The organism is Paenibacillus luteus (assembly GCF_006542765.1).
GTDB classification, from domain to species: Bacteria; Bacillota; Bacilli; order Paenibacillales; family Paenibacillaceae; genus Pristimantibacillus; species Pristimantibacillus luteus.
On record NZ_SKCD01000012.1, the window covers coordinates 57,672 to 115,342 of the forward strand.

Consider the following 57,671-nt stretch of genomic DNA (forward strand, 5'->3'; position numbering starts at 1 on the left):
AATCTGGGGATGCAAACTATCAATAACGATGATATTATCAAATGTATTCTCAATCAATTTCGATACTTCGCAGCCAATGAATCCTGCTCCGCCTGTGATTAGACAAGTTTTCATTAAAATTTCTCCTTAAATTTTTTTTAGAGTTTTTATCATTTTTAATAGGATTTTGTAAAGCGAATAGAGTATTTTATGTTTATTTTTCAAGGAGCTTGTTTGGCTATGCTCAATCAAATCCATGATATTCATCGAAACATCATATCCGTTCATATTAGAAAAATAGTTTTTTTGTTTTTCTCTTACATAGGCTATTGCGTTGTCTAGAACTTTCTGACGATTTTCGACTTGTGTTTTATGATATGGAACTCGGTACAATGAGGTGGTTTTGTCTACCAACAAGAAGTCGTTATCGAGTGATAGCCTCATCCAAAAATCCCAATCCTCTAACGCATCCATATTCTCATCAAAGTAGATCTTGTCTCGTACTAAATCTTTCTTAAACATCACACATTGTATGGGTAAATAATTTTGGTAAAACAACTTCAACCTATTGAACTTACTATTAAACACCACTTTGTATTCATGGTTTAGGGTAGATTCATCTGCTAAGTACTCCGTAGGAACCTCGAAAGCAACAGAATATATAACAGAAATAGGATGACGAGACAACTCATTAACTAACACTTCTACGTGATCTGGGAATAATAAATCATCATCATCTAAAAAGTTAAGAAATTCCCCGTTCGCCATATCTAAAGCGATATTCGCAGCTCTAGAACGTCCTACTTTATCCTTTGTACTGAAGAACACAATATTCAGATCATGGAAATCTTCTTTAATTAATTTCTCTGACTCATTGCCTCCATCTTCAACAACAATTACTTCAATGTTTTTGTACGTTTGATTCCTTACACTCGTCAGTGCTTCTTTCAATATCTTCGTTCTACCTATCGAACGAATCAAAATAGACACAAGCGGTTTATAATCGTGTTGTACGAAATTATTATAAAATCCGCCTGTCCTTTCCTCCTCGTAATCCCAACCAACGAAGGTTGGTTTGAGTTTTTTTAATGAGCGACTATAAAAAAAAGGGGTCATAGACAAATTCCGGATGTATGCAGATACAAGATTTCTCCGAAGTCCGTGATTAGGATTACCCTGAAGAACCATGTAAGAGAACTTCATGTGCCATATGACAACATGGCGTAGTGAACCATACCTAACTTTTAAATTCAAGTTATTCATCAAACTATGGGTGAATTGGTTAGGTTTGATTTCATTTGCTTCTTTGTAGGAATAATGATAAACGATACACTGTGGCATATATATCAAGTTATAGCCTTTAGATCGAATTCTCCAGCTCAAATCAACATCTTCCGCATACATGAAGATGGCCTTGTCAAAGCCATTTACTTCTGCAAAGACAGCTCTTCTTATGATAAAAGCTGCTCCACTAATCCAACTTATCGATAAGGTAACAGGATCATAATTCTTTGGGTGTTCATAAGGGAATTGTCTAAACTCCCATGCGGCAATATTTTTGTCACTTTGTTCAATAACGATCGAAGCATTTAGAATCGAATCTTCCAATAATTCCGTATCGATATTCAGGAAAAAAATATAGTCTGATTTACCTTTTTTTACCCCTATATTATTGGCTCTACCAAAGCCGACATTTTTTTTATTTTGAACCAGTTGGATGCTTCCAAAGCTAGATTCGTAATTAACAATTTCTTGTTCAATCTTAGATATCGTTGAATCCGAAGACGCATTATCAACAAAAATGAGGTTTAATTTTTCTTTCGGAAAACGGCATCGTGATATACTGTCAACACATTTCTCAACCCAAGATTCCGAGTTATAAGTTACTATAATGATATCTAACTCCATCAGAAAAGCTTCCCCTCAGACCTGCTCTTTTATATCCTCATTGCCATGAGAATTGATGTTCATATATTGGTTGCATATCTCTTCAACGTCACCTGAGCTAATAAGCTTTCCTCGGTTGAGCAAAAATGCTTTTTTGCACATGCTTCTAATTTGTTCAATAGAATGTGAAACCATGATAACGGTAGTATCATCGGTAATCATTGTTCTAATTCTCTCTTCACATTTTTGCTGGAATTTGTAATCACCCACTGATAATATCTCATCTAAAATTAAAATATCGGGCTTCACTACTGTTGCAATACTGAACCCGATACGTGCAACCATTCCAGATGAATAATTTTTTAGAGGCACATCTAGAAAATCATGAATTTCTGCAAAATCAACAATATCGTTAAACTTACTCTCAATAAATTTTCTAGAATACCCCAAAATTGCACCATTCAAATATATATTTTCTCTTGCAGTCAGTTCCATATCGAATCCGGCACCTAACTCGATTAACGGAGCAACCTTACCATAAGTCTCTACATTTCCTTTAGTTGGAGTCAACACCCCCGCTATCGTTTTTAGCAAAGTACTTTTACCGGCGCCATTAAATCCTAATATACCAATAACTTCTCCCTTTAATATGGATAAAGAGACATGATCTAGTGCATTAAATTTTTCAGTGACTAATTGTCTTTTAATTTTTTTTATTATGTATTCTTTGAATCCACTTATATTTTCTTTGTGTAAATCGAAGGTGACAGATACATTTTCTAATTTTATCACTATATTTTCCATTTATTATACCTCATATAAATAAAACGATTTTATTTTCATTCTTCTTATAAACTTTATAACCTATGAGTAAAGATAATACAGTGTATGTTATAGCTAGTGCGTTTAGTTTAAAGTCAGGAAGCTGTCCATAGAGAACCAACACCCTAAAATAGTTAATAAATACATACACCGGGTTATATTCTACCATGCCTCTAAATGTTGCAGGAATAATCTCAATCGGATAGAATGTTGCAGAAAAAAATGATAGCAAGCTTAAAAAGACACCATAAATGTGTAAAATATCCCTATAAAAAACGGTTAATGTGGACAGCAGGAGTCCAATACCGATTGAGAATAGGAATATTAAAATAACAGGGATAAAAAACAGGGTCGATGTCAACGGTAAATCATACCCCATTATGATAATAATAATAAGAACAGCTATTAAGGAAAACGATGTATTTACCAATGAGAAACAAATTTTGGATAAGGGAAAGATATATTTGGGCGTATATACTTTTTTAATTAATGATCCATTTTGAATCAGTCCCATTTGGGCTAAACCAGTCGATTCTGCGAAGAAAGCATACATCACCTGACCGCTTAGAAAATAAATCGGAAAGTTTTCAATTTGGTTCTTAAACATAGTAGAAAAAATAATTGTTGTGATCACCATAAAGAGCAATGGGTTTAGCACACTCCATATGATCCCTAGAGAAGACCTTCTATATTTTATTTTCAGGTCTCTTTTCACCAACTCGAATAACAATTCTCTATACCCATATATTTCTCGTATTATCTTCATGCCGTGCTTCACACTTTCCTATTAAATGTAGTTAGTTCTGCCTTTTACGCATTATTCTGTTCCTTATATATCTCACGGTCGACGCAATTAGTTTCTCTTGAATTCTCAAATAAAAAAAAGCATGATTATACTGAAAACGCTGTCGTTGTACATGACTTAGATGAATTATTGCTTCTTGAAGTCCTCTTAGATAGATGCTACCCCACCCTCTTCTTAGAAAAAAAACATACTTTACTGAAAATCCAATTAATAGCATTGGTAAATTCAATAAAAGCTGAATATAGGGCATATTTTTATAAAATATATAAACGTTATTTCTTGCGGACAGCTTTATTTTAAACTCGTTATATTTAGAACCGGAAGTACCACTTCCAACATGATACACAATTGCATCAGGACAATACTCGTTATGGTATCCATACAATTGAGCTCTATATCCAATATCTACATCTTCAAGGTAAGCAAAAAAATCTTCATCAAATACACCAATCTTATCAAAAATCCATTTCCGGTAGATTGCAGCCCCTGCACATGAACTAAAAATTTGCCCACTAGCGCGAAAATCCGAAACCTGTTCGCCGTCACCTCGCTTGAAAGCCCATCCGAGAACTGTCAATTCATCTCCTGCGTCATCGATGATATTTCGTTCATCAAATCTGATCATTTTACTCGACACAGAGAAAATCGATTCGCTTTGGTTAATTTGATGATACAGGGATACTAACCAATTACTCTCCACTTCCGTATCATTATTAAGAAGAACAACAAATTCACCGTTTGAGACGGATATGCCTTCGTTTACAGCTTTACTAAAGCCATAATTTCTTTCCAGTTCGATAATTTCGACTTTTGGAAAATCAGACCGGATATAATCGAGACTTTGATCCGTCGACGCATTATCGACGAGAATTACCTCGAATGAAATTCCCTTTTGCCTATACAGAGATAATAAACAGCGTTCAAGAAATTTCCGTCCGTTATAGTTCGGAATCACAATTGAGCATTGTACCATGTGGAATTAGTCCATTCTTACGGATATTTGTTCAAACCCTTAAGGATTAAAATATTTACAACCAAACTTCACAATTGTATCTCTCTACTAATATTTCCAATTAATTATACACCAAGCGCATAGAGAAAGTGACATCCACTTCTTGATTCGTTGTATCACGTCGATAATAAAGGATAAAATCCGACATTTCTAGAAGAGAAAATATATAAGCATTTTCTATATAACAGTCTAATATTTGCATATAGAAAGAGTCTTTCCACCCTTGTTATCTTACCAAAGTTCCACCCATATTCATACCTTATTCTCTTTTCCAAACCGAACAAATTGTTGAAATTTTGCGGAATGTATGCTTTTTCGACAAATCCGCATTTCAAACAAATTTGTAAACTACATACAATTATAACCTCTCTTATATAGTAATCCACTCCCCCTTTTGCTAAAATACTAGAAGGAGCAACAGTTTCAGATATACATAACTATGGATGAGGAGTACGTACGAATGAGCGCACACACTAAATATTCAAGCAATGCACCGGAACCAGCGGAGGGATTAACGCTGTTTAGGTGGATTGGCACGATTGGAATTGCCCTATTTCTGGTTATTTTCCCATATCAGAGAGGATTGTTCAATGGCTATGAGTTCAGCTTTGACAGTCCAATATACGGGGCTATCATCTTTGGATTGTTTCTGTTGATTGCAACTGCCGGCTACATCTACAAAGACTCGCAGCAGAGCAGCTATCGCGGAATTTTGTCGATTGCCGTCATGCTGCTTCCGTTCATCTATTGGATCTCTTCTTTTCAAGCGGTTTCGAGCTATTACGGAAAGTTTATGTTTCTTGTGTTTTTTCTGCTGGCCTCGCTCTTTATAAGCAGTCTTTATTTAGCAGAATCTAAGCACGCTCGTAAAACCATTGAATATGCGCTTATGCTTTCCTCCTATTTAATTGTTCTTTTCGGCCTGCTTAATTTATTCGGTCAAATGTATTACAAAGATGCGCTATGGCCTGCACACGATGGTTTCCGCCTTGCATCAGTCTTTCAATATTCAAACGCCTATGGAGGCTTTTTAGTTGCATTATTTTTAGTCAGCTTATATTATGCGGTTCATTGTGTACGACCGTCAGCAAGAATCGTGCATGCAGCCATGCTCGTACCGATTTGGATTTCATTTATGCTTACCTATTCACGCGGTGCAATTGTCATTGTGCCAGTTGTCGTGTTAGCTCTACTCCCGTTCTTGCGATTATCCAAACAAATAACCTATCTCCTCTTTATGATTCTATCTGTTGGTATTTCAATGGCTCTATTAGGAAAGCTTACGGCAATTGTCGATAAAATTTCAGCGATTGTACAGCCGACTGAAACGAAGGCGCAGCAAACCCTCTCTTTGTTTAGCTCGCTTCCCATGCAGGGCTGGGGATTCCTGCTGCTCGGAATGATCGTTACTACTGGACTGATCCTTCTCTACCATGCCAAGCTAGATGCTCTAATGGAAAAGAAACTAGAGAAACTATCCGCGCGCAAATGGTCATTCGCTATGGTGCCTGTTGTCGCCATCATCCTAGCGGCAGCGGCAGCTGCCAGCCTGCTCGGCAGCAGCGCGATTCGCGGCTTGCTGCCTGATAAAATTGCGGTACGCTTCGAAAATATTAATTTTCAGCAGCACAGCGTCCTGGAACGTCTAACCTTCTATAAGGATGGGCTTCATGTAGCCGAGGATTATCCACTGCTTGGAGGCGGTGGCGGCGCTTGGCAGGCCATGTACGAGCAGTATCAGAACAATCCTTATTGGAGCAGGCAATCACACAGCTTTATAGTTCAAATTTTGGTTGAGACTGGCTGGATTGGCCTTATTGCTTTAATTGCTGTGCTTGTTCTGGCCTATGGCTTATACATCCGTTCTTATTTCCGTCATCCTGAGCTAAGAGGAAGCCATTTTATCTTTTTTATTTTCTCTTTAGCCCTTTTGCTGCACAGTGCCATAGATTTTGACATGAGCTACCTTTACATCAGCGCAATCGTATTTATATCCCTTGGATGTATGCTTGCCCCATACGCCAGCAAACTTATCCTTCAACGGACTACGGGAAGCAGTTGGTTAAAAATCACTTACCCGGCAGTCCTTGTTGTGTTGTCCTTGGTCCTGCTCGTCGTTACAGTCCGGGAGAATAGCGGCGTTCAGAAATACAAGAAAACGTATGAGCTGGCCGTTCAGGGGCAAACACCTTTGGAAGGACTGCTCCCATTATTGAATGAGGCTATTGATCGTTCACCTAAAAACTCTTCTTTCACATTAACAAAGGCCGATTGGCTGGAGCAGGCCTATAAACAAACGAACGATGCCAGCTTCCTTGAGCAAGCCCTTAGCACGGCACAGCAAGCGCGTAAAACGGATCCCTATAACCGAGGCCTTCTGATTTCGGAATTCCGTCTTCTCCAGCAAAAGGGTCAATTCAAAGAATCTCTTGCCGTCATAGACGAAGGAGTCAGCAAGTTCCCTTGGGACATTAACCTTTATGAAGCTGCGGTAACTTCGTATGCTGAGGCTAACAGTAAGGCCCTTAAAGAACAAAACGAGGCTGATGCGAAAAGCTATGCAGAGCGCGTTGAAGCACTGTCGGCCGAGGTCAACAGAAGGATAGAGCAGCTTGCCACTTTACCGGCAGAACAGCTTCAGGGGCGTTCCTTCGCCCTTACACCGGCAATGGAAAAGGCCATCGCCGGCATCGAGCTAGCCGCGAATCAATAACCTACTATTATAGCAACTGCTTTGACTGCCCGCTGGCGCCACTCGCGCCTAGCAGGCAGTCTTTTTTTCGTATCATCGTTGGTATGTTTTACGGCCTTTAAGAATAAATAGCATTAGAACGCTTCGAACGAACCAAGCTTCTATTTCCAAAGGAGGATTGATCTGCATGTTTAAAGATAATAAGCGTCTTTCGCCATCGGATACTTTGATTGGCCAAGGTACGCTAAGTGAGGGGAAACTGAACTGCGAGGCAAATCTGCGTATAGAAGGGGAGCATCGTGGTGACATTGTCTGCAAAGCTGATGTTATTATTGGGGAATCCGGCATTGCACGATCAACGATTTCGGCACGCGATCTTACCGTAGCCGGCAAAATTTTCGGAGATACATCCATGTCCGGTCGTCTCATCATTACCTCTTCCGGGCAATTAACAGGATCGGTTTCCGCGAGCTCCATTATCATTCAAGAAGGTGGTCAACTTAACGGGATGTGCCATATGGAGCTCTCAGTTGACAGCAGGCAGCGTTTGCTTACAGAACACGACAAAACTAATCAGCAAGCAAAAGATTCCGGAATCAAAGATGCAAAAGATAAAACACGACAAGCCGTCTAAGGTAATCGACATAAAAAAAAGCCGAATGGGCAGCTGTCCACCTTCCATAGAAGCAGCAGCCCATTCGGCTTTATTAATACGGTTGAAGAGCTACGAAGCAACATCCCGTTTGCTGAATACGTACCAAGTCAATGCGATGAAAATTACATAATAAACAGCTAGCACACCAAGCGAAAAACCTAGCGTCATCCCTTCACGCATTGGATTATTGTCCAAATATTGTGTAAGATTCAAATGAATAAATAGCAAATAATCAATCCATTCATATTTGAGCATGGCAATCAAACCGATAAAGCTATTAACGCCTAACAATAGAAAGAGCGCCATACCAATAGCAAGTCCGCTGCTGCGAAACACAGTCGAGAGCATAAAAGCCAGCGTAACCGTTACAACAAGCGAAATTAGCGTCAAGCCGTAATACTTCAGCATATAAGAAACAGGACTTGCCTGATCGATCCCCATGAAGCCTGGCTTGATAGCAGGATCCGCATTTATGCCAAAACAAATCCAGTTAATGAGAATCGTGCTTCCAAACAACAAAATCGCGAGCAAAATGGCAAACAGCATAATCGATATATATTTGGACAACAAAATTTTGGAGCGCGACCATGGCCGAATAAGCAGCAGCTTAATCGTTCCGCTAGTAAACTCTTCTGCAACTCCACCCGCAGCAATCACTACTGTAAAGATCGTCACGAGTAAGAACAAAATCGACGATTCCAAAAATGCAACATCCCACATCGATGCATCCCGGCCGCCAAAGATCAACCACATGATCGATATGGCTAGTACAAGCACAAGTAATATTCCGGACATTACCCATGTGCGAGGACGACGGTAAATTTTCATATTTTCATTTTGAATCAGCGGCAAAAAATTACCCAATTCGTTCCCCTCCTGTCACTTCCAAAAATTGATCTTCCAGTGTTTTTACTTGTGCGCGAATTCCGTATACTTTAATGCCGGCTGCTACAAGCGATACATTTATATCTGCTGTTTTCTCTTTATCTGCCTCAACAGCTATCGAGCTCTCGCCGTCAAGCACACCCGAAATTCCTGCAGCAAGCAATACATCAAGTGCGCTTTGTGTACGGTCAACCTCAATAACAACACGGTTGTTTACTTTGACTGCATGTTCACCGCGAATCGTTCTAACATCGATCAGCTTGCCGTTTTGAATAATCGCGACCCGGTCGCACATGAGCTCCATCTCAGAGAGCAAATGGCTGGATACAAATACAGCAATGCCTTCTTCCTTGGATAACAGGCGCAAGTAATCGCGAAGTTCCCGAATCCCACCTGGATCAAGTCCATTAGTCGGTTCATCCAATATTAATAGTTGAGGCTTATGTAGGATCGCTTGCGCTACGCCCAGACGCTGACGCATGCCAAGCGAGTAGGTTTTAACCTTATCGCGAATTCGCCCCTCAAGGCCAACAAGCTTCACAACCTCATGCACACGATGCTCCGTAATGCCCGGAATCATTCTCGCATAATGAATCAAGTTATCATAGCCGCTCAAATATTTGTACATTTCCGGATTTTCTACTATCGCGCCTACATGGCGGATCGCTTTCTCATACTGCTTCGTAATGCTATGCCCGCCAATCGTAATTTCTCCTTCAGTCAGCGACATTAAGCCAACCATCATGCGGATCGTTGTCGTTTTTCCCGAGCCATTCGGTCCTAAGAAGCCAAAAACTTCCCCGAGCGGCAAGTCTAGCGTCAGACGGTCAATTATGGTGCGTTTTCCGATTTTTTTCGTAACGTTTTGTAATTTAACAATAGGCTCCTTCATAGCTGTGCTCCTCCTCCAGAAATCCAAATCCTTTTTATTATAATCGATTAAGGAAACAATTGGAAGTTTACAAAAAAATACAGCCTCGCTCTACAGTTAAACTGTAGGGCAGAGGCTCTCATTTCCATCTGTTCTATACGGTTGTATAACATGTTCGGCAACTTTCGCATCTGCGCGAAGGAACATTTTATAGTCATAGTTACTGGTCTTACCCTGCGATCCTACTATAGCATCCAGCTTATCCTGTTCCATGCTGCATGTTAAGCAATAACCCATTGGATGTACCACCCGGAAAAAACCTGTCCGAAACAAAATATCCGCTTCAGGATTGGAAACCATCTCTCCGCAACTAACACAATAAAAACGGTCCTCTGAACATATCATCCGATCGATCGCTCCCTCTCTCTTTCGTAATGATTGTATCAACCCTATACGATTGTGGACTGATTCGTAATGTCCTCCCACGAGGTGCCTAATCTGATTACATCATTCTCCTCAATTTGTATTCCCGTTTGTACCTCAATGAGTTCTACATCTGTTATTGCGCGCAAAGAGTGTCTAGACCGCTCCGGTATCATAATGGCATCCCCTGGACCGACCATGCGCTGCGCTTCGTTAAGGAGAAGCATCCCTTCTCCACTCAGAATGGTCCACACCTCATTTCGCTTAAAATGCATCTGATAGCTCATATTTTGGCCTGCTGCTATAAAGATTCGTTTGGTAACGCTATGTAAACCAGATGCGAGCAAGGCTGAGTCTATGACTCTGGCATGCCCCCATCGCCGCTCTTCGAATTTTGGCCGTTCATTCATCGCCTGAATCTTGGCATCTAGTTCGGAGCTTGCATGCTTGCACGTTACCAAAATTCCATCGGGACTTGCTGCCACGATAACGTTGCTCAATCCAATCACCGAGATTGGAATATCAAGCTCATTAATAAGCTGTGTAGCCTCGCAATCCTCCGATATGCTGCCTAATCCCAACTGATCGTAGGCGATATTTTCAGATAGGTTCTTCCATGTCCCAAGATCCTTCCACTCTCCATCGTATCGGACAACTGACCGGGAACTTGATTTTTGCGTGACCTCCGCTTCAAAGCTTGCTTTGGGTATTTTGGCATACTGCTTATACAATTCCTCATAATGAATCGGTAAACCACGATTCATCAGCATCGATATGATGTAATCGAGTTGAAACGCGTATATGCCAAGATTCCAAAGAGCACCTTCCTCGATCAATTTCTTAGCCTCTGCTGCATGCGGTTTCTCCTTGAAAGCCCTAATCTTTCTCTCGAACAGACCCTCGTCCTCATGAAAACGGCTGGCTTCCGGAACTATGTATCCATATTGGTCTGTAGGGCAGCTGGGACTTGTCCCCACCATGAGCAGCTCTGATTTGCTTTCTCTGGCCAGCTTGGGGAGCCCTCGTATGCAAGAGAAGAAGTCACTCTCAACATATGCGTCTACTGGCATAATAATAACGGTTTCTGTCAAAGAAACGCCTGCTATGGAATACAAATAAGCAGCAGCAAGCGCTACTGCCGGAAAGGTGTCTCTTTGCTCAGGTTCAATAACAAGCGGCGCTTTAGTTCCGACTTGCCTTTGCAAGAGCTCTACCTGCTGCCGACAGGTCGCAATACGAGTATGCTCACGCAGATCGGCTTCATCCAGTTGACGCCACAAACGCTGCAGCATCGATTCCATTTCGCCGCCTGGTCCTTGCAGCACCGATAAATATTGTTTAGCTCGATTTCGATTGGACAAGGGCCATAGTCTCTTTCCCGATCCGCCGGATAGCAAAATAATTTTCAAAGCATGTCCCCCTTTAAGCACGCGCTTACCCATTCTCCAAACGAAAACAGGTCATCCGCTATAATGCATTCGTTTGGTATTCAGCAGTCTGCTGTACAAATAATGAATTTTTTGCTGCTGTGGCTGTCTTTCCAAAATTTCTTGATTCATGACCCCAATAATCAATGAGCGCAGCGTATTCGAGCATTCGAACAATACGCCATGCGAATACTGATTATCCTTCCTAGAGTTCCAAACGATGCGACCGCGCACAATAATTTGTACGTTCGATATCGTCATTCGGCATTCAACCAAGTAGTTCTTTTGAATAGGCAGCTGCAGGCCGGATAAAAAGCATAAGCCGTTTTGACTTAAGTTGAGCAGCAATACTGTAGTGGTCGAGGGAGTCAGCAGCTGTCCATCTTTGCTAATAAGTCTAAGCTCTGCTTTCACCCCATCGTTAAACCGAAGTCTGATATGGGCGCGAGAGGCTTCATTTGAATGGTCACTCATTCCTAATTCCTCCATCATACCTAGTCACAAATATGAATCGATTTCCTCATGTTTTTCAGTAAAAGCATGCATTTGTAACGTATCCGTATTAATATAGATGTAGTACTCGTTTTAACACAGGAGGAGTTCCATGAGTATCGGCAAACGGCTTGCAGCACTGAGGGACGAGCGGAGATGGACGCAATTGCAAACTGCCGCTACGCTTGGCATATCCCGAGCGGCATTGTCCCATTATGAGAAAAATCGAAGAGAGCCTGACTCCGAAACCTTATCAAGGTTCGCGGATTTATTTCAGGTGACCGTCGACTATTTGATCGGTCGAACTTCCATCCCCCAGCAAACATTAACCGATGATATACGAAGCTTCGTTGACCATCTGGAGCTCTCAGACGATGAAATATTGAGCAAATATCATTTAAGCGTAGATGGACGAATTCTGACAGTGGATGAAACGAAAAGGTTCATTGCCTTTGTAAGGGCAGAACGTCTGCAGCAATAGGCTGCTCCTTATCGAACTGCCATTTTTGCTGCGGGATGCCAGTTTGACTCAAGATGGCCTCAATCGTGATTAAAGTAACGATTGGAGAGTCTGCTTTCTCTTCGCACTTAAGCTTGGGCCCAACTCTTAGCATAAATTCGGCTCCTAATCGTATAATTATTAATGAAAGGAATATTAACATCATTATACCCGAGTCGCCGGATGGAATATGTCGGTTAATGGGTGCGGCTTTTTTCTAATTTAGTGGCTTTTTGTCGAAAAACAAAAGGGACTGTCGCCTGAAGTAGTTAACTACTTCAGGGACAGTCCCTTATTCGTATTTATGCTGTAATCGTTTTGCTGCTATTATTTACCGCCAGCGCGGGCAAGCTCTTTTTTGTTCGCTTCAAAAGCTGCTAGCAGCGCTTCCTCGCCTACAAGGCCAGTATCTTCAACCTTGCGGATCTGTTCAAGCATGCGCTTGTAGTCCTTCGGAATAACTTTAACGAACTTGGAAAGCGAGGCTTCCCATTCAGTTAAGATGCGGGAACCGATGGCACTCTCCGTATATTTCACATGAGATTCAATCAAGCCTTTCAGCTCTGCAATATCAATCGTTTCCTCCAGACGCTCCAGCAATACCATTTCAAGGTTGCAATGGTTGTAGAAATCGCCTTTCTCATCGTAGATATACGCAACACCGCCAGACATACCAGCGCCAAAGTTACGTCCAGTGCTGCCAAGTATGGCTACACGTCCACCAGTCATATATTCGCAGCCATGATCGCCTACGCCCTCTACAACAACATTCGCTCCACTGTTCCGAACGGCAAAGCGCTCGCCGGCTGCACCGCGGATGTACGCTTGGCCGCTTGTAGCGCCATAAAGCGCAGTATTACCAATAATCACGTTGTCTTCAGCAGCAAACGTCGCCTTAGGGGACGGTGCCACGAATATTTTCCCGCCAGACAAACCTTTACCGAAATAGTCATTCGAATCGCCTTCGATGGAGAGCGTTATCCCCTTCGGCACGAATGCGCCAAAGCTTTGTCCCGCAGTACCAACAAAGTGATAAGAAATCGTATCCTCCGGCAAGCCTGCCGCACCGTAACGGCGAGTGACCTCACTACCTAGGATCGTTCCGACAACACGATTCGTATTCAGGATCGGGAACGTACCGCGAACGCGTTCGCCGTTCTCAAGCGCCGACTGCGCAAGAGGCACAAGCTGCTGCATGTCGAGCGACAATTCTAGACCATGATTTTGCTCTTGAATGTTATAGCGTACCGCATCCTTCGGAAGGTCTGCTTCGTAAAGCAAGCCCGACAGATCAATGCCTTTCGCTTTGTAATGCTCAAGAAGCTGCTTCGTTTCCAACATATCCACACGGCCAACCATCTCCTGAATCGTACGGAAGCCCAGCTCAGCCATAATCTCGCGCAGCTCTTCAGCAATAAAGCGCAGGTAGTTTACGACATGGCTTGGATCGCCCATAAACTTCTTGCGAAGCTCAGGATTTTGAGTCGCTACGCCTACTGGACAAGTATCCAGTTGACATACACGCATCATGATACAACCAAGCACGATTAGCGGTGCAGTCGAGAAGCCATATTCTTCGGCTCCAAGCAATACAGCAATCGCCACGTCGCGGCCGTTCATCATTTTACCGTCTGTTTCCAGAACGACACGATCACGCAATTTGTTAAGCATAAGCGTTTGGTGAGTCTCAGCAAGACCAAGCTCCCACGGCAAGCCTGCGTGACGGATGGAACCCATTGGAGATGCTCCAGTACCGCCATCGTAACCGCTGACCATAATAACGTCTGCGCGGCCTTTCGCTACGCCAGTCGCAATCGTACCTACGCCTACTCCAGATACGAGCTTCACGTTAATACGGGCGCGCGGGTTCGCATTTTTCAAGTCATGAACAAGCTCAGCCAGATCTTCGATCGAATAAATATCATGATGCGGCGGCGGCGAGATGAGTCCCACGCCTGGCGTCGAACCACGAACCTCTGCAACCCAAGGATATACTTTAAGGCCAGGCAATTGTCCGCCTTCACCCGGCTTCGCGCCTTGGGCCATTTTAATTTGAATTTCATCCGCATTGACCAAGTAGTTGCTCGTTACGCCGAAACGTCCAGAAGCTACCTGTTTGATCGCACTGCGTCTTGAATCTCCGTTTGCATCCGGAATGAAGCGTGCAGGGTCTTCCCCGCCCTCACCCGTATTCGATTTACCGCCAAGACGGTTCATCGCAATAGCCAGGCTCTCATGCGCTTCTTTACTAATAGATCCAAAGGACATCGCACCGGTTTTGAATCGTTTTACGATAGACTCCAACGATTCAACCTCTTCAAGCGGCACCGACTGGCGGCCTTCCTTGAATTTCAGCAGAGAACGAAGCGTCAGATGCTTCTTGTCTTCCCCTTGCACGAGCGCAGAGAACTTCTTGTAAAGTTTGTAATCATTCGCGCGTGAAGCCATTTGCAGCGTATGAATGGTTTGCGGTGTGAACAAGTGGTCCTCACCGTCTTTACGCCACTGATAATCGCCGCCGGAATCCAGCTCTTTCTCTCCGCCTTCTTGCTCGGAGAAAGCACGGTTGTGATGCTTTAGCGTTTCTTCCGCGATCACATCAAGGCCGATACCGCCAATACGGGACGGCGTCCATGTGAAGTACTCGTTGATGACATCCTCTTTCAAGCCAAGCGCTTCAAAAATTTGAGCGCCGCGGTAGGATTGAATCGTCGAGATTCCCATTTTGGACAATATTTTAATAACACCTTTAGTGGCTGCTTTAATAAAGTTTTTGACTGCTTTCTCATGCGATACGCCGCGAAGCATACCTTGACGAATCATATCATCAAGCGACTCGAAAGCGAGGTACGGGTTAACCGCATTTACGCCGTAACCAAGCAGCAATGCAAAGTGATGAACTTCGCGCGGCTCGCCCGACTCAAGTAGAATGGCCACTTTCGTACGCGTTCCTTGACGGATCAAATGGTGATGCAATGCAGCAACCGCCAGCAGCGCTGGCATTGCAGCATTCTCCTTGTCAACGCCACGATCAGACAGGATAAGCAGGTTATGGCCTTTCGCGATAACACGATCAGCTGCTTCGCACATTTGCGTAATCGCTGCGCGCAGTCCGCTTTCCCCTTCATTTGCAGGGAAGAAGATTGGCAGTGTAATGGAACGGAACCCTGGACGACGAACATGGCGAAGCTTCGCAAATTGCTCATTCGACAGAATTGGCGTATCCAGTTTAATGTGACGGCAGCTTTCCGGTTCCGGATTGAGCAGGTTGCGCTCAGGTCCAATCGTCGTTCCAGTTGCCGTAATGATTTCCTCACGAATCGCATCGATCGGCGGATTCGTAACTTGAGCGAACAATTGCTTGAAGTAATTGTAAAGGCGCTGAGGGCGCTCAGACAAAATAGCAAGCGGAGCATCATAACCCATAGAAGCAATCGGCTCAGCGCCGCTGCCCGCCATTGGCTCAAGCACCTTGCGGATATCCTCGTACGTGTAACCGAACGCTTGCTGTCTGCGTTGAACCGTCGCATGGTTAGGCTCCGGCAGTTCAGGCGCTTCCGGCAGATCTTCCAAATCAACGAGATGCTCATTCAGCCAATCGCGGTATGGATGCTCGGTTTCAATCTCCGCCTTTACTTCCTCATCGGAAATAATGCGCCCTTTCTCCGTATCGACAAGCAGCATGCGGCCTGGACGGAGGCGATCTTTGTATAAAATATCCTCAGCCGGAATTTCTACCGTTCCTGCCTCAGAACCTAAAATAATATGGTCGTCTTTGGTTACATAATAACGAGCCGGACGAAGTCCATTGCGGTCAAGGACTGCGCCAATCTTCACACCGTCAGTAAAGCCAAGCGCAGCCGGTCCGTCCCATGGCTCCATCAAGGTGCTGTGGTATTCGTAAAAGGCTTTACGCTCATCGCTCATGCTCTCGTGATTGGACCAAGGCTCGGGAACCATCATCATAGCCGCATGGGCCATGGAACGTCCCGAGAGGAATAGAAACTCTAATGTATTATCGAACATAGCAGTATCAGAGCCGTCAGGATTGATGACCGGCTTTATCTTCTCGATATCGTCACCAAACAATTCAGTAGCGAATAGCGTTTGGCGTGCGTGCATCCAGTTCACGTTACCACGAAGCGTATTGATCTCGCCATTGTGAATCATATAGTGGAAAGGATGCGCACGTTCCCAGCTAGGGAAGGTGTTCGTGCTGAAACGGGAGTGAACGAGCGCCATTGCCGATACAACAGACTCATCATTAAGCTCCGTGTAGAACGAGCGCACTTGCTCCGTTGTAAGCATCCCTTTATAGACAATCTTCCTCGAGGACAAGCTCGAGAAATAAAACATGTTGCCGCCTTCTTTGCCGGCATATCGAATCGCAAGCTCAGCGCGCTTGCGGATCACGTACAACTTGCGTTCAAATGCCATATTGTCCTTCAAGCTGCCATTCATTCCAATAAACAGCTGGCGAACATGAGGCTTAACAGCTAATGCAGATTCACCGAGCTTCTTGTCATCTGTCGGAACCGTACGCCAAGCGATGACCGACTGGTTCTCCTCTTGAACGATCGTTTCCACTTCACGCTCAATTGCGACGCGTGCAGCCTCATCCTGCGGCATAAAAATCATCCCGACGGCATAATGTCCCTCTGCCGGAAGCTCAATTTCTTGCTTCTTTAATTCAGCCGCAAAAAATGCATGCGGAATTTGAAGCAATATCCCCGCTCCATCTCCCGTATTCGGTTCGCTGCCTTGACCGCCGCGATGCTCCATGTTCTCGAGCAGCATCAGCGCCTGGCGAATGACCTTATGTGATTTTATTCCCTTGATGTTGGCCACAAAGCCCATGCCGCAAGCGTCTTTCTCAAACTGCGGATCATAAAGCCCTTGCTTCGGCGGCAATCCCAAAATATGTTCTTTCATTGTGTGCAACCTTTCTATGAGAAGATTTTTGGGTAAGCGTGAACGTGTTGAAAATAAGCACCGATGAATACGCATTACGCTTCATTTTTGGCTTGTTTTATCATAGAATGGTAGTCAACGAGGCGCATCGGCCTGCTCCTTGCCATTCATAAGCTTAACACCGGCAGCCCAGCCTGTGAGTGCCTGCGTTTCATTGACCATATACCGGGCCTATACCGCGACATTGCGATTATTATATTATTTTAACATTAGGCCATAGCGGAATCAATTTAATATTTTCATAATTGTTTGCACTATTTTACTACAAAACCATACTTCAGCACGTATAAATGTGCGTTTTTGTATCCGTTTCGCCAAGGTGGCAAGCATACCATAAAAACCATTTTTCTTACCCTCATATATTATCAGAAGGAGGTATCTGTGTTGTATAGCAAGTTAAGGAAAGTCGCTTTGAAGACAATCGCGCTTGCTTTGATTGCCTTGCTCTGGACATCTGTCATGGCCTATGCCGCCCCGGAGGCGGATAATTCAGCTTAGTAAGGTACATACAAAATTGTGGCTATTGGCGACTCGGTTTCGGCTGGATATGAGCAGGGATATCATGAGAAATTCATACACAATGGGACTAAACAACTGGATGGGGCCGTTGCCCAAGAAGCAGAGGCGATAAAGAGCGGGGACATTCAGGCCAATCTTCCCGATCCGCGTGTAGAGCGGATATTTAATGAGACGAAGCAGCTCCGCCTTGCCATAAGCGATGCAAGCCTCATCCTAATGAACATTGGCGGCAACGATATGTATGCTGTGGCAAAGCGAGCACGCGCTATGTCCCGTTAGCTGCACAGATCGAAGGGCCGCAGCTTAATGTCATCTACCGTGATACATTAAAAACAGTCTTCATTAATAAATAACATTTCTATTTATATTCCTTATGCAGCTGCTGCATTTGTTCAAGCCCTTTCGCTGCCCAGCGATGCAGCCGGTCAAGCGCTGCGATTTCTGCTTCTGCTGCTGCCCGAAGTGATGTGCCATAATCGGGAACAGTGCTTGCAAATGGCTTCAAGTCACGCATCAGTACGGTCGTTTTCTCTGTATAGCTTAGCGCGCGCCGCTCGTGGAACATAGGCACGTCCGGATTATAAGGATTATGCAAATCACCTTGCTCTGGATGCTTTAATACAGCAAGCACCTTTACAAGCGCACGTGGTCCGTTCAATTCCATAAGCTCACCAACGTATTGACCTGAACGCACTTCCGCTCGCACAGTATCGCCAATTTTAAAACCTTGTTCTTCAGAATGTAGGCTTGTCATTTCAATTCCCCCATTATTATATTTCTTATGATTGTAAAATATTTGTAAATATAGTTGATCGCAGGGATGCATATCCTAATTAAGAACCTAGCTGCTTTTAAGGATAAATTATCCACAGCCTGATTCGCAAGCCCGCTCGGATAAAACTTGTGTTAGTTGTACAAGCATCGTAATATGGAAATAGAAAAGTAGGTGGAATGAATGCGTAAGAAAAGAGTGCTTCTGCTCTCTGAAGGCTTTGGCTCCGGTCATACTCAAGCTGCCTATGCGCTCGCTGTCGGACTGAAGCAATTATGTCCGGGGATTCAGACCCGCGTCATCGAGCTTGGAAAGTTTCTTAATCCGGTGCTTGGTCCATGGATTATATCGGCATATCGCAAAACCGTAAGCAAACAGCCCAAGATGGTCGGTCTTATGTACCGCAGCAACTATAAAAAATCATTTAACCGCCTTACACAGCTTGCGCTGCATCGCATGTTTTATACCCAAACGTCACAAGTCATCTCTCAGTTGAAGCCGGACTTGATCGTTTGCACGCATCCAGGTCCGAATGCGGTCGTGTCTAGACTTAAGCGTCTGGGATTGGATATGCCGCTTTATACCCTTATTACCGATTATGATGCACACGGCTCTTGGGTGAACAAAGAGGTCAATCTATACCTAGTTTCCTCTGATCTTGTAAAAAAAAGGCTGATGGACAAGGGTGTCAACGAGGAACGCGTAGAGGTGACGGGAATTCCCGTTCATCCAAATTTTTGGCATACATACGATAAAGAAGAGATACGCGAACAGTTTTCATTACAAAATATGCCGACCGTGCTCATTATGGGCGGCGGCTGGGGTATTATGTATGAGGATAATGCCCTCGAGTACATGACCAAATGGAGAGAGACAACTCAGCTTATCTATTGTGTTGGCTCCAATGAGAAAATGAAAGAAAAAATGCTCGCCGATCCGATTTTCCAGCATCCGAACATCCATGTGCTTGGATTTACCCGTGAAGTGAACAAACTGATGGATGTTTCCGATTTGCTTATTACGAAGCCGGGAGGCATGACCTGTACCGAGGGAATGAGCAAAGGAATTCCAATGCTCTTTTATGAGCCCATTCCCGGCCAAGAGGAAGAGAACTGCGAATACTTCATAAGCAATGGCTTTGGCGAAATGCTGGATTCGAACGATACCGTCGATCGATGGTTCTCGCTCATCCACGAGCCTTACGCCTCAGGTCAGTTCCGAGACAGTCTGCTAACAAAACGCAATTTGCAATATGACCCCATGAGCTGTCCGAACGCCGTCCTGCGATTAATGCAGTGATGGCTTTCTTTTTCAAGAGGGAATGAAGCATAAATTGTATACCCTTATCCAAATCCTATAGATGACGAAGGGAGCTGTTTAGTATGAGTGCGATGATGACTGATGGAAAAACGATTATTTTGAGGATTGAAATCGATACGAATGTCGCCCAGTTTGGACGAGCAGCTACAGCGATCGAGCAAGCTAGAGGCGATATTATTGCCATTGACGTCATACATACAGACAAGAATAAGAGCTTGCGCGACTTGACCGTCAAAATAGCAGAGCAAGGCGCCGCCGAACGGCTGACTGCGGCTTTAAACTCACTTGAGGGCATTCGGCTTGTCCATATATCTGACCGCACCTTCCTGCTGCATCTTGGCGGGAAAATCACCATTCAGCCTAAAACTCCCATTCAAAACCGCGACGATTTGTCACGTGTCTATACGCCCGATGTGGCTAGAGTCTGCCAAGCCATCTTCGAAGAGCCATCCAAGGCTCATACCCTCACCGTGAAGCGCAATATGGTTGCCGTTGTATCCGATGGGAGCGCCGTGCTGGGCCTTGGCAATATCGGCCCTTATGCGGCCATGCCTGTCATGGAGGGCAAAGCCATGCTGTTCAAGCAGTTTGCAGACGTAGATGCCTTCCCGATTTGCCTTGACACCCAGGATACCGAAGCCATTATTGCCACCGTGAAAAATCTGGCACCTGCCTTCGGCGGCATTAATCTAGAGGATATTTCCGCCCCGCGCTGCTTTGAAATTGAACAGCGCCTCCGGGAAGAGCTCGATATTCCCGTCTTTCACGATGATCAGCATGGCACAGCCGTTGTATTGTATGCTAGTCTGCTCAATGCGCTCAAACTAACCGGACGCAGATTAGACGAGGCACGTATCGTAATCTGCGGCATCGGAGCTGCGGGTACTGCCTGCACCAAAATGCTGCTAGCAGGCGGCGCGAAGCATATTGTCGGCGTCGATCGCGATGGCATTCTAACGGCTGATCGTTCTTATGAGAATGCCATGTGGCAATGGTACGCTGATCACACGAATCCGGAACGCCAAACCGGCGGCTTGGCTGATGCTCTGATCGGAGCCGATGTATTTATCGGTGTTTCCGCTGGCGGAATACTAAAACGTGCCCACATCGAAACGATGGCCAAAGACCCTATCGTCTTTGCAATGGCCAATCCCGAGCCGGAAATAAGGCCCGAGCTGGTCGAGGATATCGTCGCAGTCTTCGCCACAGGTCGATCCGATTACCCAAATCAAATTAACAATGTTTTATGCTTCCCTGGCATTTTCCGGGGTGCTCTCGATAGCCGCGCGACCACCATAAACGAAGAAATGAAGCTGGCCGCAGCAGAGGCGATCGCTTCCGTCATTAGCGAAGAAGAGCTAAGCCCGATGTATATCGTGCCAAGCGTATTCAACAGCCGGGTCGTCGAAGAGGTTAGGCGCCGCGTGATTCAGGCAGCTCAGCAAAGCGGCGTATCTCGGCGCCAAACGAGGGAGTAGCTGCAGTTGCACCTATAGATGCATCCTTTGCCGCTTTCTCTTCCTTTTTGAGCTTTATAAGCATGTATACATTCTGCCTGTTTACGGAGCTTCTCCATATGCAGGCAGTTTTTTATTGAAGTCAGATTATAGAAATACAGCGTTTTCTTAAACTGGTTGAAACCTGAATGGCTGCTTGCACGTATTCGTTCTTATGCACTACTTGCAGGTTGCGTCGGCACTAGAATAGCTGGCATTCCCAGAATGAGGGTAGGCTTGTGTCCTGCAGTCATTATTTTCAAAAAACACATGACAACTATCATCTTCTTATGCTAATTAAATATGCTATAATTATTATATTAAGCGCTAAAGCGCTTTTTTCAACGAGCTGCAGCATTGGCAGGCACATAAGGGAATTTCCATATGGTGTATTTCATTAAGCAGGCTTTATGTGCAGTTAGTTGACGGAAAGGGAGCCTGGTAATGTTTCAAGCAGTAGTCGACTTTTTAAAGGATTTCGGGCCACTGGGCTTGTTTATTCACGCGTTTTTGGACGCCGTTATTTTCCCCATTCCCGCGTTCTTCCTACAAGTTTCGCTAAGCATCCTAAATCCATCTACAGCACTATGGCTGGCTACTGTGGGCTATGTCGCTTGTCTCTTAGGTACACCCGTAGGGTATTACCTTGGCAAGGTAATGGGCAAATCCGTCCTATATAAGTTTCTCAAGAAAGAATGGATCGACGCTGCGACCGACAAGTTTCAGAAAAATGGCGAAGCCGCTATTCTGATCGGATCATTTACACCGATTCCCTTTAAAGTATTTACCATTCTATCGGGCTGCTTAAACTTCCCTATCTGGCGATTGATTGGCTATGCTGCTATCGGACGCGGATTGAAATTTTATATCGTTGGCCTCCTGTTCTACTTCTACGGGCGTGCAGCGGAGAGCATGGTGAAAGACGTTTCGTTATATATCTTTATTGTTGCGGTTCCGCTCATCGTTATCTTTTTGCTCATCCGTAAAAGAAGAAACAAAAAGAAAACGTTAGCTGACAAGCTAGTCGAAGCCGAAGCTTCACAAACCGAACAAATGAAACCAACCGAAAGCACAAATACGATCCAAATTGATTCCTAAGACTTGATTCCTAAGACAACAAAGAAAGACGTTCAATGATGAACGTCTTTCTTTGTTTTATTCAACTGCATGCTTCGTGAGCCGACTTCGCGCCTGCCATCCGCCCAGTTGGAGCACTTAACTATAATGCACTTCCGCCAAACACCATCCGGTACTCCCAATGAGTTCCCGCAATGCTGCTGACCGTTACACCGCCGCTTTCTACCGAATACGTATGTAACACCTTGCCATCGCCTAAATAAATGCCGTCATGCGTGATAGCTGCCGTAGCCTTGTTTATACCGCTGTAAGCAGACGCTTTGGTACCCTTGTAAGACATAAAGAAAACCACATCACCGCGCTTAAGCTGACTCCAGCTTGTCTTCGCTGTCCCTTTATCCTTTACGTACTGAGCTTGCTCGCGGGAATCAGCCGGAAGCTTGATGCCAAGTCCATCCAAAAAGGCTTGTCTTACAAAATCAGAGCAGTCAAAGGTAGTCGTCGTATTACGGTTAGAGCCATATTCGTAAGGCGTGCCCAAATAACGCATGCCTGCAGCTATCATTTTCTCAACTGACTTACTCGCTGATTCACCAGGGACTGTCACTGTTCCGCCGCCGCTATTACCCGAGCCGCTGCCGGGAACAGAGCTTGTTAAGCTCAGATAGGAATCCTGCGTGCTGACATAACCTCGTACGCCATTGCCATCCTTCACCTCATACCAGTAACTGTTAGGCATGGAAAGTACGGTTACCTGTTCGCCTTTCTGAAGGAAACGAATCCGCTCTCCTGAAGTGGAAGCAGCCTTTCTGAAGGATACAGATTCTTTGACAACCGCGTTGCTGCCACTTGGTGTCGGTGTAGAGGTTGAGGTCTTAAGCTCGATATATTGGGAGGAAGTTGATATGTAACCTGTTTTGCCTGAGGAATCCGTTACCTTGTACCAATAGGAATTTACTTGATCGACAACGGTTACTTGATCGCCCTTCTTCAAGCTTCGGATAATGGATGCTGATGTTGATGGTGAGGTGCGCATATTTACGCTGGATTGTACTTCTCCCGCTTGTGCGGCCAATGCTGCCGGTACGGATATCGAGCTGAACAATAATGCTGCCGTTAACGTTGCTGTTGCCATCCTTTGTTTCATGGTGTATTGCAAATCTTTACGCCTCCTTGGTGTGTAAACAGTGTAGGTGTAACGGTTTCTGCTCCCATTGTAAAGAGGATTGCAACAGACCAGTATCGACCATTCCTCCTAATTCCCGATCAGCAAAATTGGGAGGGTGGTCCCATAAATATCTTGGTAAAAAATACAAAAAAGGCATCTCCTCTTAAGAGACGCCTCATTACCTATTGCTTTTGAAACATTTACCTACATTGGCATAGATCTATCAAATAAATATCAAACATTTGGGACTTTTGGCAGAATGTCTTTTTCATGCCTTTTGTACCACAAAAAAAATTTTCCATATCCATTGGTAACAATTACCGATTATTATCAGTGGTTTTCTGGCCTATTTATTTCCAAATGCTCCTCGAGCTCCTGAGGTTCCACATGCACATGCACACTCATAATATTATGCTTTCGGCCCATTCGCTGCTCTATTTCATCACTGATGCGGTGACTTTCAATCAGCGTGAGCTCAGGATTCACCTGTACAATCACATCGACCAGCACATGACTGCCGTGCACCCTCGCCTTAATATCCTTGATCGATTTGACGCCTTTGATCTTAGCGATCGTGGTACGTAAGGAAGAAAGCTCATTTTCATCAAAACCATCGGTAAGCGCATGCGTAGAGCTGTAGAAGATCTCCCAGGCTGTTTTGCAAATAATGATTCCGACCGCAATAGCAGCTACTGGATCAAGCCAAGGCAAACCAAACTGGGCTCCGATTATGCCAATGGCTGCCCCAATACTGACCAGTGCATCCGAAAAATTGTCTTTAGCTGCGGCGAGCAGCGCTTGATTATTAATGCGCAGCGCCAGCTTACGGTTGTATATATATACGCCAAACATGCATACGGCAGCGAATAAAGCGACCCATGCCGTAATTAAGTTCGGAATATGAGAAGTCGGAGAAAACAAAGATTTCACCGCACTGATCAGCACTTGAATGCCTACTGTCGCCATAATGAAGGAAGCGATTAACGCTGCAATGGTCTCTGCGCGGAAATGCCCGTACGGATGATCCTTATCCGGCGGTTTCTGCGATATTCGAAGGCCAATCAATACCGCCACGGAAGCCACGATATCCGTTAAGTTGTTGAAGCCATCCGCGACTAGTGCCCCTGAAACAAACCAGTAGCCCGCACCAAGCTTCATCGCCGATAACGCCAAATAGGCTCCGATACTGACCCAAGCGCCTTTCTCACCTTGCTTGATTTCATCATATTGATTCAGCTTCATTACCTCCCGAGCGTCCAACCTATGTATTCTCAAGTTTAACAATGAACTTATCGGTATCATACCCGATCCATTCCGTGTGGGTCTAGAGAAACAGTGTTTACCAGGTGCGCGCTTTTATGCATGGAGGCAACATTCCTCTGTTCTGCATATAAACTTTCAAGATCAATTCAAACAAGGTGAAACGGCTGTCGCCGCCCTCTGGCGGCGCAGCGTGTTTCAATCCGAGAAATATAGAGAAGGGATAGCGAATTGATATACTTCCTACTATTATCTAAAAAGACGGATTCGGTTTTGAGAAACGAATTCCGTCTTTACCGCTAAAATGGCGTCTTATTTTAAGAAAAAGATTTCCTTTAACGGCTTGATTGGCTCCGCTTCCTGAAAGTCAAAGGAGCCCTGCACCATCTTAGATGTGATGGCATTCCATCGTCCGCATGCCTCGCTCTCTGCGATATAGGCAAAGGCCGCCTCAACATCATCACATTCGAAGCAGTAGAAAAACTGGAGACCATTTTGAAAGATGGAATAATTGCGGATACCCGCCTTACTGTGCTCCTCCATTACTTCCTGCCAAGGCTCGCCATGCATGCGTACGTACTCATCCAAGCATTCTTCTTGAATTGTCCAAGTCCAAGCAAATTTATTGCTGCCGATCATTTAATATACCGCCTTCCATTCTCCAATGTTGGCCGAATCGAATTTGAATGGGTCGCCCAGCATAATTTGCGTGCCATCGCCGTCAGCAATGACTTCCTTAGCGCCAAGACGTCCCGCTTCAAATTTATCGCCAACCTTGCCCGTAATCGTGCCTTTGACGAGCGCATCCGCTGCAAAACCTGCCAGATAGCCGACATCCACCGGATTCCATAGATACATCCATTCGCTGACACCGCTTTCAATGTATTCAGCCATTTCGCTTGGAAGGCCAAGTCCCGTCAAATGCACTTTGCCTTTCAGCCCTTTGTCTGTCAATACTTTACCTGCGGCAGCAATCCCTACCGTAGTCGGGGCAATAATGCCTTTTAAGTCGGGATAAGATTTGAGCAAGGCCTCTGTCTCTGACACGCTTTTGTCGCGAAGATCATCGCCATAAGCGACCTTTACAAGCTCGATATCCGCATATTTAGGGTCCTCAAGCTCTTTCTTCATCCATTCGATCCATGTATTTTGGTTGGTCGCCTGGGACGTTGCGCTCAGAACCGCGATTTGGCCTTTCCCGCCAATCATCTCCGACAATGCTTGTACCTGCACGCGTCCGATCCGTTCCGGATCTGCTTGATTGATATGAACGAGGCGACTTTGGGCATTGACCGCCGAGTCCAGCGATATGACCTTAATGCCTTGGTCCATCGCTTTTTTGAGTGCCGGCTGCAGTGCATCCGGGTCATTGCCGACCATGGCGATTACGGCTACCTTCTGCGAAATCAGCTCTTCGATCATTTGTATTTGCGCTTCAGCAGTCGGTTGATCTGGCGCTTTCAATATCGCTTCATGGCCAAGTTCCTCAACCGCCAGCTTGAAGCCTTCCATCTCCTTCTCCCCGTAAGGATTTCCCGTATTTTTAAAGACAATCGCAAATTTCTTGCTGCCCCCTTCTTTCGCCGGTTCCTTCTCATTTCCTGAGCATGCTGCCAAAACAGTAATCATAAGTGCGACTGACAAACAAACGGATAACCACTTCTTCATTTGTTGTTCCTCCCTTTTTTAGGCCACTAGGTTAATCTATACAAAACGACGTATACGTCGTGATGCAGCGTGAGTCATTAACTAAGCATTCAAATACGTCCTTGCTTTCCTAGCTTGATCTTCGGAATCATGACCGCAACGATAAGCAGCAAGCCCAAAATAATGAGCAGCATTTGCGCTGGCACATTCACAAGCCCCAGGCCGTAGCGAAGAAATCCGATGAGAAATACGGCTAAAATCGCGCCGATCATTTTCCCTTTCCCGCCAGCTGTGCTAATGCCGCCAAGCACGACCATGGCGATTACGTCCAACTCGTAGCCTGTCGCTACGTTGGGTCTTGTGCTCCCCATTCGCGAGGTCAGAAACAGCGCCGTTACGGCAGCCATAAAGCCTGCCAGCGTAAAGACGATCAGCTTGATTTTGTCCACTTGCACTCCAGAAAAACGGCTAGCTGTTATGTTATTGCCCATGGCATACACCCGCCTGCCGAACGTCGTTTTATGGAGCAGCAAAATGAACGCAGCCGCAAATACGGCGAATACGATCAGTATAAAAGGAACCGGGCCAACATAACCCCAGCCGAGAAAGCTAAACCAATCAGGAAATTTACCAGCTGCCTGATCTTCCAAAATAATATAGGCGATCCCGCGATAGATAATCATCGTAGACAGCGTAACAATAACGGCCGACAGTTCCTTAAACTTCACGATAAGCAAGCCGTTTACGAAGCCGCACAAAGTGCCCACCGCCAAACAAATAAGCATGGCAAGCGGCATCGGAACGCCCATCGTGTAAAGATCGGCCATGATAACCGAAGCTAGGGCAACAATGGACGCTACCGATATATCAATATCGCCAAGGATGATAATAAGCACCATCGGCAAAACGATAAATGCTTTATCCAGAAAGGTCATCGTAGCATCGCGCAAGCTGTCAAAGCTCCAATAATATTCGGATAAACTCATATTCATAATATTGATGCCAATAAAGATAAGGACGAGCATCCATTCCCATTGAAGCAGGAAGCTTTTCCAGGAAAAAGGTCGTCGATTCGTTACAATGCGCTGCTCCATGGCTTATATCTTCCTCCTCATGAGATTATTGCGATCCACGCCTCGTTTGACCAAAGCGTTAATGATGACAGCGACGAGAATAATGGAGCCTTGAATTCCTGTCTGCCAGAATGGAGAGACATTAATGAGCGGCAGTGCGTTGTTGAGGATCCCGAGCAAAATGGAACCAAGAATGATGCCTGATATTTTCCCTGATCCTCCAGCTATGCTCACCCCGCCCAGCACACAAGCCGCGATGACGCTCAGCTCGTAGCCCATCGCCGTGTCGCCCTGAGCAGAGGCGAACTTGGATACCCACAGTACGCCGGCTAACCCTGATAAGCCACCCATAATGGAATATACCAGCCACAAAATCTTTTCGTTGTTGATGCCGCTTATTTTCGCCGACTCCGGATTGCTGCCTACCGCATAAATTTGCCTGCCGGTTCTTGTATGGCTAATGAAATAATAAAAAACGATATAGGTTACGATGGCTATAAAAATTAAAGTATTCACGCCAAGGATCGATCCGGTCGCTATCGATTTGAAGCTACCGGGCATCTGATGCGCGCTTACCCACTTTCCGCCGCTCGCCATAAAGGTAAGTCCGCGGAAAACATTCATCATGCCCAGCGTTGCGATGATTGGCAGAATACCGAACCTAGATACCAGAAACCCAAGTACAATCCCGCAAGCAAGCCCTACTGCTGTTCCAATCACGATGGCGAGCAGCGGATGAAGCTCCGGAAACTTACTCACGGTGAGGGCAGCTATCATCCCAGATAACGCCAGTGTTGCTCCTATTGACAAATCAATGCCACGCGTAACGATGACGAGCATCATGCCGACAGCCAAGATACTTAAGATAGCCGTATTCGTCATGAGGTCATTCACATTTTCAAGCGTTAGAAAGCTTGGATTGCGCAGCTGTACAAGCGTGCACAGCACAAGAATGAACCCCAGAAGCCCAAGCTCCCTAAACCTTGCCACACTCCCGCTAAACGTTTGCTTCTTGCGCTCTACTATTGTCGTTTCCATCGTAGTCCCCACCTCTTTGACTTTCGTGCCGCTTGGCATCATCCGGAAGCACCACCGCTTGCCATAGAGGCTTTCAAAATCGCTTCCTGCGTCGCTTCCGCCCGTTCAAGCAAGGCAGTAATCCGCCCCTCTCGCATGACTGTAATACGGTCGCACATGCCAAGCATCTCCGGCATTTCGGAAGAAACCATAATAATGCCATAGCCTTGATCGGCAAGCCCGCGGATGATGTCATAGATTGCCGATTTGGCTCCTACATCTACGCCCTTCGTTGGCTCATCGAGAATAAGAATATCCAAATCGGCGGTGAGCAGTTTGGCAAATACAACTTTCTGCTGATTGCCGCCCGACAGCGAACTAACCAGATCGAAGATGCTTTTCGCCTTCACGTTCAGCTTTTCCGCGAGCGTCTTCGCAACCGCAGCCTCTTTGTCCGTATCGAGCGCCCCCTTGGTTACAAACCGGTCAAGTGTCGGCAGCGTGATGTTCTGGCCAATCTCCCAGTCCAGCACCAATCCCTGCTTCTGGCGATCCTCCGGAAGATAGCCTATACCCAGCTTCATCGCCTCCAGCGGGTCTTTAATCGCCACCTTTTCCCCTTTAAGATACAACTCACCTCGGTCATAAGCCGTAATCCCGAATATGGTTTGAAAGACTTCTGTCCGGCCAGCCCCCACAAGTCCTGTGAAACCTACGATTTCACCGCGATGCAGCTTGAATGAGATGTCTGCAAAATATCCTGTTCGTCCAAGGCCTTCCGCCCTTAACAGCTCTTCGCCGATCCGTGGCACGTTCTTTGGAAACAGCTGTGTGATCTCTCTGCCCACCATCGCAACAATCAGATCATTATTCGTAATTTCATCTACTTCCCAAGTACCGATATATTTAGAATCCCGAAACACCGTCACACGACTGGCCAGACGATACATATCCTCAAAGCGATGTGAAATAAAAATAATCGATTTCCCTTGATCCCTTAGCTGTTCTGCAATCCGGTAAAGCTCCTCGCTCTCGCGCTTCGTTAACGCTGCTGTCGGTTCGTCCATAATAATGACCTTCGCGTCCATCGACAGCGCCTTTGCGATTTCAACAATCTGCTGCTCGGCTACGCTAAGCGCCCCCATCTGTGACTTGGGGTCAAAACCAGCCCCTAGCTCCGTTAGCAGCCGTTGTGCTTCCTCATGCATCGCATGCCAACGGATACGTTTCGTACCATGATGAATTTTCTCATGGCCCATAAATATATTCTCAGTCACACTGAGGTCCGGGTAACACGTCACATGCTGATAGATGGCTGCAATGCCTGCCCGCTTGGCTTCATTCGGGTTCTTAAAATCGACGCGAGTGCCACCAAGGAGCATCTCCCCCCCATTTGGCGGATGAACGCCTGTAATCACTTTAATAAAGGTTGACTTGCCGGCACCGTTCTCGCCCATCAACGCATGGATTTCACCGGGTTTCAACTGAAATTGAACGTTATCAAGTGCTTTTACGCCAGGAAACGTCTTTGTAATCGCTTTCAACTCTAAAACAAAATCAGCCATTCTTTGTCTCCTCTTCGCAAAAGGGATTTGCCAGCATTTTCTTCGTCATTAACTATTATGATCTTTTGTTTTGTTTTATGTTCATTCATGTTCATTGTTATTAATTTCGTTACAGGAAAGTAAATTCCTTCTTTATCCAAAAATATTTTTCAGCTAACTTTCGCAACCCTCAATACTAAAAAGAACCTCTAACCGCTTAGCATGCGGAACAGAGGTTCTTAGATATTTTAGCTAGTTTATGTATCCTTGCCTCCCGAGGCAAAATAAAGAATTCCGGCCTGCGTTGCTTCTTCCTTCAGAAATGTCTTCCGAATTTGTCCGTTGTACATAACCGCAATACGGTCTGACATCCCCATGATTTCCGGCAAATCCGATGAGATCATAATGATCGAAGCCCCTGATAGCACAAGCTCATTCATAATATTATAAATATCCAGCTTCGATGCGATATCGATCCCCGCGGTAGGCTCTTCCATAATGAGCACTTTCGCGCTGGCAAACAGCCATTTGGCCAGTATGACCTTCTTCTGCTTGCCTCCGCTTAAGCTTTGAACGATTTCTTTCTCATCTGCGGAAATCTCCAGCCGATCGATCAAGTCCCTCGCATATTCACTCTCTCTACCGGTCGATAAGAATCCTGCATGTGAGACCCGGTCCAAATTAGGGAGCACGATGTTTTCAGAGATGGAAGCATTCATGATCAGTCCCTCTTCCGAGGTAATGCCCGTAACATAACAAAGCCCATGAGACTTTGCAATATGGGGGGACATCGCTTTAAATGCTTTGCCGTTCATATGAATCTCCCCTTCGTAGGGGCCATGAATGCCAAACAGCACCTTCGCCAGCGTTCTTCTGCCTGATCCGCTCAGTCCAGTAATACCAAGGATTTCCCCCTTTTTCACCTCTAAGCTGATGTTCCTGATTCGCCCATTAAACCCAAGCTTCTCAACCCGGAGTGCCTCTTTCCCATGCTTTACCTTCAGTTTTGGGTAGCGGTCCTCCAATTGCCTTCCGACCATCGCCTGAATCAGCGCTGTCATGTCCAGCTCGGACGATAGCGCACTCTGTGTGACCTCACCATCGCGAAGAACCGTTACCTTATCGGCAATTTGCTGAATTTCCTCAATGCGATGAGAAATATAGATAATGGAAACACCTAATTTTTTGACATCCTTGATTACTTTAAAAAGAAGCTCGATCTCTTGCTCCGTTAAAGCAGCCGTAGGCTCATCCATGATGATGATTTTGGCGTCATGAGACAACGCTTTAATCATTTCCACAAACTTCTGCTGCGCAATTGTTAGCGTTTTCACAATGGCCCGAGCGTGTAACGGCAGACCCAAATACTGAAGCAGCTTCTCAGTTTCTCTATAAGCCTGGTCCCAATCAATGAGGCGAGGCCACCTCATGGTGCGCAGCGGCTCACGCCTCATAAACACGTTTTCCGCTATATTCAAGTCTGGAAATAACCGAATTTCTTGATAAATCATCGCGATGCCATGCTCCTGCGCCTGCTTCGGATTTTGAATAGAGATCGGCTCGCCGTCCATCCAGATCTCACCGGAATCAGGCAAGAACAGGCCAGACAATATTTTCATCAGCGTCGACTTGCCGGCACCGTTTTCTCCAATTATGGCATGAACCTGAGCTTTGTCCGCCGCAAAGTCAACTTCGCTCAGCACCATATTGTCATTAAATCGCTTGGAAATTTTTCGCATTTCTAAGAAATGACCCAAGACCGCGCCCCTCCTCTTCTCTCTTTATTCCAGCTCAAACGTGGTGTACAGCTTAACTGCATTCTCGAAATATAGTTTCTTGTAGTCGGAAGGAACCTGCTTATTCGTTATAACTTTTTTGGTCATGTTCAAATCGCCTAGCCTCGCAAAACCCGTCGTATTAAACTTGGAGTAGTCAGCAACTACGATAACCTCATTCGAAATTTTCTTTACGCTATGGATGACCATTACTTCTTCATGGCTGCCGACTGTATAACCTGCGTCCATATGGGCACCCTTTATGCCGATAAAAGCTTTGTTAATAAAAATACCGTCAAGCGCCTGCTGCGCAAAACCGCCCACAAGCGTTGAGGTGGAAGGCATCAAATCACCACCTGTGACAATCACTTTAATGCCTGCGCTATCCTTAAGCGCAAAGCCGATCGCCATATCGTTCGTTACGACTGTGACCCGTTTATTTTTCAGATTGCGGGCAATTTCAAGGCAGGTCGTACCAGGACTCAAATAGATCGCATCGCCGTTCTCAATCATTTGGCCAGCGATTTTTCCAATCATCCGTTTCTGCTCCAAATAGGCGTCATTCTCGCTAGCAGGGCTCAACGCATCGGGCTCCGACTCCTCGTTCAGCACAGCTCCGCCATAAATTTTCACTAGAAATCCAGCCTGCTCCAGCTTGTCAAGATCACGCCGAATGGTCACCTCCGTTACGGAGAACAGCTCACTAAGCTCATAAACGTCTACTCGTTTTTGCTTCAATAAGATTTCTTTGATTTTTCCAAGCCTCTCTATTGCAAACATAGGCTGTATACTCCACTTCTTAGATTCACTTCTTATTGCACGATTATAGCATAATCCTGTTCGTTTGTGATCGTTGCGTCCCCGTAAGCCTCACACTTGGCACAATATAAAACAACCGACTCGGATACGGAGTCGGCTGCAAAGCCACAAACTATCGATACGTTTGATGCTGCTTACTCACCAACGATACATTTTCAAGACAATACTTCATAAATGCGAGCTTCATAAGGCCTAAGCGCAATACTGCGCTCCTCCATTTCCCATTCGGGATCGGTTTCTGCGTAATTGCCCAACACCAGGGCAAGCTGAAGAGTGTCGCTGCCCAAACAGTGGTTAGATAACGCAAATGTCCTTGCTTCCTCGCTATGATTGAGCAATACGATCCATTCCGTGCCATCATGCTCTCTTGCGTATCCGTAAAGGTATGGATCATCTCCGCTAATATCGGTAAAATCTCCATAGACCATAACCGGATTGCTTTTGCGCAGCCCAATCAGCTCTCGGTAAAACGCAAGTACGGAATGGGAGTCCTTCTCCGCCTGCTCCACATTGATTTCCACATAATTAGGGTTCACCTTAATCCATGGTTTGGCATCGCTGAAGCCCGCATGAAGAGTAGTATCCCACTGCATGGGTGTTCGGGAATTATCCCGGCTGAGCGGTTGAAGAGCACGAAAAACCGCCGCAGGGTCCTTGCCCTTCCCGACTTCCTCCACGTACTTGTTCAGCATTGCGATGTCATTATAATCGCCGATCGTTTCGTACCTAACCCCAGTCATTCCAATTTCTTCGCCTTGATAAATATAAGGAATGCCTGGCAGCGTATGAATCATCGTCGCAAGCAGCTTGGCAGACTCCACGCGGAATTCCTGATCATTTCCGTAGCGCGACACTTGTCTCGTATGATCATGATTATTAAGGAATTGCGAACCAAAGCCGCGTCCGGCCAGCGCTTCCGCCCATTCCCTTTGAATTTTTTTAAAGCGTTGCATATCCCATTCCGGCATCTCATCCGCAACTTCAAAATGAAACAGCGTATTCAGCTCCGCACGTTCCTCATCCACAAACAAAGGACCCGTTTCCGGCGTTGCAAATGCAATCTCACCAACGGTCATCATATCATAATGGCGGAAAACCTCACGGTTCATTTCCTGCAAATAATCATGAAGCCCAGCATTATGCGTCAAATACTTAATCTCCCGCGGGTCATCCACATCCGTGAAGGTTTCCGGTTTGGCAAGCAGTGCAAGCGCATCAAGCCTTAGCCCATCCACTCCCTTGTCCAGCCAAAAACGCAGCATCGCATAGATTTCCATTCGCAGTTCCGGATTGGCCCAGTTCAAGTCAGGCTGCTCTGTGGCAAACGAATGCATATAATATTGCCCCGTAGCCTCATCCAGCTCCCAGCATGACGGATTAAAGTAAGACCGCCAATTGGTAGGCGGCTCCTTATCCGTTCCAATTTCCCCAGATTCCCTCTCCGTGCCATCCCGCCAAATATACCAATCCCGTTTCGGATTGTCGTACGATGAGCGTGACTCGATAAACCAGGGATGACGATCGGATGTATGGTTAACGACGACGTCCATCATTAGCTTCATGCCCCGCGCATGCGTCTCCACAACCAACCGTTCAAAGTCTTCCATCGTACCGGCTTTTGGCATCACGGCATAATAATCGGATACGTCATAACCATTATCCTTGTCCGGCGATTCATTAAACGGATTAATCCACACCATCGTGACGCCTAAGGACTGAATATAATCAAGCTTGGCTATCATACCCTGCAAGTCCCCTATACCGTCTCCGTTCGTATCACAAAAGCTCCGCCAATAAACCTGGTAAACAACCGATTCCTTCCACCACGCTGGTTTAATCTCCATAACCCTCACTCCTATATCTCTATCATTTTTATTTTCATAACCAAAATGGCGCGCGCCGGACATGAGGTCCAAACGCTGCGCCACTTTGCCTAGCATTGTTACACCATAGTCAGCCCTTAATCGATCCGCCAAGCATCCCGCGTACGAAATATTTTTGCAGAGCGAAGAATACGGTCAAAGGCATCAGCATGGAAACAAATGCGGCGGCAGTCAGCAAATGCCAGTCATTGCCTCTGGAGCCGACCATATTCGCAATGTTCATTGACAATACCTGTACTTCCGGCTGGCTGCCGAGGAAGATGAGCGAAACCAGATAGTCGTTCCATACCCATAAAAATTGAAATATGCTGATTGAAGCAAGCGCCGGTACCGACAAAGGGAGGATCAGCTTGCTGAAAATAGTAAAATTTGTTGCCCCATCCATAAACGCCGATTCGAACAAATCCTTCGGCAATTGGCTGATGGAGGTATACATGAAATAAGTGATTAACGGTAAACCAAAGGCCGTATGTGCGAGCCATATGCCAAAGTATGTGCCGTTAAGCCCAAGCGACGTATAGTCCCGTAAAATGGGAATAAGCGCTACCTGCATCGGGACGACAAGCAAAGCAATGACGATGACAAATAGCGTCTTTCGCCCCGGAAAACGAAGCCAAGCAAAAGCATACGCAGCAAAGGAAGCGATGAAGATCGGGATAACCGTTGCCGGTATCGTAACTGCAATCGTATTCCAGAAGGAACGCGACATGCCGCTGCCCTTTTCTGTTTTGGTCGTGCCGTCAGGCATGGTGATGGAATAGGTTTTGCCGCCAAGCACAGTCTCATAGTTCTGGGTGGTAAAATGAGAAATAACCGTCCATTCCTTCTCCTGTACATTCAGAAGTTTAGCCCGCCGATTTTCCCAAATAATTCGTTTCCCATCTTGCTCTACGCCAGATCGCAACTGATCATCCGTAAACGTCACCCCATTCACTTGAATGGGTTCACGAAGATCGGTATCTTTCGGCAATTGAAGCTGCTCTGAGGTTTGCCAATCGCGATGCGGCAAAATGTTCCACCAGCCCGTTGCCAAAATATCTGCGGCAGGCCGGAACGAGGACACGAGCAGTCCAAGCGTCGGAATTGTCCATATGAGACAGATGACCGCAAGCACCGTATTCACGAGCCATTTGGACTTGCGCAGCTTTTTGTTTTTGCTCATCTTAGAAGCCCCCCTCTCTCCGGAACTGGCGCAGGTTGAATATAATGACCGGAATAACCGCAATTAGCAGCACGATAGCAAGCGTGGAGCCGTAGCCTGCATTTTGGTACATAAAGAGCTGCCGGTAGAACTGGGTAGCTACCACATCCGTCTCATATTGCCCGCCAGTCATGATCATGACCACGTCGAAAATTTTGAGCGTGAATACGATGATCGTCGTCGTTACCGAAAGCAGCGTTCCGGCAATATAAGGAATCATGATTTTAAAGAATATCCGAACCTCGCCCGCGCCATCCATTCTGGCAGCCTCAAGCATATCCTCAGGGATGCTCTTAATCGCAGCCGAAAAGATAACCATTGCAAAGCCCGTTTGCATCCAGATAAGGATCGCAATCAGGAAGAGGTTGTTCCAGGGTTGAATCATACTGAGCCACGCTTGCGGCTCTCCCCCGAATTTGACGACGATCGCATTGAGCAGACCGATCTGCTCATTGCCTGGTTGGTAATAATAGATGAACTTCCAGATGACGCCTGCCGCTACGAATGAAATCGCCATCGGCATAAAGATCAGGCCTTTAGCAAGCTTCTCAAAGCTGCTGCGGTCTGCCAGAATCGCGATGAGAAGGCCTAAACTCACGCAAGCCAAGGTGCCAAAAAATACCCAAAGCAAGTTATTGCGAAGCGCCATCACCAGCAGCCGGTCCGTAAATACGGCAGCGTAGTTGGCTAAGCCGACAAAATGGACTGAGCCTGCATCAAAAAAGCTTAAATATAAAGTCCGGAGCGTTGGGAAAACGAGCAGCCAGCCTAACAGCAGAACTGCAGGTCCAACAAATACAAAGGGCAATATTCTGCGCTTCCATTGATCCGGGTATTGCTCGACTGCCCAGTTGAATGAGTAGTAGATGGAATAAATGCCGAGCGCTCCCCAGATTACAGCCAGCACTGCATTCATGACGGGATGGAGACTGGATTCGCGAAAAAATAATAAGATGGCCCAGTGTACGGCAATATTCAGAGCTGGCACGAGCACGGATATCAACAGTAGACGCAGAGCATTGCCCTTCCTAGCTTGAAGCTCCATATGAATCCTCCTCCAAGGTTTGTGAAGCAAACCTGACTTCGTAAGCATAAGCTTAGGTTTGTGAAGCAAACCTGACTTCGTAAGCATAAGCTTAGGTTTGTGAAGCAAACCTGACTTCGTAAGCATAAGCTTAGGTTTGTGAAGCAAACCTGACTTCGTAAGCATAAGCTTACATCTTCCAAGAGGCTTGAGGGGCTTCGCCTCGTTGTTGGAAGCCCCTCCATTATCCTCAAGATTTGTTAAGTATTATTTAAAGCCTTTTTGAATTTCTTTCAGGGCCGTATCAAGATCAACTGTTCCGCTTACCCAATCTGTCATGCCTTTCCAGAATGTGCCGGCACCTACTGCACCTGGCATCAAGTCAGATCCGTCAAAACGAATCGTATCCGCCGTGCTTACGAATTCAGCCATTCTGCGCTCTTGGTCATTCGGATACCAAGAAGGGTCCGCATCATTCATAGGCGCTGTTACGCCACCCGTTTGAATCCACGTTTTTAGCGATTCGCCTGTTGTGAAAAACTCAAGTACAGCACGAACCTCAGGACGATCGTTAAACATCGCATAAATATCACCGGAGATCAGTGCTGGCTGGCCATATTGCTCATCAATAGCTGGTAGCGGGAACCAATCATAATCATCCGCAGTCAAGCCTTCAGGGAAGAAGCTGGTAATAAAGCCGGCTTGACGGTGCAGCCATGCTTTTGGCGGGTTATCGAAGAGCGGCTTAACCGCGTCTCCAAACGATGTCGTAGCGATCGATTTGCGGCCGCCGTAAACGTAATCCTCGTTAAACCAAATTTCAGCCATTTTTTCGGCAGCATTTTTAACAACAGGATCTGTAAAAGGAAGCTCGCCTGTCAGCCATTTATCATAATTTTCTGGCGTAGTTGTGCGAAGCATGATGTCCTCCATCCAGTCTGTTGCCGGCCAACCCGTTGCCGTGCCGCTTTCGATACCGATGCTCCAAGCTGGATCGCCGTCCTTCGCAATCTGATCCGTCAAAGCCATAAGCTCCGTCCATGTCTTAGGAACCGTATAGCCTGCTTCCGCAAAAGCTTTTTTGTTGTACCAAACCAAGCTCTTCACGCTGCTGCGAGCCCATATGCCAGCCATTACATCGCCGCTAGCGCCTGGCATCGTCGCCATGTCAAGCCAGCTTTGATTGTATTGCTTTTTCAAATACTCATCACTAAGGAATGATTTCACATCAACCACTTTACCTGCGTTAACGAATCCCTTCAGCAAGCCTGGCTGTGGAAAATCTGCGATATCCGGCGCGTTGTTGCCGTTTACACGCACAGAGATCGTCGCTTCGAATTCCTTCGACCCCTCATAGGCAATATCAATTCCCGTTTTCTCTTCAAAAGCTTTAATGCTTTCAGTAAACTTCACTTCATCCGCATCCGTAAAAGGACCAAACATCGTTACTTTTTTACCTTTAAAATCACCGTTTAACGCTTGTGCAAGAGCTCCGTCCCCTGTCGCTGAATTGTTCCCGCCCTCCGCCGTTTCCGTTGGTTTCTCCGATGGCTTGTTGGTTGGCGTATTGGTATTGTTGTTTCCTCCGCAAGCTGTAATCGTTGTCGCGAATGCTACGGACATAATAAAGGCAGTCAATGCTTTTTTTGTTTTTCTAGTGTACACAGACCTCATCCTTTCATATTTAAGTAATTCAGTAATTACCTTACACATGCTGGACCCTTTTGAAACCTCAATGACAATCAACTCACGACTTAGGACATCACCTCCTTAAAATGCCATTGTTGGCTATTTTTATGCCCGAACTAGCCCAAAAAAAGCAGCCAACCAATCGTTTGCGCTTACATCCCATTCTGAAAAGCTTTTCAAAACACCTGAAAGCAAGCCTTTATTCGAGTTCTCATTACATGCTCGATTGTCTAAAGGCGCTTTCCCGCGATGAGCGAGGCTTAACATTTTAACGCTTCTATTTATATTTCGCGGGTAGATTCCCTCACGATCAGATGATGAGGCAGCTTCTCCCGAAGCACAGCAACCTTGCCCGAAGTAATTAACTCATGCAGCTTGAGCACGGAGCGGTATCCAATATCGTAAGTAGGCTGGTCGATCGTGGTCAGCTTTGGGATAAACATTTGCGCCATGCGAATATTGTCAAAGCCTATTACGGATACATGCTCAGGTACGCCTTTCCCTTGTTCGCGCAAATACGAAATGGCACCCATTGCAAATTCATCCGATGCTGCAAAAATGGCCGTTAAATCCGGACAGCGGTGCATCAGCCGCTTAGCTGCTTCAAATGCATGCTCAAAACGATGCTCGGCAAATTCAATGCATTGTTCATATTCCGAAAGCCCGAATTGCTGAAGCGCCTGCTTAAATCCGCTGTACCGCGGCTCACCAGAGATCGTCTCTCCTAGCGGAAAGCCGATCATTCCAATTTTACGGTGGCCTGCATCAAGAAGATGTCTTACCGCGTCATAGGCACCTTGAACATCATCAATGTCAACGGACGGAATATCGTATTCAGGCGCATTCGTTGAAGCAAGCACAAATGGCAGGCGATAGCGCTGCATTTCCTCGTAATATTCTTCATGCAAGGAATCACTCGTAAAAATAATGCCGTCTACCTGCTTCTCAAAAAAGCTCTGCACGTAGGCGATTGTCCTCTGCTTATCGCGATCCGTATTGCAAATCATTAAGCTATGGTTTAGCATAACCGCAGCATCCTGCATCCCGCGAATCAGCCCTGCATAATACGGATTTTCAATATCCGGTATCATGACGCCAAGCGTATCGGATTTTTTGTAAATCAGTCCTCTTGCGAAACCATTAGGCTGATACTGAAGCGCCTCGATGGCTTCGAGCACCTTCGTTCGCTTCTCTTCCACTACGGTGTCCGGCGCATTCATGACACGAGATACCGTGCTGATGGATACGTTTGCGTATTTTGCTACATCGCGTATAGTCGATTTCATGATTGCACGCCTTTCTTGATGAATGAAAATGATTGTACATGAAATAGATTTATTATGCTTCGTTTTTTTGTAAGGGCTTACTGAAAAGGTTTTCAGAAAACCTTTTCAACGATAGTATAGCCTCTTTTCCAGCCATATGCAACCCATAATTTCGGCTGCTTGTCCGTGGCCCTGGTTATGATCCTCCTAGTCGCGGACTCAATGGCCCGCTGGCAATCGCTACACGCTCAGCTGCTAGTCGCGCATTTCCGCACGCAAAAAAAGCGCCGACAAGCAAGGGCTACCTGCTGTCGACGCTCGCTAAAAAGGCGGATTATACCGCGTACATACGCTCGCGAAGCGCTTTGACTTCTGCGCTCTCAAGGTACTCGTCATAAGTCATCATCCGGTCGATTACGCCGTTCGGCGTAATTTCTACGATACGGTTCGCAATCGTTTGAACGAACTGATGGTCATGCGAGGTGAATAGTACCGTACAATCAGTGTCCGTCAAGCCGTTATTGAGTGCCGTAATGGATTCGAGATCCAAGTGATTCGTCGGCTCGTCGAGAACAAAAACGTTAGCGCCTTCCAGCATCATCTTGGAGAGCATGCAGCGAACCTTCTCGCCGCCTGACAATACGCTTGCTTTCTTCATCGCATCGTCGCCCGAGAAGAGCATACGGCCCAAGAAGCCGCGAATGAACGTCTCATCCGGGTCCTTCGAATATTGACGAAGCCATTCCACCAAATTCAAATCAATGCCATCAAAATAAGGCGAGTTGTCTTTCGGGAAATAAGCCTGCGACGTCGTAACGCCCCATGAATAGCTGCCTGCGTCTGCTTCAACTTCACCAACCAGCAATTGAAACAACAGTGTTTTCGGAAGGCTGTTTGGACCCACAAAAGCAACCTTGTCGCCTTTGTTGAGTGCGATCGTCAGATTGTCAATAATTTTCTCGCCATCAATCGATTTCGTCAAGCCGTCAACCAGCAGCAATTGTTTGCCTGCTTCGCGTTCGCCCTTGAAGAGAATGAACGGGTATTTACGGTTCGACGGACGAATATCGTCAAGCGAGATTTTCTCAAGCAGCTTCTGTCTGGAAGTCGCTTGCTTCGCTTTGGATTTGTTAGCACTGAAGCGCTGAATGAAAGCTTGAAGCTCTTTAATCTTGTCTTCCTTCTTCTTGTTCTCTCCACGCATCAACTGCAATGCAAGCTGGCTGGATTCGTACCAGAAGTCATAGTTACCGACATACATTTGGATTTTGCCGAAGTCAATATCCGCGATATGCGTACAAACCGTGTTCAGGAAGTGCCGGTCATGGCTGACTACGACAACCGTGCCTTGATAATCCGCAAGGAAATCTTCCAGCCAGCGGATGGACTCAATGTCCAAGTGGTTGGTAGGCTCATCGAGCAGCAAAATGTTCGGAGCGCCGAATAAAGCTTGTGCCAGCAATACGCGAACCTTCTCGTTGCCGCCAAGCTCTGCCATCTTCTTGTCATGCAGATCAGGCGTGATGCCAAGGCCGTTCAGCATCTCAGCCGCTTCCGACTCTGCTTCCCAGCCGTTCATGTCCGCAAACTCAGCTTCAAGCTCGCCAGCGCGCATGCCATCCTCGTCAGTGAAGTCCGCTTTGGCATACAAAGTGTCCTTCTCCTTCATCACTTCATAAAGACGCTTGTGGCCCATCATGACCGTCTCAAGTACAACGGACTCATCGTATTCATAATGGTTCTGATTGAGAACAGCTAGCCGCTCACCCGGTGTAATATGCACTTCTCCGTGGGATTGCTCCACTTCACCGGATAATATTTTCAAAAAGGTCGATTTACCTGCGCCGTTAGCGCCGATCAAGCCATAACAGTTGCCTGGTGTGAACTTAATGCTTACATCTTCGAAAAGCGCCCGCTTCCCGTAACGGAGCGTTATGCCACTTGTGCTAATCATTCGTTTAATCCCGTCCTTCACTACAAAATCAGTTTATATCGAACTATTATAGCACATTATGCTCGGAAACCGAACCCTCTTTTGCCCTCGAGCCCACTGGCCTGTTCGTTCGCCAAATTGTCCAAGCGCTTGTGCCATACAGCAGGGCGCTCAAATAAAACAAAATATTAATTGTTAGCCAGTCTATTAAAAAACCGCCTAAAATAACCGCAAAACCCGAAGCGACCGACGTCCAAAAATGATAGGACCCGATTCCAGCACCTCTGGACCCGGGCTCGGTATAATCGGCGAGCAGCACACGCTCACTCATCCGCTGCATCGCATTGCAGGTTCCCATCAGAAGCTGCAAAACTAGCACCCAGCTATAGGATGAGGTCCATGGAAATACGAGCATCGCCCCCATCATGCCAAGCGAACTTACAATCATCATGCTCACCCCGTGCTTATCCAGCCTAGGCGCAAGCCATTGCGACACCGCCGCAGAGCTTATCGTAAATACTGCAAAGGCCAGACCGTATTTGGAGAAGCTGTTTCCGAGATTTTTGAGAAACAAAAGATAATAAGGATAGATCATGCCTGCCGCCAAAGTCATGATGCTTTGCGAGCGAATAAGCCATTTCAAGTTCATATGCAGCCCCCTAACCACCATATTGCTCATAAAAATAATTCATAAAAAGCTCATCCGGGTCGTATTCCTTTTTCTTGGCGAAAAAATGCTCATACCCCGGATAAACGTTGCGGAACTGCTCCAGCGACGGATAAGCGATGTAGGGCAAATAATAAGACCCTTCTGAGACAATGACCTCATCGATGATCCGCTCTACGCCCTGCTTCATCCGCTGCTGGCCCGCTTTGGACAGCGGCGCATGGAACAAGCAGACTAACGCCAGCATATCCTGCTTCGCGTAGGACAGGGCTGCTTCCTCGTCCTTATTCACATAACGAATCGTAATATTAAGCAGGTTCATATCCTCTTCTTTGACAATAGCTCCTAGGCGCTGTACAAATGCGTCAAACTGAGGCAGCGGAATAAAATATTCCTGCAGCAAATCGTTTGCGCCCGGCTGGCTGTATTCCATAAACTCCGATGCGGCGCGCATCGCATTGTTGCGGCTGACGATTTTCTCGGACTGCTCGACGAAAAATTGCTTTTGCAAATTCCACTGTGCATTTTTGCCCCAGTCCGTTGAACGGTTGATGTTAAATAGCAGCTTCCCCGGCGCTACCCAATTGTCATTGCTTTTTAGCTTATTGTGGTCTGACAGCTTCAGCGACCGATCTACCGTATAATTTTTGGAGAAGGCTTCCTTGAAATAACTGTCTTCCGCAACGGAGATACGGGCGATATGAAGGCGGATGTCCGGATTAGGCAGCACTTCATTTTGAAAATAATGGCTGTACTCATCCAAATTCATCAATACGGTAGATTCACGGTATACTTCATCCTCGGTCAATACCAGCGTAACGTCCAAAATAATGCCGAACAGCCCATACCCGCCAAGGACTAAAGGAAACAGCTCTGCATTTTCTGAACGGCTGACCTGAATTATGTCGCCTTCTGCGGTAAGCAGCCGGAAGGATTCCACACTTTTAATCAACGAACCGTTGCGGATATCTCGGCCATGCGCATTAATGCTAATAGAACCGCCGATCGTAAACACATTGAGCGACTGCATCGTTTTGACAGACAACCCGTAAGGATTCACCGCCTTCTGTACATCCTCCCATGTAGCACCCGCCTGTACGACAATCCGTTTCGCCTGCGGATCAACCGATAAAACCTGGTTATAGCTCGTCATATCGACGACAATCGCATCCTTGTAATAGGTATGTCCGCCTTGGCTATGCCGTTGTCCTGCAATTGACAGCTTTAATCCCTTCGTCTTGGCATCCCTTACAAGCCCGATAAGCTGCGCCTCAGCCTCTCCCTGCAGGACACGCTCAACCTTCACGGGATGAAGGCGGCTGTAATCGGTCACAAGATACGGATTTTGGTCGGAAGAACTGGTTCTGACATATTGAACGAAAGCCAAACTGGCCAAAAGCAGCAGCACGATTGTTTTTTTTATTCCGAAAACCTCCTGTCTGCCCGCAAAAAAAGCCTCCTCAAAGTGAATAACAGAAAGTCATCACCTAAGAGGAGGCTTGCGTATTTAAAATCAAGTTTGTGCCGGGCGTTAACTGCTTAATCCCATTTCAATTTGACTTCATTTCCGGTTCGGGAGGATTCATAAATCGCATCCAAAATACGATTGTTGGTGTATCCCGAAAGCGCGGATGTAATCGGCTGCTTGTTCTCGCGAATGCACTCGACGAAATGCTGGCTCATCAGAATGCGTTCCTCATCGCCCTCAAGCGGCGTAATATCGCTCTCGGCAATACCGCTCTCCGAATGGGTCACGTATTTCCCATAGTTTCCGACAATGCCTACGCCGCCTTGTGTTCCCATCAAGTGAATGAACGGCTCCTCCGACAAAAATGCTGCGTGGGCTGCCCAGCTGACTTCAAGCGACAACGTTGCGCCGTTGTCCAGCTTGATTAAAGCCGAAGCCAGATCCTCTACGTCATAATACCCGTCCCAATTTGGCGTGCCCCAGTTTCCGATGCCTTGGCGGTTCGGTCCGAATTCAGCATAGGTGGAACCGTACACGGACACGGGTTTTGGGTTGCCCATGAGGTAAAGCGAGAGATCCAGCATATGAACGCCGATATCAATCAACGGTCCGCCGCCGGATTGGTCCTTGCGGGTAAACCATGATCCCCAGCCAGGTATGCCCTTCTTCCGGAACCAGCCCGCTTTGGCATTATAGACATGGCCGACATCTCCATTGTCAACATGCTGCTTAAGCGCTCGGCTTAGTCCCGTCCAGCGCATTTGATGCGACATCATTAATATTTTGCCGGATTTCTCCACTTCCTCCACGATCTCGCGAGCGGCTTCGGAATGGATAGCCATCGGCTTCTCCAAGAGAACATGCTTGCCTTGCTTTAGCGCTTCGATCGCCAGTCCTGCATGAAAGTTGTTCGGCACGCCGATAACAACGGCATCAATAGAAGCGTCCTCAAGCAGCGATTGCGGACTTGCATGAACCGTCTCGATGCCAAATTCCGCTGCACGCTGCTCCGCAAGGGGAAGGTACGTGTCGGTAACGGCAACGACATCAATGCCTTCCACCTTTTTGAACGTCTGCATGTGTATACTGCCGATCGCTCCCGCCCCAATGATACCTAGGCGTATAGTTGCATGACTCATTTCGTTCTCCTCCTGAAGGTTTGCGGCAAGCAAACCTCTCTTCGTAAGATTAGGCTAAGGTTTGCGCTGGCAAGCCCCGCTACGTAAAACAGATAATTCCAGTATACCCTTTTCATCTATCGCCGTCATTGTGCGCATTTGGCACGCTCTTGTTCTTGTTTGTCATTTACCGGACAAGCGCCATGTCTCCCCGTGCGGCAAAACAATGATCCGTTTGTCCGCGATGCACCGTTTCATGCGCTCCGCATCCAACCGATCCAGCGCTTCGCGCGGCGTGTCATCCGCCAGCTTGAAGGCGCCATAGTGCATGGGAACGAACCATTTCGCGTCCAGATCGTCGAACGCTTGCAAGGCTTGCTCAGGCGTAATATGCTGCGGTCCCATGAACCATTCCGGCTCGTACGCTCCAATAGGAAGAAGGGCAACCTCGACAGGGAATCGCTTGCCAATTTCTTTGAAGCCTTGAAAGTAGCCGCTGTCTCCAGCAAAATAAATGGTTGGCGATTCCGACAGAATCGGACGCTCCGCTGCACCAAGCTCATTAAAAAAAGACGTCGTTCGGGTTGCAAGCGGCTCGGCTGCACTGGCAATTTGCGCTCTTGACTCCGCTTCAGCCGCTCCTTTGTCAGAAGCTTTAGCCTTCGCTTTGCCTTCCGGCCGGCTTACAACCTTACCTGTTTTAGTGGCCGGACGCTCGATAACAAAGCCGCCCCAATGGGAGCTGTTCGTATCCCAAGGGCTTCGGCGGGTAGAATGCTGTGAAGGCACGAACGTAAATTTAACGCCGTGGATCATCACCGATTCCCACCAATGAAGCTCTTTAATGTGAATAAAGCCTTTTTTCCGAAGCTTCGTGCCAAGTCCCGCCGGTACAAGCAGTTGCCTGGTCCCAATGAGTTTGCGCAGCGAGTTTATATTTAAGTGGTCGTAATGGGAATGGGAAATGAGCACAACGTCAACAGGCGGAACATCCTCCACTTTAATTCCCGGCGGAGCCAGTCTTTTTTGCAAGGCCATCTGCGTCGACCATACCGGATCAGTGATAATGTTCAAGCCGCCGAGTTGAATAAAGAAGGTGGAATGGCCTACCCATGTAATGGAAGGCTGTTTCCTATTGTCCTCCAAATATGCGATGTCAGGCTCGACATTCGGAACGGTGAATGAATAATCCTTTAATTTCAGCCTACGAATGCGTTCTTGACGCCATCTTTTGAATTGCTTCAATGAAGTATGCTGCTCGATAGGATCAATATTTGCAAAACGTTTTAACTTCAACCGTTCATCCCTCCCTCGCCATGATCTGTTAGTTATTAAGATACCAAGCATAAAGCGTCCATTGCAAATCTGTTATTTATTCGTAAACTTCCCCACTGATGCCATTGCCGCCACTGCGGCTGTATGCAATGTTAGGCGTTTGTCGCTTCCTTGTTCGCATCCTGCCATGAAATAAGTTACACTTATCTATACAGTTTTACACATAAGACTACGCTTTCGACGCAGCTTTTGTTACAGTACTGCGACAAAAAAATGTACAGGACATACTATTTCCAGGAGGTTTCCTCATGAAACTAATTTCAATAGAACCGACACCGAGTCCAAATTCCATGAAACTCAACGTGGATGAAATGCTGCCGCGCGGACGCCGGCTTACCTATAAAGCAAGCGAGGCTGGCGAAGCGCCTGAGCTGCTCGGGCAGCTCTTGCAAATTAACGGCGTGCGCAGCTTGTTCCGTACCGCTGACTTTATTGCGCTTGACCGCAAGGCTGGCGCTGATTGGGCAGCTATTCTGGCAGCGGCAGGCCAACTGCTGCAGAAGGACGAAAAAGACCAAGACGCAGATAGCAATGGACACTCCACTAGCTACGGAGAAGCTCTGGTGCTTGTCCAGATGTATCGCGGCATTCCGATGCAGGTCCGCGTCCGTATGGGAGACAGTGAGGTACGCTCTGCGCTGCCGCCGCAGTTCGCCGAGTCTGTCAGCAAGGCTGCCGGCTCAGGCATGATTCGGGAGCGGATGCTGGAAGAGTTTGGCGTCCGTTATGGAGAGCCTGAGGAGATCGCTGCCGAAATCGTAAGAGAGCTAGAGGCCTCTTATACGGCAGAACGGCTGGAAGCACTAGTGCAGGCTTCTATTGCGCTAGGCAATTCAGGCTCGGAAGAAGGTTCTGCCCCTGCCGTTGTCCGGCCAGCTCCGCTGACGCTGGAAGAAGCGCTGGAACAATTCGATTCGCCGGAATGGCAGGTCCGCTATGCAGCACTCGAGCGCTACGTTTCTACGGCTGAAGGCTTGCCGCTTCTTGCCAAGGCGATCAGCGACGAGAATACGTCGATTCGCCGGTTGGCCGTTATCTATTTGGGCGACCTTCGTTCACCAGAAGCGCTGCCCTATCTGTTCATTGCGCTGCGTGACTCCTCAACGTCCGTTAGACGGACGGCCGGCGACACGTTATCCGATCTTGGCGATCCCGCTGCGGTCGGTCCAATGATCGATTCGCTCGGTGACAAAAACAAGCTTGTCCGCTGGCGTGCAGCCCGCTTCCTGTATGAGGCCGGCGACGAGTCCGCGATCGACGCGCTGCGTGAAGCCGCCAAGGATAGTGAATTTGAGATTCAGCTGCAAGCCCAAATGGCGCTTGAGCGCATTGAACGCGGCGAGGAAGCCGCAGGTTCCGTATGGCAGCAAATGACTGCCGCTCGCAAAAACGAGCAGTAATTCTCTGCAACCGGATCTGGCAGACATTACACAGCACAACAAAAAAGAGGCGCAGCGATGCACCTCTTGGTCATACGATTAAAGCTCCAGTCATCGCGCGTATTCGAGCTGAATACGCACGATGAGCGAGTTATCGGCCGGATAAGGCTCGTAGCTTGCACGATAACCGACCGACATATTAATATTCTTGAAAGCGGCCTTCAGCGCTGCCGGAAACTGGTCCCCCTGCTCATATCTGAATTCCAGACTGGCAGTGCGGGCAGCAAGCGCGGATTGAATGACCTCTTGAAGCTGTTTTGTGCTGGAAACGGTATACTCTGGGTCTAGAAAATGCAAGCCAAGCGCCAGCTTCAGCTTGCTGAACCGGCTTCGCTCCGTCTCCTGGCCCTGCTGCTCAAGCTCCCGTATCGTATCCGCATAGGAAACGGCTGCCGCTGGATAGCTCTTCGTCCACTGGTGATCCGCCCGAAGCTCTTCATCCGTCCTTAAATAATAATTATAGCGAATGGAGCTCTCTTTCGATGTGACTGACTTTCCAGATGATGCCTCTTTTTCCGGAGCTTTTGTTCCCACAGGATCATCCCATGTAAGATCCAGATGATACCAGACCCCGTCCAGCTTCACCATATTCCAAGCATGCTCGCCTGTATTTACCGTGCCCTCAGCAATCATGACCGTAATTCCAGCTTCCTTCAGCATCTTGTAACCCAGAAGCGCATACCCCTGGCATACGGCCTCACCTAAAGCTACAGCATCATAAGCCGTATATCGGGTCAAACCCTGATCGTATTCCACATGACCGATAATCCAATCATGAATCGCTTTTATTTTCTCATGATCATTCATTCCGGGTTCAATGATCGCGTGCAGCGCCTTCGAAACCTCGCGGTCTACAACAGCAGTCTGCTCCAGTGTTTCCCGGTATCTAGCCTCAAGGGCGATCGTCGACTTGTTTCCCCAGCTTCGAATGGTATAGATATAGGATTCAAGGATATAGGCTGTGTAATCATCATGCCCAAGAGCAGCGCGAATGACATCCGTCAATTGATCTGACAGCTCCTGCTTGTCCCCTGTATAGGTTAAAGAGAAACGCTCCGTTCTCGCCTGAAGCTGCTTGGCGATTTCATCCTCAAGACGCTCCAGCTTATTTGCCTCTTCCACAGCAGCCACCTCTTCCGATTCCGCCGCAGCGGGAAACAGATCCAGCTTCATGTCCAGAAAGAATGCAGCAACGATAATTATGGCAACCATCATCAGCTTGGAAACTATTCTATGCATTCGAACCTCCTTGACGAACTTTTTAGCTATGTAATGAAACTGTAATATTTCTCTCATCTTGGTTTCATCTTATGCTTATATAATAAATTCATGACCCCCCTTTATTATATATTCTCTCTTGTTGCCTGCAGCCTCGTGCCGCAGGCTTCCTTTTTGCCTACTGCGTTTACGACCTGCTCCTGCAAGAAAGGGATGACTCGTTCCCAGAAAGCAGGCTCCTGCTCCGAAGTGCTATGTCCACTGGTTGATACGAACAGCGTATCGATGATTCCCTCAGGCAATTGCTCCTTCAGCTCTCTAAGCTCTTTCACACTAATGAATTCATCACCATTTGAATGGACCATCAGGACCGGTGTTAGACCAGCTTCAGCGCGACCCGCGTACTTCTCTAGTATTAACGGAATGTTGGCTGCCTTAAACTGGGCGCGTGAAATGCCTGAACGAATGAGCCATATCATCGGTATAACATAAGCAAGCGGAAACACCGGCAATTTTTTCCGGCGCAGCTCCGACTTCAGCATCGTCTCAAAGTGAACGGGCATCGAATCCGTGACGACAGCCTTCACGTCCATCCCGCTCTCAAGCGCAAGCAATGCGCCGAACCCCCCTAAGGAATGCCCCAGCACAGCGATTCGCTGAGCATCTATTCCCGGCAGATGCCTTGCCACCTCCACGGCTACCATGACATCATCCCGGAACATCAGCGCAGAAGGCGCATGGATGGAATCACTATCTCCGTGGCTCCGGGCATCATACATAAATACGGCAAAACCAGCCTGATACAGCGAGTGCGCGTAGCGAAGCACTCTTGTGCGGTTTGAACCCCAGCCATGCGCGATTACGATAATTGGCAGCTTGCCTTCCTTAGATTCCGCATGCGCAGCTGGCTGCAGCAGCCAGCCTTCTACCTTGGAGCCATGGCTCATAAAGGTTACAGGACCCCACTCCGTTGATACATCAGGTGCATCAAGGTTCGGCAGCTTACGCGGCCTCTGACTGCGCACTCCCATTTGCCAGACAAGCCATGCCAGTAAAGCACCAATAATGATGAAGCCCACGACGCCTCCGAGTGTAGCCTTCAAAGTTAGCCCTCCTTACGCTACAGAGACCGCACAGCTTCCGTGAACTGCCGCGCCCTCTCCGTGATCAGATCAAATCTGCCTTCCCGTACCCACTGCATATTGACCAGCTTGCTGCCCATACCGACCGCATTCGCCCCTGCTTTAAAATAATCGGCGATGTTATGCAAGTCCACCCCGCCTGTGGCAATCATCGGGATCTCGTTTAACGGCCCCCGTATTTCCTGCAAATAACCGATACCAAGCGTTCCCATTGGAAAAATCTTAACGGCATCCGCGCCTGCCTTCCAGGCTTTGACGATTTCTGTAGGCGTCATCACGCCCGGCCATACCGATAGGCCCCGCTCGCGGCCAAACGCAATGACCTCCTCATCCAAGTTGGGGGAAATAAGGTATTGCGCACCTGCAGCAACCGCCTGCTCCGCAAGCGCTACATCGGTAACCGTTCCCGCTCCAACGGCGGCTTTGCCGCCAAACTTTGTGCGCCAGCCCTCAATCATGGCCGCTGCGCCGTTCGTATTCATCGTAATTTCCATCATATGAATGCCGCCATCGATCAATGCTTGTGCCGCAGCATCTGCATCCTTATCCTCAATTCCCCGTAAAATTGCAACAATCTTATGCTGCAGCAGCAGCTTAAGCATATCGTTCACTCGCTTCTCCTCCGGCTCTATATTCATTTATTCCCAAAATTGCTTTAAAATTCGCAAAAATAAATTAGGAAACGGCAATTCATCCATATCTTCCTTGCCAATCCAGCGATAGGTGCCGCTAGGCAAGGCCGTCCCAACTGTCCCAGAACCTCTTAAAGCACTGTTATCCGCTTCAGCGATCGCATATGGAGCACCCGCCTCAGCTGCCACAGCTGAGCTGGCAACTACCGATGCAGCTGCCGTCTCTGTCAGCACACTCGAATCTTCCCCCAAATCAGCCAGGTAGAATCGCATTTTCCAGTGGATATGGCTGAAAATATGATCGGCATCCGTAAACCAGCTGCGCGGACGGATCAACAGTCCCGTATCCTCTTCCAGCATACGGCTAATCATTTCGGCCAACTCCCCCTGCTCCTTGGGCTCAGACTCCCCGAGCCATGATGCCTGCTCTGCTGACAGCAACAGATGCGGCAGCTCCCACATTTGCGCGAGCAGCCCGGTTGCAGGCCGCTGTCTCACGAGCACTTTGCCCTTATTCTCGCCGCTGCCTAGAACGATAGCTGCCGCTCTAAACTCCGCCCGTGGCGGCTTCGCCTTCGTCTTGATCGGCAATTCCATTTCTCTGCCTTCAAGCCTCGCTTCGCAATGCTCCATAACCGGACATGGCAGGCAGCCCGGCGTTTTCGGCGTACAAACCAGTGCACCCAGCTCCATAAGCGCCTGGTTGAAATCCCCAGCCGCTCCTTCGGGGATTAGAGAAGCCGCAAGCTTCTCGATATTAACTCTAGTCGATTGCTTAGCAATGTCATCCTCTAGGCAAAAATAACGGGAGAGCACGCGCATGACATTTCCGTCTACGGCAGGCTCCGGCCGATTAAATGCGATGCTCATAATCGCTCCGCTTGTATAAGGGCCGACACCCTTAAGCCCGGCAACAGAGGTTTTGTCATCCGGCACAATGCCGCCGTAACGCGAGACGACCTCTTTGGCGCCGGCTTGGAGGTTTCTGGCACGCGAATAGTAGCCGAGTCCCTCCCAGGCTTTTAGCACCTCGGTCTCCGGCGCTTCGGCAAGTGCTGTGACCGTAGGGAACTTATTCATGAAGTTATTATAGAATGGAATAACCGTATCTACCCTTGTCTGCTGCAGCATAATTTCCGATACCCATACGCGGTAGGGATCACGATTGATTCGCCATGGCAAATCCCGCTTGATCAGCCTGTACCAGCCGAGCAGCTCTTTACTGAAATATTGTTTTACCGCTTCTTGCTCCACTAGCTGTTCTCTCCTTCACTTGTTGTCATTCCACAATCCAATGGGTAGTCCAGGCTGTACTTGCCGATTCGGCGAAATTGAACCGGCGTAATGCCTGTATATCTCTTAAACAGCCTTGATAAATAATGATTTTGCATCCCAACCTGCTTGGCGACCGTCGTCACCGGCAGCTCCGTCTCCCGAAGGAGCTTCTTGGCGAGCTCGATGCGGCGATTGGTCACATACTGGATCGGAGAGCAGCCAACGATGCTTTTGAAAGAGGTAATGAAATAATTCGGATGAAGAAAAGCGTATTTCGCCAGCTCCTCGATTTGAATATTCTCATGCAAATTGGCTTCAATATGAGCTAGTACCTCATTCCATTTTACACCAAAGCCAGAATCATAGAGCGATTCTCTTTGAAGATCGCTTTCATCCAAATAAAACGCAAGCATCTCCAGCAAAGCTGCCTTCAGCCTAAGCTCTCTTGTAATTGAGGTGCTGTGCTGATGGGCGTTCATTTTGATAAACAGCTGCTGTAGCAGCTGCTCTTCCTTGACATATACAAATGGAGGCAGCCTTAATGAATTAATAAACTGAATATCGCCCAGCTCTAGACGGAAATGGCACCAATACCTGCAAAAAGGCTCATTGCCTCCTGTGCCAAACGTTTGCATCGTACCCGCAGGCAAAAAATAAAGCGTGCCCGGCTGCACAATATGTCTTTGATTTTGGATATCGAGCCAGGCCTCACCTTTAACCGCGTAGCAAAAGCGGTAAAAATCAGGCTCGGTTTTGTTTTCTACCCAACCCGGTAAATTTTCTGTATAAGCAGACATCGTAACTTCGACTTGAATTTTGTTCAATTGATTTTGCAAAATACTTTCTATTGTCGGTTTCATGAATTCTCCTGTAGATAAAATTGCGATATAATGAATGATATTCTCGCTATGAACCATCCTGTGCCTACTCTATTATACGAATTTAAGTTTCAAATTCATATGGTAGCCATAAGGATAGATTATACATTCCATTTATTTCCATATTAAATAATAAAAGAGAGGTATGTTTGATGTCTATTAATCGTTCCCTTTCATTGATCTTCTCAGCTATCTTGCTGCTTGCCCTTATGGGCTGCGGCGGCAAAAATTCCACCGAAATAAAAAGTGCACTAGACGGGCCAAGCGAGGTCATGTCCGTATACAAAGCCAATTGCGTAAGCTGCCACGGAACCGGGCTTCAAGGCCGTATCGGCCCGTCAACGAACCTGCAAAAGGTCGGCGAACGGATGAGCGCAGCGGATATCACAAGGCAAATTGAGCAAGGAGAAGGGTCAATGCAACCCTTCAAAGACAAGCTAACGGCTGAGGAAATAGCCGGATTGGCTGAATGGCTCGCCAGCAAAAAATAATGATCATCAACGCCAGTAAAATTCCATTTATCAACAAAAAAAGGATGCCGTGCAGACGTTGCTGCTGGCATCCTTTTGTCCTACTATAGAGGTTTATTTGAGTTAATAACCAATATGGTGACCATTATTTTTTGGAGATTTCATGTAATTTAGAGCGGATTGGCCGGCGTACGTCCAATGGGTTTCACCCATTTGGGGGTGCATTGGAAACAGATCGCCCTGCACCAGCACCAGATCACCGCCCCAGTCGTCTGAATACAAGCCATCATATTCGACCCATTGTCCCGTTTTAAATCGACGCTTCGTTTTCTGCTGCCGCTGCTCCTTCAATGCCGCCATCCCCTCTCACCTGCCTGCTTGGTATATTACATTCCAAGTATAGGCAAAAGGTTACTGCGATATTCGCTCCGCAACAGCAAAAGCTGAGGCAAGCTGACGCTCATGCGTGATCGTCACATGAATCCGTACATCCTTGGAGCTTAAACCAAGGCGTTCCCAAGCGGCTGTACTTAAGCCGCATTCGGGCTTACCGCAGCTATCGCGTAAAATTTCAATATCGGCAAAGCCCATCACTTGACCTATTCCACAGCCAAACGCCTTCACAACCGCTTCCTTCGCGGCGAAGCGCCCGGCTACGAACTGATGAAGCCTTTCACCGCTATAATGCTCGGCAAGCTCCCGCTCACCCTCGGACAGCACACGCTGCATAAAGCGTCTGCCCGCACTCCCGCTCAAAACTTTAGCAACGCGCGTGATATCCGATAAATCATTTCCGATGCCGATGATCATGCTAACACCCGCCTTTTCCCTGAAAGTGAGATTAGCAGATGGCTGAAGCGAAGTCAAGCTGTTACGAACAAAGCCTGTTGTTCTTCTGTGATAATGTCATCCCATAACTGTTCTGAGATAATGTCACTATGGGACAGGAGACAATTACATTGACCAGAGAAGAACTGAAGAAGATCCGTGTCGTGCAGAAAATAGTGGATGGGCATATGACAAACAGCGAGGGGGCTTTGACGCTAGGGATTTCCGTTAGGCAAATCATTAGGCTAAAGAACAAATATAAAGCAGAAGGAGAACAAGGCATTGCCCACAAAAATCGCGGAAGGACGCCGGTACACGCCATAAGTGATGACATAAAAGATCGAGCAGCCGAGTTATACACAGCGAAATATCATGGCAGCAACAGCTGCCACTTTGCAGAGTTGCTTCAAGAGCATGAGGACATGGAATTGAGCAGTTCCAGTGTGAGACGTATTCTGCTCGCTAAAGGACTCAAAAATGCCAAGCAAAGACGCCGAACGAAGGCTCACCAACCTCGCCAGCGTAGAGCACAAGCAGGCATGCTATGGCAGATCGATGCGACCCCTTATGCCTGGCTGGAAGACCGCACTCCCGCCTTTGCCTTGCATGCTGCTATTGATGATGCAACAGGGATCGTCGTTGGAGCTGCTTTTCGACCTAACGAATGCCGTGAGGGATACTCGGTTGTCATGCAACAAGGTATTGCCAAATACGGGATTCCCCTTGGTCTTTACAGTGATCGCCATACCATTTTCCGCTCACCAAAAGAGAAGCTTACCATTGAACAGGAACTCGCCGGCGAAACAAAGCCTCTCTCAAACTTTGGGAAAGCGATGGCTGAATTGAACATTGAACATATTAAAGCAGTCACTCCTCAAGCTAAAGGTCGTGTTGAACGCCTATGGCTGACCCTACAGGATCGTCTGGTCATTGAGTTGCGGCTGCTTGGCATCACCTCGATGGAAGAAGCCAACGCGGCTCTCCCACGGCTCATCGAGAAGCATAACAAGCAATTTGCCGTTGCTCCGCGTTCAGATGAATTGGCCTATATGAAGCTCCACGATGACGTTCAACTCGACTATGTATTTACGATTCGCGAACTTAGAACGTTGGGGTCAGGCAACACCATTTCTTATGGCGGTACCGCCTACACTTTTGCAGTTCCCTCGCCACAGCGATTTGACGCGAAAACGGTCGTTGAAGTACGCCAGACCCTTTCGGGAGAAGTGTTCATTTGGTATCGTGAACAGGCATATCTGCTCAAGAAAACAGAACGGTCAAAGCGCGAGCAACAGAAAAAGGCGAGTTCTGCGCAGCCACGCAAACCCGCCAAAGACCATCCGTGGAAAACCACGTATGATACCAACGAAACTAAGATTAACACAAAACGAAGTTCGTTCCAAGACGTCATGTATTCACAACATAACCATTATTCAGAGGCCTCCTGGTAAGGGCGGCCTCCAAACTAAAGAGTGACATTTTCATAGCACAGTTAAGGTGACATTTTCACAGACGATTGACAGCTGTTACGAACAAAGCCATTGTACTTCATTCATCATCTATTCCAGCAGCAGCGACACTAATTCCCTCTCATAATGAAAGCTGTTGCCCGCCTCATCCTTGATGTCCACCAAAAGCATGCCTTGCCTGCGATCCTCGACAAAATCGCCGATTCCCCTGTAGGTGTACTTCTTAAAGCCTGGATATTCAAACTTCTCAAGAGCCGGTGGATCAAGCTGCAACGGAATACTTATATGGCGCTCTCCTGCCTCGGAGTTCTCGTCGCCAAGCTGCAAGGCTGCCTCCACAGATACGGGTGCTCCCATCTCTTCAGGCAGCCATACATCAAGTCTGGCAGCCTGCTGTTCCGACTTTCCATCTTCTGAGATTCGCAAGCTCATATGCGCTTTCTCACCCATTACATGCCAGTATATCGGTTCAGTCAGCTTCGTTTCCGCAGCCGCTTCCGGCGGTGAGGTCGATGACAGCCAGCCGGCCAGCACAAACAGCACAACCGCAAGAAGCACTTCCGCCCTCACACCGAGCAGCAAACCTCGTGAAGCGCCCTTCTCTGCGATACGAGGCATAAATACCAATTTATGCAGTGCTGCAATAACAAGGACCAGCAGCATGAAGATAATTTTAGCAAAAATCAGTCTACCATAATCTGTTTCAATTAATTGACGCCATCCAGAGAGCCTCGCAACCGAAAGCCATACGCCGCTTGCTAAGATTAAAACCATACTAGGCAGCGCCCATACAGAGAAGCGCGCAGCCGTCTGATTCAATCGGTCCAATCCACCCGAATGGAAGGTAAGTGACAATAGCCCTGCAAGGCCGCCGAACCAAATCGCAGCGGCCCCCATATGGACCGAATGCGCGGTTATTGCCAGTGCCGTATCATTTAATGAGGCATAAGCATGCCCCGTCAGTGGGAAGGAGACGATCACTGCGGCTGCAACAGCAAATTTGAACGGGTTTGCCCACGCCCGCTCCCGGACAGGAGCGAACGCCAGCATTAGAATAAGGATGGCAAGCACCGGCCGCAATGCCGCCACCTTCCCAATCATCGTTCCGCTAGCCAGCGCATACAGAGATATGCCATCCAGCTGCTCTGAGAGGGTAGACAGGCGATCTAAGCCGGATATCAGCCAAATGATTCCCGCTCCGCAAATGACCATTCTCTCTGCCGCCTGTGAAAAACCATAAGGAGCCGCATCTGCATCCTCTTTCCAAATGACATAACGGAAAAATAAGATGCCTGCCACAAACACGCCTGCAAGAACATCAAGCACACGCAGCACGATCATCGTGCCAGCGCGTGCCCCTTTATGTTCATGGTCATCAGTGCCGGACTGGCCGCTGCCGCTGCCGCCATGACCGCTATGAGCTCCTACAGCTGCTATATCATCTGTTGCAGTCGGCGGCGATTCATCCAAAACGCCACCACCATCATCGTCAGCAGCAGGCTCCTGTGATTGGCTGCCCGTATCCGTTGGATTTTCAACAGATGTCCCATTACCGATAGCTGAGCCTTCAGGGGTTGGCTCGACAGTCGTATCGGTATCTACTGTCAGCACAGGCTGCGTGCTTGCATCCGGCTCGGTAAAAGATGTGCCCGGTATAGGGTCTGGCCTATTTGACACAGCTGGAGAAGGCGCCTGATTTGGCGATGACGCTGAACTCGGCGTCTCGCTAGGGGTCGACGAAGGCTTAGCCGTCACGCTTGGCGCTTTCGTTGCGGCAGGCTTCGTGGTTGCCGCAGGCTTCGCTGTTGCCATAGGCTTACTCGTAGCTGT

The 57,671-nt window shown here is 47.2% G+C and carries 49 protein-coding genes (2 of these 49 cut by a window edge); 10 read left to right on the top strand and 39 right to left on the bottom strand.

Annotated features, from left to right (window positions below; all coding sequences use genetic code 11):
• The 5 genes in view from E0496_RS11710 to E0496_RS11730 are tightly spaced (at most 31 nt apart) and all read right to left on the bottom strand, a layout consistent with a single transcriptional unit that may run on beyond the window.
• Positions 1-114, bottom strand: partial view of an NAD-dependent epimerase/dehydratase family protein gene (locus E0496_RS11710; RefSeq protein ID WP_141501874.1) — the start only. It extends 942 nt beyond the left edge of the window; only the first 114 of its 1,056 coding nucleotides appear in the window; the start codon lies at positions 112-114; the stop codon falls past the left edge of the window.
• A gap of 12 nt (positions 115-126) precedes the next feature.
• Positions 127-1,887, bottom strand: a complete 1,761-nt coding sequence (locus E0496_RS11715) for a glycosyltransferase family 2 protein (RefSeq protein WP_141501875.1) — start codon at positions 1,885-1,887, stop codon at positions 127-129.
• A gap of 15 nt (positions 1,888-1,902) precedes the next feature.
• Positions 1,903-2,670 (bottom strand): ABC transporter ATP-binding protein, encoded by a 768-nt coding sequence (locus E0496_RS11720; RefSeq protein ID WP_141501876.1) that lies wholly within the window; start codon positions 2,668-2,670, stop codon positions 1,903-1,905.
• 10 nt (positions 2,671-2,680) lie between these two features.
• Positions 2,681-3,454: an ABC transporter permease gene (locus tag E0496_RS11725; RefSeq protein WP_141501877.1), complete on the bottom strand. Its 774-nt coding sequence runs from the start codon at positions 3,452-3,454 to the stop codon at positions 2,681-2,683.
• Positions 3,455-3,485: 31 nt separating this feature from the next.
• Complete coding sequence (locus E0496_RS11730; RefSeq protein ID WP_241674734.1) at positions 3,486-4,448, bottom strand: glycosyltransferase family 2 protein; 963 nt, start codon at positions 4,446-4,448, stop codon at positions 3,486-3,488.
• 517 nt (positions 4,449-4,965) lie between these two features.
• On the opposite strand from E0496_RS11730, the gene E0496_RS11735 reads away from it, so the two are divergent.
• Complete coding sequence (locus E0496_RS11735) at positions 4,966-7,218, top strand: O-antigen ligase family protein (protein ID WP_161601385.1); 2,253 nt, start codon at positions 4,966-4,968, stop codon at positions 7,216-7,218.
• A gap of 166 nt (positions 7,219-7,384) precedes the next feature.
• Positions 7,385-7,831 (top strand): bactofilin family protein, encoded by a 447-nt coding sequence (locus E0496_RS11740; RefSeq protein WP_141501880.1) that lies wholly within the window; start codon positions 7,385-7,387, stop codon positions 7,829-7,831.
• Positions 7,832-7,921: 90 nt separating this feature from the next.
• On the opposite strand, the gene E0496_RS11745 is transcribed toward E0496_RS11740, so the two are convergent.
• The 4 genes from E0496_RS11745 to E0496_RS11760 form a co-directional block, all read right to left on the bottom strand.
• Complete coding sequence (locus E0496_RS11745) at positions 7,922-8,716, bottom strand: ABC transporter permease (RefSeq protein WP_141501881.1); 795 nt, start codon at positions 8,714-8,716, stop codon at positions 7,922-7,924.
• Positions 8,709-9,629 carry an ABC transporter ATP-binding protein gene (locus tag E0496_RS11750; protein ID WP_141501882.1) on the bottom strand — a complete coding sequence of 307 codons (921 nt, stop codon included), beginning with the start codon at positions 9,627-9,629 and terminating at the stop codon, positions 8,709-8,711. Before E0496_RS11750 ends, E0496_RS11745 begins: the two co-directional genes overlap by 8 nt.
• A 428-nt stretch (positions 9,630-10,057) precedes the next feature.
• The gene (locus tag E0496_RS11755) at positions 10,058-11,440 is read right to left on the bottom strand and encodes a sugar phosphate nucleotidyltransferase (RefSeq protein WP_141501883.1); all 1,383 of its coding nucleotides are present in this window, start codon (positions 11,438-11,440) and stop codon (positions 10,058-10,060) included.
• A gap of 51 nt (positions 11,441-11,491) precedes the next feature.
• Complete coding sequence (locus E0496_RS11760; protein WP_161601386.1) at positions 11,492-11,932, bottom strand: PilZ domain-containing protein; 441 nt, start codon at positions 11,930-11,932, stop codon at positions 11,492-11,494.
• A 130-nt stretch (positions 11,933-12,062) separates the two neighbouring features.
• On the opposite strand from E0496_RS11760, the gene E0496_RS11765 reads away from it, so the two are divergent.
• Entirely contained in the window at positions 12,063-12,431 is a 369-nt protein-coding gene (locus tag E0496_RS11765; protein ID WP_141501885.1) for a helix-turn-helix domain-containing protein, read from the top strand.
• Between the two features lie 345 nt (positions 12,432-12,776).
• Here E0496_RS11765 and gltB read toward each other — a convergent pair whose 3' ends face one another.
• A complete protein-coding gene (gltB, locus tag E0496_RS11770) occupies positions 12,777-17,381 on the bottom strand; it encodes a glutamate synthase large subunit (RefSeq protein WP_141501886.1) in 4,605 nt (1,534 codons plus the stop codon).
• A gap of 555 nt (positions 17,382-17,936) precedes the next feature.
• Between gltB and E0496_RS11775 the strand changes: the two genes are divergently transcribed.
• On the top strand, positions 17,937-18,218 hold the full coding sequence (locus E0496_RS11775) for a hypothetical protein (RefSeq protein WP_141501887.1): 282 nt from the start codon (positions 17,937-17,939) through the stop codon (positions 18,216-18,218).
• 79 nt (positions 18,219-18,297) lie between these two features.
• Here the strand turns inward: E0496_RS11775 and kapB are convergent, their stop codons facing one another.
• Complete coding sequence (gene kapB / locus E0496_RS11780; RefSeq protein WP_141501888.1) at positions 18,298-18,693, bottom strand: kinase-associated lipoprotein KapB; 396 nt, start codon at positions 18,691-18,693, stop codon at positions 18,298-18,300.
• A 201-nt stretch (positions 18,694-18,894) separates the two neighbouring features.
• On the opposite strand from kapB, the gene E0496_RS11785 reads away from it, so the two are divergent.
• From E0496_RS11785 to E0496_RS11795, 3 genes are all read left to right on the top strand, one after another.
• Positions 18,895-20,010 carry an MGDG synthase family glycosyltransferase gene (locus tag E0496_RS11785; RefSeq protein WP_141501889.1) on the top strand — a complete coding sequence of 372 codons (1,116 nt, stop codon included), beginning with the start codon at positions 18,895-18,897 and terminating at the stop codon, positions 20,008-20,010.
• Between the two features lie 83 nt (positions 20,011-20,093).
• Positions 20,094-21,509: an NAD-dependent malic enzyme gene (locus E0496_RS11790; RefSeq protein ID WP_141501890.1), complete on the top strand. Its 1,416-nt coding sequence runs from the start codon at positions 20,094-20,096 to the stop codon at positions 21,507-21,509.
• Positions 21,510-21,971: 462 nt separating this feature from the next.
• The gene (locus E0496_RS11795) at positions 21,972-22,625 is read left to right on the top strand and encodes a YqaA family protein (protein WP_141501891.1); all 654 of its coding nucleotides are present in this window, start codon (positions 21,972-21,974) and stop codon (positions 22,623-22,625) included.
• 121 nt (positions 22,626-22,746) lie between these two features.
• Here the strand turns inward: E0496_RS11795 and E0496_RS11800 are convergent, their stop codons facing one another.
• The 20 genes from E0496_RS11800 to E0496_RS11890 form a co-directional block, all read right to left on the bottom strand.
• Positions 22,747-23,763, bottom strand: a complete 1,017-nt coding sequence (locus E0496_RS11800; RefSeq protein ID WP_338325845.1) for a C40 family peptidase — start codon at positions 23,761-23,763, stop codon at positions 22,747-22,749.
• Between the two features lie 339 nt (positions 23,764-24,102).
• Entirely contained in the window at positions 24,103-25,014 is a 912-nt protein-coding gene (locus tag E0496_RS11805) for a cation diffusion facilitator family transporter (RefSeq protein WP_141501892.1), read from the bottom strand.
• A gap of 330 nt (positions 25,015-25,344) precedes the next feature.
• The gene (locus E0496_RS11810; protein ID WP_141501893.1) at positions 25,345-25,671 is read right to left on the bottom strand and encodes an L-rhamnose mutarotase; all 327 of its coding nucleotides are present in this window, start codon (positions 25,669-25,671) and stop codon (positions 25,345-25,347) included.
• On the bottom strand, positions 25,672-26,700 hold the full coding sequence (rhaS, locus tag E0496_RS11815; RefSeq protein ID WP_141501894.1) for a rhamnose ABC transporter substrate-binding protein: 1,029 nt from the start codon (positions 26,698-26,700) through the stop codon (positions 25,672-25,674). It lies immediately after the preceding gene.
• Positions 26,701-26,789: 89 nt separating this feature from the next.
• Positions 26,790-27,773 carry an ABC transporter permease gene (locus tag E0496_RS11820; protein WP_141501895.1) on the bottom strand — a complete coding sequence of 328 codons (984 nt, stop codon included), beginning with the start codon at positions 27,771-27,773 and terminating at the stop codon, positions 26,790-26,792.
• Between the two features lie 3 nt (positions 27,774-27,776).
• The gene (locus tag E0496_RS11825; protein ID WP_175598048.1) at positions 27,777-28,790 is read right to left on the bottom strand and encodes an ABC transporter permease; all 1,014 of its coding nucleotides are present in this window, start codon (positions 28,788-28,790) and stop codon (positions 27,777-27,779) included.
• Positions 28,791-28,828: 38 nt separating this feature from the next.
• Positions 28,829-30,334 (bottom strand): sugar ABC transporter ATP-binding protein, encoded by a 1,506-nt coding sequence (locus E0496_RS11830; RefSeq protein WP_141501897.1) that lies wholly within the window; start codon positions 30,332-30,334, stop codon positions 28,829-28,831.
• Positions 30,316-30,474 carry a hypothetical protein gene (locus E0496_RS36145; RefSeq protein WP_206669754.1) on the bottom strand — a complete coding sequence of 53 codons (159 nt, stop codon included), beginning with the start codon at positions 30,472-30,474 and terminating at the stop codon, positions 30,316-30,318. Before E0496_RS36145 ends, E0496_RS11830 begins: the two co-directional genes overlap by 19 nt.
• Before the next feature lie 96 nt (positions 30,475-30,570).
• Complete coding sequence (locus tag E0496_RS11835) at positions 30,571-32,052, bottom strand: sugar ABC transporter ATP-binding protein (RefSeq protein WP_241674735.1); 1,482 nt, start codon at positions 32,050-32,052, stop codon at positions 30,571-30,573.
• A 42-nt stretch (positions 32,053-32,094) separates the two neighbouring features.
• Positions 32,095-32,868, bottom strand: coding sequence for a DeoR/GlpR family DNA-binding transcription regulator (locus tag E0496_RS11840; RefSeq protein WP_141501899.1), 774 nt, complete (start codon positions 32,866-32,868; stop codon positions 32,095-32,097).
• 194 nt (positions 32,869-33,062) lie between these two features.
• Entirely contained in the window at positions 33,063-34,745 is a 1,683-nt protein-coding gene (locus tag E0496_RS11845) for a glycoside hydrolase family 13 protein (RefSeq protein WP_141501946.1), read from the bottom strand.
• A gap of 115 nt (positions 34,746-34,860) precedes the next feature.
• Complete coding sequence (locus E0496_RS11850) at positions 34,861-35,952, bottom strand: carbohydrate ABC transporter permease (protein WP_141501900.1); 1,092 nt, start codon at positions 35,950-35,952, stop codon at positions 34,861-34,863.
• 1 nt (position 35,953) lies between these two features.
• Positions 35,954-37,036 (bottom strand): carbohydrate ABC transporter permease, encoded by a 1,083-nt coding sequence (locus tag E0496_RS11855; protein WP_141501901.1) that lies wholly within the window; start codon positions 37,034-37,036, stop codon positions 35,954-35,956.
• 246 nt (positions 37,037-37,282) lie between these two features.
• The gene (locus tag E0496_RS11860) at positions 37,283-38,680 is read right to left on the bottom strand and encodes an ABC transporter substrate-binding protein (RefSeq protein WP_421923718.1); all 1,398 of its coding nucleotides are present in this window, start codon (positions 38,678-38,680) and stop codon (positions 37,283-37,285) included.
• Positions 38,681-38,985: 305 nt separating this feature from the next.
• Complete coding sequence (locus E0496_RS11865) at positions 38,986-39,990, bottom strand: LacI family DNA-binding transcriptional regulator (protein ID WP_141501902.1); 1,005 nt, start codon at positions 39,988-39,990, stop codon at positions 38,986-38,988.
• Between the two features lie 313 nt (positions 39,991-40,303).
• On the bottom strand, positions 40,304-41,923 hold the full coding sequence (locus E0496_RS11870) for an ABC-F family ATP-binding cassette domain-containing protein (RefSeq protein ID WP_141501903.1): 1,620 nt from the start codon (positions 41,921-41,923) through the stop codon (positions 40,304-40,306).
• Positions 41,924-41,969: 46 nt separating this feature from the next.
• Entirely contained in the window at positions 41,970-42,551 is a 582-nt protein-coding gene (locus tag E0496_RS11875; RefSeq protein ID WP_141501904.1) for an MFS transporter, read from the bottom strand.
• 10 nt (positions 42,552-42,561) lie between these two features.
• Complete coding sequence (locus tag E0496_RS11880; protein ID WP_241674736.1) at positions 42,562-43,977, bottom strand: FAD-binding oxidoreductase; 1,416 nt, start codon at positions 43,975-43,977, stop codon at positions 42,562-42,564.
• Positions 43,978-44,108: 131 nt separating this feature from the next.
• Entirely contained in the window at positions 44,109-45,176 is a 1,068-nt protein-coding gene (locus E0496_RS11885; protein ID WP_141501906.1) for a Gfo/Idh/MocA family protein, read from the bottom strand.
• Between the two features lie 162 nt (positions 45,177-45,338).
• On the bottom strand, positions 45,339-46,451 hold the full coding sequence (locus E0496_RS11890; RefSeq protein ID WP_241674737.1) for an MBL fold metallo-hydrolase: 1,113 nt from the start codon (positions 46,449-46,451) through the stop codon (positions 45,339-45,341).
• Positions 46,452-46,738: 287 nt separating this feature from the next.
• Here E0496_RS11890 and E0496_RS11895 point away from each other — a divergent pair, with 287 nt between their 5' ends.
• Positions 46,739-47,890 (top strand): virulence factor, encoded by a 1,152-nt coding sequence (locus E0496_RS11895; RefSeq protein WP_141501908.1) that lies wholly within the window; start codon positions 46,739-46,741, stop codon positions 47,888-47,890.
• Positions 47,891-47,980: 90 nt separating this feature from the next.
• On the opposite strand, the gene E0496_RS11900 is transcribed toward E0496_RS11895, so the two are convergent.
• The 5 genes from E0496_RS11900 to E0496_RS11920 all read right to left on the bottom strand — a co-directional run bounded on the left by E0496_RS11900 (position 47,981) and on the right by E0496_RS11920 (position 53,056).
• Entirely contained in the window at positions 47,981-49,168 is a 1,188-nt protein-coding gene (locus E0496_RS11900) for a transglutaminase domain-containing protein (RefSeq protein WP_161601387.1), read from the bottom strand.
• A 104-nt stretch (positions 49,169-49,272) separates the two neighbouring features.
• On the bottom strand, positions 49,273-50,250 hold the full coding sequence (locus tag E0496_RS11905) for an alpha/beta hydrolase (RefSeq protein ID WP_141501910.1): 978 nt from the start codon (positions 50,248-50,250) through the stop codon (positions 49,273-49,275).
• A gap of 17 nt (positions 50,251-50,267) precedes the next feature.
• A complete protein-coding gene (locus E0496_RS11910; protein ID WP_141501911.1) occupies positions 50,268-50,900 on the bottom strand; it encodes a bifunctional 4-hydroxy-2-oxoglutarate aldolase/2-dehydro-3-deoxy-phosphogluconate aldolase in 633 nt (210 codons plus the stop codon).
• A gap of 27 nt (positions 50,901-50,927) precedes the next feature.
• On the bottom strand, positions 50,928-52,175 hold the full coding sequence (gene mutY / locus E0496_RS11915) for an A/G-specific adenine glycosylase (RefSeq protein ID WP_141501912.1): 1,248 nt from the start codon (positions 52,173-52,175) through the stop codon (positions 50,928-50,930).
• The gene (locus E0496_RS11920; protein WP_161601388.1) at positions 52,175-53,056 is read right to left on the bottom strand and encodes a helix-turn-helix domain-containing protein; all 882 of its coding nucleotides are present in this window, start codon (positions 53,054-53,056) and stop codon (positions 52,175-52,177) included. Before E0496_RS11920 ends, mutY begins: the two co-directional genes overlap by 1 nt.
• Before the next feature lie 170 nt (positions 53,057-53,226).
• Here E0496_RS11920 and E0496_RS11925 point away from each other — a divergent pair, with 170 nt between their 5' ends.
• Positions 53,227-53,565 (top strand): c-type cytochrome, encoded by a 339-nt coding sequence (locus E0496_RS11925; protein WP_141501914.1) that lies wholly within the window; start codon positions 53,227-53,229, stop codon positions 53,563-53,565.
• 102 nt (positions 53,566-53,667) lie between these two features.
• Here the strand turns inward: E0496_RS11925 and E0496_RS11930 are convergent, their stop codons facing one another.
• Complete coding sequence (locus E0496_RS11930; protein ID WP_141501915.1) at positions 53,668-53,904, bottom strand: hypothetical protein; 237 nt, start codon at positions 53,902-53,904, stop codon at positions 53,668-53,670.
• A gap of 51 nt (positions 53,905-53,955) precedes the next feature.
• Positions 53,956-54,354, bottom strand: a complete 399-nt coding sequence (gene acpS / locus E0496_RS11935; RefSeq protein WP_141501916.1) for a holo-ACP synthase — start codon at positions 54,352-54,354, stop codon at positions 53,956-53,958.
• A 149-nt stretch (positions 54,355-54,503) separates the two neighbouring features.
• Here acpS and E0496_RS11940 point away from each other — a divergent pair, with 149 nt between their 5' ends.
• Positions 54,504-55,823 carry an ISNCY family transposase gene (locus tag E0496_RS11940; RefSeq protein WP_141501917.1) on the top strand — a complete coding sequence of 440 codons (1,320 nt, stop codon included), beginning with the start codon at positions 54,504-54,506 and terminating at the stop codon, positions 55,821-55,823.
• A 108-nt stretch (positions 55,824-55,931) separates the two neighbouring features.
• Here E0496_RS11940 and E0496_RS11945 read toward each other — a convergent pair whose 3' ends face one another.
• A protein-coding gene (locus E0496_RS11945) for a copper resistance CopC/CopD family protein (protein WP_141501918.1) crosses the window boundary here: on the bottom strand, positions 55,932-57,671 show its 3' portion. It continues 447 nt past the right edge of the window; 1,740 of the gene's 2,187 nt are visible here — the last part of the coding sequence; the start codon falls outside the window, past its right edge; the stop codon is at positions 55,932-55,934.

Coding starts and splice junctions, on each gene's coding strand:
- E0496_RS11750 (WP_141501882.1), bottom strand. CDS start 9,629: ATGAAGGAGCCTATTGTTAAATTACAAAACGTTACGAAAAAAATCGGA.
- E0496_RS11790 (WP_141501890.1), top strand. CDS start 20,094: ATGAGTGCGATGATGACTGATGGAAAAACGATTATTTTGAGGATTGAA.
- E0496_RS11715 (WP_141501875.1), bottom strand. CDS start 1,887: ATGGAGTTAGATATCATTATAGTAACTTATAACTCGGAATCTTGGGTT.
- E0496_RS11785 (WP_141501889.1), top strand. CDS start 18,895: ATGCGTAAGAAAAGAGTGCTTCTGCTCTCTGAAGGCTTTGGCTCCGGT.
- E0496_RS11840 (WP_141501899.1), bottom strand. CDS start 32,868: ATGTTTGCAATAGAGAGGCTTGGAAAAATCAAAGAAATCTTATTGAAG.
- E0496_RS11820 (WP_141501895.1), bottom strand. CDS start 27,773: ATGGAGCAGCGCATTGTAACGAATCGACGACCTTTTTCCTGGAAAAGC.
- E0496_RS11735 (WP_161601385.1), top strand. CDS start 4,966: ATGAGCGCACACACTAAATATTCAAGCAATGCACCGGAACCAGCGGAG.
- E0496_RS11760 (WP_161601386.1), bottom strand. CDS start 11,932: ATGAGTGACCATTCAAATGAAGCCTCTCGCGCCCATATCAGACTTCGG.
- E0496_RS11855 (WP_141501901.1), bottom strand. CDS start 37,036: ATGGAGCTTCAAGCTAGGAAGGGCAATGCTCTGCGTCTACTGTTGATA.
- rhaS (WP_141501894.1), bottom strand. CDS start 26,700: ATGAAGAAGTGGTTATCCGTTTGTTTGTCAGTCGCACTTATGATTACT.
- kapB (WP_141501888.1), bottom strand. CDS start 18,693: ATGACAAGCCTACATTCTGAAGAACAAGGTTTTAAAATTGGCGATACT.
- E0496_RS11810 (WP_141501893.1), bottom strand. CDS start 25,671: ATGATCGGCAGCAATAAATTTGCTTGGACTTGGACAATTCAAGAAGAA.
- E0496_RS11805 (WP_141501892.1), bottom strand. CDS start 25,014: ATGAAGCTGAATCAATATGATGAAATCAAGCAAGGTGAGAAAGGCGCT.
- E0496_RS11870 (WP_141501903.1), bottom strand. CDS start 41,923: ATGATTAGCACAAGTGGCATAACGCTCCGTTACGGGAAGCGGGCGCTT.
- gltB (WP_141501886.1), bottom strand. CDS start 17,381: ATGAAAGAACATATTTTGGGATTGCCGCCGAAGCAAGGGCTTTATGAT.
- E0496_RS11765 (WP_141501885.1), top strand. CDS start 12,063: ATGAGTATCGGCAAACGGCTTGCAGCACTGAGGGACGAGCGGAGATGG.
- E0496_RS11885 (WP_141501906.1), bottom strand. CDS start 45,176: ATGAGTCATGCAACTATACGCCTAGGTATCATTGGGGCGGGAGCGATC.
- E0496_RS11865 (WP_141501902.1), bottom strand. CDS start 39,990: ATGAAATCGACTATACGCGATGTAGCAAAATACGCAAACGTATCCATC.
- acpS (WP_141501916.1), bottom strand. CDS start 54,354: ATGATCATCGGCATCGGAAATGATTTATCGGATATCACGCGCGTTGCT.
- E0496_RS11835 (WP_241674735.1), bottom strand. CDS start 32,052: ATGCGAAAAATTTCCAAGCGATTTAATGACAATATGGTGCTGAGCGAA.
- E0496_RS11920 (WP_161601388.1), bottom strand. CDS start 53,056: ATGAAACCGACAATAGAAAGTATTTTGCAAAATCAATTGAACAAAATT.
- E0496_RS11720 (WP_141501876.1), bottom strand. CDS start 2,670: ATGGAAAATATAGTGATAAAATTAGAAAATGTATCTGTCACCTTCGAT.
- E0496_RS11830 (WP_141501897.1), bottom strand. CDS start 30,334: ATGGCTGATTTTGTTTTAGAGTTGAAAGCGATTACAAAGACGTTTCCT.
- E0496_RS11825 (WP_175598048.1), bottom strand. CDS start 28,790: ATGGAAACGACAATAGTAGAGCGCAAGAAGCAAACGTTTAGCGGGAGT.
- E0496_RS11895 (WP_141501908.1), top strand. CDS start 46,739: ATGAAACTAATTTCAATAGAACCGACACCGAGTCCAAATTCCATGAAA.
- E0496_RS11925 (WP_141501914.1), top strand. CDS start 53,227: ATGTCTATTAATCGTTCCCTTTCATTGATCTTCTCAGCTATCTTGCTG.
- E0496_RS11795 (WP_141501891.1), top strand. CDS start 21,972: ATGTTTCAAGCAGTAGTCGACTTTTTAAAGGATTTCGGGCCACTGGGC.
- E0496_RS11740 (WP_141501880.1), top strand. CDS start 7,385: ATGTTTAAAGATAATAAGCGTCTTTCGCCATCGGATACTTTGATTGGC.
- E0496_RS11900 (WP_161601387.1), bottom strand. CDS start 49,168: ATGCATAGAATAGTTTCCAAGCTGATGATGGTTGCCATAATTATCGTT.
- E0496_RS11725 (WP_141501877.1), bottom strand. CDS start 3,454: ATGAAGATAATACGAGAAATATATGGGTATAGAGAATTGTTATTCGAG.
- E0496_RS11875 (WP_141501904.1), bottom strand. CDS start 42,551: ATGAACTTGAAATGGCTTATTCGCTCGCAAAGCATCATGACTTTGGCG.
- E0496_RS11850 (WP_141501900.1), bottom strand. CDS start 35,952: ATGAGCAAAAACAAAAAGCTGCGCAAGTCCAAATGGCTCGTGAATACG.
- E0496_RS11930 (WP_141501915.1), bottom strand. CDS start 53,904: ATGGCGGCATTGAAGGAGCAGCGGCAGCAGAAAACGAAGCGTCGATTT.